Source organism: Clostridia bacterium (genome assembly GCA_034926675.1).
Lineage (GTDB): Bacteria > Bacillota > DTU025 > DTU025 > DTU025 > JAYFQW01.
In genome coordinates this window covers 1-47,400 of sequence record JAYFQW010000037.1, presented here as the reverse complement: position 1 = coordinate 47,400, position 47,400 = coordinate 1, and the positions used below count along the sequence as shown (strand labels likewise).

The 47,400-nt window shown below is 59.2% G+C and carries 35 protein-coding genes; 10 read left to right on the top strand and 25 right to left on the bottom strand.

From position 1 onward, the window contains the following. Positions 1–515 precede the first annotated feature (515 nt). Positions 516–1,382, bottom strand: coding sequence for a hypothetical protein (locus VB144_09995; GenBank protein MEA4883964.1), 867 nt, complete (start codon positions 1,380–1,382; stop codon positions 516–518). Between the two features lie 126 nt (positions 1,383–1,508). On the opposite strand from VB144_09995, the gene VB144_09990 reads away from it, so the two are divergent. Then, positions 1,509–2,228, top strand: a complete 720-nt coding sequence (locus VB144_09990; GenBank protein ID MEA4883963.1) for a LysM domain-containing protein — start codon at positions 1,509–1,511, stop codon at positions 2,226–2,228. 80 nt (positions 2,229–2,308) lie between these two features. Here the strand turns inward: VB144_09990 and VB144_09985 are convergent, their stop codons facing one another. The 9 genes from VB144_09985 to VB144_09945 form a co-directional block, all read right to left on the bottom strand. Beyond that, on the bottom strand, positions 2,309–3,133 hold the full coding sequence (locus VB144_09985) for a histidinol-phosphatase HisJ family protein (GenBank protein MEA4883962.1): 825 nt from the start codon (positions 3,131–3,133) through the stop codon (positions 2,309–2,311). A 15-nt stretch (positions 3,134–3,148) separates the two neighbouring features. Continuing rightward, on the bottom strand, positions 3,149–3,718 hold the full coding sequence (locus VB144_09980) for a hypothetical protein (GenBank protein ID MEA4883961.1): 570 nt from the start codon (positions 3,716–3,718) through the stop codon (positions 3,149–3,151). Beyond that, positions 3,715–5,235: a potassium transporter TrkG gene (locus VB144_09975; protein MEA4883960.1), complete on the bottom strand. Its 1,521-nt coding sequence runs from the start codon at positions 5,233–5,235 to the stop codon at positions 3,715–3,717. The genes VB144_09980 and VB144_09975 overlap by 4 nt, the downstream gene beginning before the upstream one ends. A gap of 118 nt (positions 5,236–5,353) precedes the next feature. Then, complete coding sequence (locus tag VB144_09970; GenBank protein MEA4883959.1) at positions 5,354–5,761, bottom strand: TrkA family potassium uptake protein; 408 nt, start codon at positions 5,759–5,761, stop codon at positions 5,354–5,356. A gap of 2 nt (positions 5,762–5,763) precedes the next feature. Next, a complete protein-coding gene (locus VB144_09965) occupies positions 5,764–6,411 on the bottom strand; it encodes a TrkA family potassium uptake protein (protein MEA4883958.1) in 648 nt (215 codons plus the stop codon). Positions 6,412–6,424: 13 nt separating this feature from the next. Next, positions 6,425–7,129, bottom strand: a complete 705-nt coding sequence (locus tag VB144_09960) for a response regulator (protein MEA4883957.1) — start codon at positions 7,127–7,129, stop codon at positions 6,425–6,427. A 16-nt stretch (positions 7,130–7,145) separates the two neighbouring features. Continuing rightward, positions 7,146–9,095, bottom strand: a complete 1,950-nt coding sequence (locus tag VB144_09955; protein MEA4883956.1) for an ATP-binding protein — start codon at positions 9,093–9,095, stop codon at positions 7,146–7,148. A gap of 197 nt (positions 9,096–9,292) precedes the next feature. Next, positions 9,293–11,650 (bottom strand): trans-4-hydroxy-L-proline dehydratase, encoded by a 2,358-nt coding sequence (gene hypD, locus VB144_09950; protein ID MEA4883955.1) that lies wholly within the window; start codon positions 11,648–11,650, stop codon positions 9,293–9,295. Between the two features lie 4 nt (positions 11,651–11,654). Next, positions 11,655–12,608: a glycyl-radical enzyme activating protein gene (locus tag VB144_09945; protein MEA4883954.1), complete on the bottom strand. Its 954-nt coding sequence runs from the start codon at positions 12,606–12,608 to the stop codon at positions 11,655–11,657. A gap of 300 nt (positions 12,609–12,908) precedes the next feature. Here VB144_09945 and VB144_09940 point away from each other — a divergent pair, with 300 nt between their 5' ends. The 4 genes from VB144_09940 to VB144_09925 all read left to right on the top strand — a co-directional run bounded on the left by VB144_09940 (position 12,909) and on the right by VB144_09925 (position 25,385). Further along, complete coding sequence (locus tag VB144_09940) at positions 12,909–13,469, top strand: hypothetical protein (protein ID MEA4883953.1); 561 nt, start codon at positions 12,909–12,911, stop codon at positions 13,467–13,469. A 92-nt stretch (positions 13,470–13,561) separates the two neighbouring features. Beyond that, on the top strand, positions 13,562–14,983 hold the full coding sequence (gene pyk / locus VB144_09935; GenBank protein MEA4883952.1) for a pyruvate kinase: 1,422 nt from the start codon (positions 13,562–13,564) through the stop codon (positions 14,981–14,983). Between the two features lie 230 nt (positions 14,984–15,213). Beyond that, positions 15,214–24,399: a PKD domain-containing protein gene (locus VB144_09930; protein MEA4883951.1), complete on the top strand. Its 9,186-nt coding sequence runs from the start codon at positions 15,214–15,216 to the stop codon at positions 24,397–24,399. A 110-nt stretch (positions 24,400–24,509) separates the two neighbouring features. Further along, entirely contained in the window at positions 24,510–25,385 is an 876-nt protein-coding gene (locus VB144_09925; GenBank protein MEA4883950.1) for a PorV/PorQ family protein, read from the top strand. Positions 25,386–25,567: 182 nt separating this feature from the next. Here the strand turns inward: VB144_09925 and VB144_09920 are convergent, their stop codons facing one another. The 8 genes from VB144_09920 to VB144_09885 form a co-directional block, all read right to left on the bottom strand. Further along, the gene (locus tag VB144_09920) at positions 25,568–27,235 is read right to left on the bottom strand and encodes a C69 family dipeptidase (protein ID MEA4883949.1); all 1,668 of its coding nucleotides are present in this window, start codon (positions 27,233–27,235) and stop codon (positions 25,568–25,570) included. A gap of 114 nt (positions 27,236–27,349) precedes the next feature. Continuing rightward, entirely contained in the window at positions 27,350–29,014 is a 1,665-nt protein-coding gene (locus tag VB144_09915; protein ID MEA4883948.1) for a C69 family dipeptidase, read from the bottom strand. Positions 29,015–29,151: 137 nt separating this feature from the next. Next, the gene (locus VB144_09910; protein MEA4883947.1) at positions 29,152–30,804 is read right to left on the bottom strand and encodes a C69 family dipeptidase; all 1,653 of its coding nucleotides are present in this window, start codon (positions 30,802–30,804) and stop codon (positions 29,152–29,154) included. Positions 30,805–30,944: 140 nt separating this feature from the next. Then, positions 30,945–32,102 (bottom strand): succinylglutamate desuccinylase, encoded by a 1,158-nt coding sequence (locus VB144_09905; GenBank protein MEA4883946.1) that lies wholly within the window; start codon positions 32,100–32,102, stop codon positions 30,945–30,947. Between the two features lie 26 nt (positions 32,103–32,128). Further along, on the bottom strand, positions 32,129–32,281 hold the full coding sequence (locus VB144_09900; GenBank protein ID MEA4883945.1) for a hypothetical protein: 153 nt from the start codon (positions 32,279–32,281) through the stop codon (positions 32,129–32,131). Between the two features lie 30 nt (positions 32,282–32,311). Beyond that, positions 32,312–33,595 carry a C4-dicarboxylate ABC transporter gene (locus tag VB144_09895; GenBank protein MEA4883944.1) on the bottom strand — a complete coding sequence of 428 codons (1,284 nt, stop codon included), beginning with the start codon at positions 33,593–33,595 and terminating at the stop codon, positions 32,312–32,314. 38 nt (positions 33,596–33,633) lie between these two features. Next, entirely contained in the window at positions 33,634–34,320 is a 687-nt protein-coding gene (locus tag VB144_09890) for a DUF6305 family protein (GenBank protein ID MEA4883943.1), read from the bottom strand. Between the two features lie 110 nt (positions 34,321–34,430). Beyond that, the gene (locus VB144_09885) at positions 34,431–35,279 is read right to left on the bottom strand and encodes a hypothetical protein (GenBank protein MEA4883942.1); all 849 of its coding nucleotides are present in this window, start codon (positions 35,277–35,279) and stop codon (positions 34,431–34,433) included. Between the two features lie 268 nt (positions 35,280–35,547). On the opposite strand from VB144_09885, the gene VB144_09880 reads away from it, so the two are divergent. From VB144_09880 to phoU, 5 genes are all read left to right on the top strand, one after another. Further along, a complete protein-coding gene (locus VB144_09880) occupies positions 35,548–36,303 on the top strand; it encodes a hypothetical protein (GenBank protein MEA4883941.1) in 756 nt (251 codons plus the stop codon). 188 nt (positions 36,304–36,491) lie between these two features. Next, positions 36,492–37,196: a response regulator transcription factor gene (locus VB144_09875; protein ID MEA4883940.1), complete on the top strand. Its 705-nt coding sequence runs from the start codon at positions 36,492–36,494 to the stop codon at positions 37,194–37,196. A gap of 31 nt (positions 37,197–37,227) precedes the next feature. Next, the gene (locus VB144_09870; GenBank protein MEA4883939.1) at positions 37,228–39,021 is read left to right on the top strand and encodes an ATP-binding protein; all 1,794 of its coding nucleotides are present in this window, start codon (positions 37,228–37,230) and stop codon (positions 39,019–39,021) included. Positions 39,022–39,192: 171 nt separating this feature from the next. After that, positions 39,193–39,948, top strand: coding sequence for a phosphate ABC transporter ATP-binding protein PstB (pstB, locus tag VB144_09865; protein ID MEA4883938.1), 756 nt, complete (start codon positions 39,193–39,195; stop codon positions 39,946–39,948). A 57-nt stretch (positions 39,949–40,005) separates the two neighbouring features. Continuing rightward, the gene (phoU, locus tag VB144_09860) at positions 40,006–40,662 is read left to right on the top strand and encodes a phosphate signaling complex protein PhoU (GenBank protein ID MEA4883937.1); all 657 of its coding nucleotides are present in this window, start codon (positions 40,006–40,008) and stop codon (positions 40,660–40,662) included. A gap of 56 nt (positions 40,663–40,718) precedes the next feature. Here the strand turns inward: phoU and pstA are convergent, their stop codons facing one another. The 7 genes from pstA to VB144_09825 all read right to left on the bottom strand — a co-directional run bounded on the left by pstA (position 40,719) and on the right by VB144_09825 (position 46,890). Next, entirely contained in the window at positions 40,719–41,642 is a 924-nt protein-coding gene (gene pstA, locus VB144_09855; protein MEA4883936.1) for a phosphate ABC transporter permease PstA, read from the bottom strand. Positions 41,643–41,645: 3 nt separating this feature from the next. Next, positions 41,646–42,524 carry a phosphate ABC transporter permease subunit PstC gene (gene pstC / locus VB144_09850; GenBank protein MEA4883935.1) on the bottom strand — a complete coding sequence of 293 codons (879 nt, stop codon included), beginning with the start codon at positions 42,522–42,524 and terminating at the stop codon, positions 41,646–41,648. Between the two features lie 14 nt (positions 42,525–42,538). Further along, positions 42,539–43,381 (bottom strand): phosphate ABC transporter substrate-binding protein, encoded by an 843-nt coding sequence (locus VB144_09845; GenBank protein ID MEA4883934.1) that lies wholly within the window; start codon positions 43,379–43,381, stop codon positions 42,539–42,541. Between the two features lie 102 nt (positions 43,382–43,483). Continuing rightward, positions 43,484–44,116 (bottom strand): SatD family protein, encoded by a 633-nt coding sequence (locus VB144_09840; GenBank protein ID MEA4883933.1) that lies wholly within the window; start codon positions 44,114–44,116, stop codon positions 43,484–43,486. Further along, positions 44,116–44,805 (bottom strand): hypothetical protein, encoded by a 690-nt coding sequence (locus tag VB144_09835; GenBank protein MEA4883932.1) that lies wholly within the window; start codon positions 44,803–44,805, stop codon positions 44,116–44,118. The genes VB144_09840 and VB144_09835 overlap by 1 nt, the downstream gene beginning before the upstream one ends. A 499-nt stretch (positions 44,806–45,304) precedes the next feature. Continuing rightward, complete coding sequence (locus VB144_09830) at positions 45,305–46,225, bottom strand: alpha/beta fold hydrolase (GenBank protein MEA4883931.1); 921 nt, start codon at positions 46,223–46,225, stop codon at positions 45,305–45,307. Between the two features lie 284 nt (positions 46,226–46,509). Continuing rightward, positions 46,510–46,890 carry a helix-turn-helix transcriptional regulator gene (locus VB144_09825; protein ID MEA4883930.1) on the bottom strand — a complete coding sequence of 127 codons (381 nt, stop codon included), beginning with the start codon at positions 46,888–46,890 and terminating at the stop codon, positions 46,510–46,512. Positions 46,891–47,400 lie beyond the last annotated feature (510 nt).

The following is a 47,400-nucleotide window of genomic DNA, read 5'->3' as shown; positions in this document are numbered from 1 at the left end:
AGATGTTGCCTACCTCTTCGCACTCGTCCACAATCTGTTTTCTGAAGACCGCGTCGTGTCTGTCCTGCACTATCAAGCACCCCCAACTCAATCGTATCAAATGATCAGGATTTCTCCAATTGAGTTACGGGGCTAAAGGGGTTTCGACCACTTCGACGGATAGCCCGGGTCAGATCCGCCCACCTTCACCGGGAACCTTACGGAAACGCGCTCGGGCCGCCTCGGACTTCCGGGGAGCGCTCAGGTTTGCGACCGTCGTGGGGCTCGCTTCGTCGTTATCCCCGCGGGCGTTGCTGCCAGGCCGCCAGGCCAGATGCGTGTGCAGTGCTGCACGCCAACTGCAGTAAGGTACTCGGAGCTGCGGTGCTCAAGATGGGCAACAGGTCGCCGCAGCCCTTTGCGTGACCCGCTGAATCGCCGAATTGCTGACCCGCTGAATCGCTGAATCGCTGAATCGCTGAATAGCCGAATAGCCGTCGTCCTCTCCCCCAAACTAGGGGCCATCGCTAGTCGCCTCAGCCGTAGCCATCAACTGTTCTGTACACCGTTTCATACGGTTCCCAGGTTAGCCCCGAGCTGCCATCTGGCTTCGCCCGAAACACCTTCCGCACACTCCAGCCTCCACTGTAATCAGGCTCGTACGATGCCATGAATGTGCCTGCCGGACCAACGGTCACCTCCATCAGCAGCGTGCCTCTGAGTAGATCATACTGCCAAACCGTCTCAGAGCACAGGACCCCATCCGCATCATACTCACTGACCGACTCGCGCTTCCCGCGTCCGTCGTAGGCAGTCAAGTATGTACGAAGGAGAGCGCCGTCTCCCGCGTAAAGCTCGCGCGAGACCTCGCGTCCATCACCGTCGTGGCTTATGATGGTCCATTCCATGGCCTTGCCCGCAGGGTCCTTCAGAGTGCGCTTGAGCACAATTGCCCCGCCGTCCGTGCAAGAGTACTCGGCTGTCTCCGTGCCGGTCAGGCTGCCATCGTCGGCCAGATGCCGCACCTCTAGAATCTCGCCGTCTGCCCCGCGGCGGTAGACGCACTGCGATGCCGGCACGCCGCGAATGCCATGGATGGTCTCGTCAATGAGATACCCGAGCCTGTCGTACGTGTAGGTTGCCATGACGAACCTGGAGAAGGGCTCAACTCCGAAATCCGCGGCTCGCTCTGAATCGTGGACGCACGATTCGTAGGCAACAACCCAAACATTGAATGGAAGCATCTCCGCCCGCGCCTCTGCAACCGGAAGCGCACGCGGGCTGGAACGCGCCGCCGCATCAGGATGGCAACCGGTCACCGCCGGCTCGCCAGCTCCAAAGGCCGCTGCCGCCATCACCAGCACCAGAAAGGCGCAGACTGCGACCGATACTGTCATTCTCATCTATCCTCACCTCCACGACCGCGTTTCCGCAACACCGGGACTTCCGTCCATCAGGACTTTGAGCACAATGACGACGGTCGCACTGCCGCATACCCTGTACCAGACCAACACGGGAGTGATGGAAGCATGTCAATGGTCTATGACGAGTTCTACGCAGCGCAGTTCCCCACCTGCCCCGGGGGGACTCTATACGTGGTTAGGGCGGGCGATACCCTATACACCATCGCCCAGCGCTTCGGAACCACGGTCAATGCGCTCATGGCTGCGAATCCAGGGATAGACCCGCTCAACTTGATGATCGGGCAGACGATCTGCATCCCTATCCCTGGCCCAGCGCCATGCCCTGGGTTCATTTACGTGGTGCAGCCCGGCGACACCTACTACCTGATCGCCAGGAGATACGGCACTACAGTCGACGCCCTCATCAGGGCGAACCCAGGGGTCGACCCCAACAGGCTCTACGTGGGGCAGCGGATATGCGTGCCTACTGTAGTGATTCCGCCTCCGCCGATCACCCGGGTCTGCGTGTTGGCGCTGAGCCCGCGTGTGCCAACGTATGCGCCGAATGCCGGTGGAGCACTGTGGCTCAGAACCGACCAGTTTGGCAACACCCAGGTGCTCGTATCGAGCGTGAACCTGCCGCAGCTTTCAACATCAGAGCCATACCGCGCCGTGTTCAGTTGGCCCGGCGGCGCCGTGAGCGTGCCTCTCGCGCCAGTAGCCGGACTGCCCGGAGTATGGGTAGGCGCCGCAACACAGGCATTCCCTGCAACCCTCTTCACAGCCGGAGCGGTGGATGTCTTCCCAGGCCCAGTCCTTGGAGCATTCATGAGGGACTGCCGCTAGCGACCGCAATCGATCCCACAAAGACCTGCAGAAACTCGGCAGGCGGCTGAGAAGGGGCGGACACACGTCCGCCCCACTCTCTACGAAAGCGCCACCGCCCTGCGGCGCCGCCCTTGGAAACCTGTGACTTCCGAATATCCGGAATCGCGCGCTATCGCCACGATCTCGGCAAAACGCGACCCCACATCATCCGGCTCGTGAGCATCGGAGGCCAGGGTGATGCCGACCCCGCCTGCCTTCGCCCGAGCCAGAAGCCTCGCATCTGGGTATGCCTCGCCGACCGGCCTTCGCAGCCCCGCGCTGGACAGCTCAAGGCACGTGCCTGTCCGAGCAGCGGCGGAGATCAGGTCATCGTACAGGTGAAGCAGCTCAGGCTCGAAATCCGGCCCAGGCCTTGCTCCAAACACCTTGATAACGTCTGGGTGGCCCAATACATCGAAGATCCCGCTTCCCACCGCGCGCGTCGCTATCGTGAAGTAGCGCCTGTAGGCATCTTCCACCTGTCTTCCGTTCCAGCTCTCCGGGGATATGTCGAAACCCCAATCACCGAGCCAGTGCACTGACCCGAGAACCACGTCCCAGGGATGCCTCTTGAGGAACTCCGCTATTGCATCTGAGCTCTCCTCGATGTAATCGAACTCAATGCCCAGCCTAACCGGAAGCCCTTCGCGCTTCAGGCCCAATGCCAGATCGACATAGTCGTCGGCTGAGAATCTGTGGCCATGCCGAGAGACGAAGCCTGGCTGCCTGAGAAGCCCCGCAGTCTCAACGAAGTTGTGGGAGTGCTCCGTGAAGGCCACCTCGGAAATACCAACCTCCATGGCTCTCTCAATGAAACGCATCGCGTTGCCGCGGGTGATCCCGGCACGTTCTAGGTGCATGTGGTAATCAATCGGGTACTCCATTCGTTGCTCGACCGCCTATTCTCCGTTCTGAACGGGTTTTCTTCGAGTGGATACGAAGACTAGGCCCAGGGCTATCGCAGCCCCAGCCCACATGGCTGCGCCCCGTATCCGTACTGCATCGACAGGTTTGGCCGCCGGCGCCGCCGGGGATGCCACCTGGATATCCTGAGCCTTTACCGCCAGCTCCCCGCCCTGCTCAGGGTCTGCGCGCCGGAACACTCCCATAACGCGCACCACGTCGCCTGTACGCTTGTAGCAGCCGCCGGAGCGGTTCACCTCGCCGAAAAGCAGAGCGGGCCCCCATACCCCGCATACGACTCCATCGTCGCTCACGTTGATCCAAGCTGTCTCTCCCCTGAGCATCATGTCTCCGACCAGTTCGCCCTGGATTTCCACAATGGCGCCGTCCAGTTCCTTCGCGTGCTCGATGAGGTCTAGCACCCTGACCCGCTTCGCAGATCCGGCCTCGGCCCCGCACTCTCCCCCGCCCGCCAACGCCATCAACGCGAGGGATGCAATAATCAAGATGCATATGAATGCCGCTCGACTCAGGGGATCATACGACCCCGTGTGCATCCGGCTCATGCCCTCGCTCCCCCCACTATCCTAGCGATCCTTCCGACAAACACGAACACTGCCATGAACTCGAGTCTTCCAACCCACATGCCGAGAATGTAGAGCACCTTCAGAAACGCGGGCATGGCCGGAGTGCTGATCCCGCATGACAACCCCACATTTCCGATCACGGAAGCGGACTCGAAAACAGCCCCTGGGAGGCCATACCCAGCAAGCACAGTCGCTGCTACAAGGATAAACCACGACAGGACATAGAGGAAGATGATCTCCAGCGCCGGTCTCACATGTTTGTCTTCAAGGACTATGTCCTGCCCCATGTGTATCTTCGACACCACAACAGCCGACTCCGGGAGTATCAGCTTGGTCACGTCCTGCGCTACGGCCTTGAAGGCTATGCCTATCCGCATAGCCTTGAAACCGCCGGCGGTAGACGATGCCGACCCTCCGAACAGCATAGCCAAACTGGCCGCGAACAGCGCAAGCGGCCCCCATTCCAGCACGATCTGGCGCGCGTACACACTCGCGAAGCCCGTAGTGGTGTGGGCAGATAGGATTATGTAGTATCCTCGCCTGAATAGCGATACGGCGTCTGGATACACGCCTTGCTTCCCCAGTTCGAAGGCTGCGAGCGCCCCGAGCACAGTCGAGGTCACAGCGAAGGTTGCTGTCTCGAGGTTTCTGTACAATTCCTTGCGGTTCCCAGTCATCACCGCCCAGTGCAGGTTGAAGTTGAGCGAGCCAATGAGAAAGAACACTATCGTGACAATCTCATATAGCAGGCTGTGGTAGTAGATGATGTTCTGGCTCATCGGGGTGAAACCCCCGGTGGACCAGGCCGCCATGAACACCCACATACCGTGGAGAAAGGCAGTGACTGGAGGCTGCCCTATCACGATGCCGACGATGCCCTGGGCCGCAGTGCCGATCACAAGGTAGATGATGCTGATCATCCAAATCGCTCTGGCAGTGCTGATTACGTTCGGCTGCAGCCGTACATCCTTGCCTTCTCCCACGTACAGCTTGAACGCCCCAGGCATGCTGCGGAAAAGGAAGCTCAGGGCGAGGACTACGATGCCCTGCCCGCCTATCCACGTGAGGAGATGCCTCCACATGTTGAGGCCGATTGACACATGGTCGAGGTCCTGAATGAGCACGATGCCTGTTGTAGTGAGCCCGCTCATCACATCGAACATGGCGTCAAGATAAGAGCTCCAGTGTCCGCTCAGGTAGTAGGGAAACGCAGCCAAGACGGCGCCGGCGAGCCAGCTTAGCGCAACGACCACCATCCCCTGCGACCAGGAAAGATCCCCGTCGTGGCCGCGGAACACAATCATGAGGAAGAACCCCAGCGAGGCCGACGCCCCTATGCCGGATACGAAATCAAGCACCGTCGGAAGTTCCACAGCGATGACAGATGTCACTAGTGGAACCGCCATCACTCCTGCCAGAAGCAGCATCATCTTGCCTGTGTACCAGCCGATTGGCCCGAATGACTTCACACGCCTGGATGCAGAAGTCGTACTCACACTGAAGCCCCCTACCTGACAATCCGGGGGATCAGCCAAGTGATGACTGCACCCACCAGGATAAGGAACAAAGCACCTGCGATCTCAACAAGAACGCCAGCAGCAGCAGCTGGAGGATTCAGCCTTCGCACGTGATTCCCTCCTCTATCGCATCGGCGATGAGAGCTGTGCCGGATATCGCCGTGTCCACGCCCAGCAATGCGAGGGTTTCCCGGTTCTTCGGGTTGTTCACCCTTGCGACCACGTGCCGCACTCCGAACCGTTTCTTGGCCACCTGGCAGATCACCAGGTTGACTTCATCCTCTCCGGTGGCGGCTGCAACCACGTCCGCGGCGTCCGCCCCGGCATCGCCCAGGGCCCCTGGATCAGTCCCATCGCCGCACACCGTGAGGATGCCTGTCTGCTCCGCCGTCCTCTGACATCTCGCCGGGTCCCTGTCCACCAGAGAAACGTGGTGCCCACGATCAATTAGCGTCTTGACAAGGTAGTAGCCAACCTTTCCGGCGCCAACAACAACAATGCGCATACCTAATCCTCCAAGAGATCCCGCAATGTTGCGAAAGCATCAACGCGCACCGCGACCACTAGCCCGTCGCCTGCAGCCAGCTTAAACCCTGGATCTGCCACCCGTGCGATGCCGTCGGCAATAACGGCGCACACCCGCGCCTTGCCCGGGATCTCAATGTCGCCTACTGTCTTTCCATCCTGCGCCGGGCCCACGATTGCATCGGCGATCACGACTTCACCTGCCCCAACCGAATACTGGGTCTGTATTCCCACAGTAAGGAGCATACTCCTGATGCTCGAAGCGCCGAGATCGGTAGGGCAGACACCTGGAACGCCCAGATCGCGAAACATGGCCTCATTGCGAGGCTCGTTTATCCTGGCCACAACCCGCTTGACGCCGAACATCCTCTGAGCCACCTGTGCCGCCATGAGGTTCGAGCTATCGCTCGCGGTCACAGCCGCGAAGGCATCAGTCCCATCTATGCCGGCTTCCTTCAGCACATCCTGATCGATGCCTGCCCCGGTTACGGTCATCCCATTGAAGGTGGCCCCGAGATTCGCAAAGGCCTCTGGGTCTCGGTCCACCACCACCACGTCATGCCCATCATCTGCAAGAGATGTGGCAAGGGTTGCGCCAACACGGCCGCAACCCACTATCAGGACTCGCATGCAACGTGTCCCCCTACTCCAGATCGCCTAGGTCGATGCCTGATGGCGAGTAGTGCCACTGGCACACCCTGTCCAGGTTTCTTTCAGCAGGAGCATATGATGGATCAAGCGCCACCGCTACCCTGTACATGCGCTGTGCTGCTGGAATTGAACCACGTTTCTCATCCGCGACTCCCATGAGGTTGAACACATCCGCCCTGGCTGGGTCCTGGTTCAGTGCGAGAAGAAGCCTTGGGACTGCATTGACAGCGTCGCCCTCACGTAAGAGCGCCCGCGCCTCTGCTACGCGCTGATCAGGCGTGAACGAGCGCGCATCGGCGTTCCCAGATCCCTGGGTCTGGGCCACATCAGTTTTTTTCGCCAGGTTGTGCTGGACGATGGCACGGATCTCATCAGGAGTGAACGGCTTCTGCAGGTAGTCCGCTGCGCCAGCCTTCATAGCCTCCACCGCGGTTTCAATGGTTCCATGAGCTGTTATGATGACCACGAGCTGATCTGGAACCAACGTCCTGATCCTCTTTAGTACGCTCACCCCGTCCATTCCTGGCAGTTTCATGTCGAGCATCACCAGATCGTGGCTGCCCTCCTCGGCTTTCTCAAGAGCGTGCTCACCGTCCACTGCGGACGTCACCTTGTAGCCAGCCTCCTCAAGGCATTGGGTGAGAAGCAACCTGATGCTCCTGTCGTCATCCACCACGAGGATTCTCTCGCCGCTCATCTGAACTCACTCACTTTCAATCTGCGCTCGCCTGTTTCTCTGCCAACACAGTCGGGGCGACAGCCGCAACCGTCGCCGCCGTCGTCGAAGGCGAAGTAGGCGGGCCGGCAATGGGAAGCGTAAACACGAAGGTAGCGCCATGCCCAGGCTCACCCTCGACCCATATCTCCCCGCCATGGGCCTTAACAATGGCCTTGCTAATGGGAAGCCCCAGGCCTGCCGCCCCTCCTGGGCGTTCTTTCATCTGGTAGAACCTGTCGAATATCTTCTCGCGCTGATGCACCGGGATACCGGGGCCGGTGTCGGATACCGAGACAGCTATCTCGTCTCCACGCCGAGATGCTCGAAGCGCGATCCGGCCGCCGGGGGCAGTGTAGCGCAGCGCGTTCGATAGCAGATTAGCGATAACCGATATCACCTTGTCAGGGTCCACTCTCGCCACGGGCAGAGCCTCGACCGCTTCCACCTCAAGCGCGACTCCTCTATCAGCAGTCTGTGGGCCAAAAGGAGACAGCGCGCGATCGAGGATCATCTGGAACTCCACATCCTGCAGCTTCAGGTTAACCCTGCCCGATTCCAGCTTGGAAAGCTCAAGGAGATCATCCACTAGGCCGGTGAGCCTGGCTGTCTCCTCCTCCGCCATGTCTATTAGGGCCCGCTCTCTGGTAAGGCCAGACATGGCCGTACTCTCACGCAGCATTCCGACGCCCATTGCAATGGACGTGAGCGGAGTCCTAATCTCGTGGGAGACGTCGGACAGGAAATCCGACTTCATCTTCTCGAGCCTTGCGAAGTATGTGACGTCCTTGAAGACGACCACCGCCCCTGACGGCCTTTCCCCTGCTCTCTCTGATCCCACGCTCGTGTGCAGCGCGACCGATGCGAGGGGAACAACCTCCGCCTCGTAGAATCTCTGCTCATCGCCTTGCATGGCAGATACGGTTCTGGGGTGGGGAGCGACGCCATCAGCCAGCGCCCTGCCTATCATGCCTGCGACGTCCGTCCTGGCGATCGCCTCGAAGGCGTCTCTGCCCACCGCTTCATCGCGCCGCAGGCCCAGGAAGGCTTCTGCGGACGGGTTCATCATCAGTATCCGCCTGTCCCCGTCGATCAAGACCACCGCCTCATCCATGGCAGTGATGACCGTGAGCGCTTTCCGCTGCTCAGCCGCTACCCTGCCGCTCATGGCCTCCTCGTACTCGCGGAGCCTGGCCACCATGTTGTTGAACTCCTGCGCCAGCTCGCCGATTTCGTCGGTGGACTGCACCTCCACCGCCTCATCAAGGTTGCCCTCTTTGATTCTCCGCACGGCCCTTGTGAGATCCAGGGTCGGACGGACGACCGAGGCAGATACGCCCGCGCCCAGAAACACACCGATGAGAACAGCGGATACCCCAACGGCCACAGTGGACACAGTCGCCCATCTCGCGGCTGCACGAGATCGGGAGTTGCCCTCCATCAGCGCCTGGTGATTCATCTCAAGGAGCTCCTGCAAACTCCCGCGGATCGCCTTGAACATGGGCTCGGCCTGGGCAAGATACACGCGCCTGGCGCCAGCGGAATCGCCCCCCACAACGAGGCCGTGCATGGCCTCGAACAGGCTGCCGTACTCCTTGTACCTGGCCTTCACCTCATTGAAGACCCTCCCTTCTCCGGGAAGGGTGATGTTGGTCTCCTCCGTGGCGCTCCACTTGAGGAAGTCGGAATGGCCAATCTGGTAGATATCGCCCGCTCCCCTCACCTCGCCAAGGAGCATTAGAAGTTCGGCGCTGTCCTGCCTTTCGATCGCGGCCACCATATTCTCCGCAGCCAGCACACTTATGTAGTTCTCTCTTGTGATCTCCGTGATTACACGTGCAAGGTGGACGAAATTATATATGGCCCACGTGCCAACCACTCCGGTGATCACCACGAGGACCATATACCCAGAAAGAATCTGGCGCCTGAGGCCAGCGGAACGCCGCATCATACTATCTCCCGCAGCGAAGTGCACAGAAGGTCGCTGGACGCACCCTACAGAACATGCCCCAAGGTGTGACCGGCCCTAGGTACGGACAGATTATACCTCTGCTCCTGCCATAAAGCAACATGCCCAACGGCTAAGGCCCAGCGGTTAAGCGACAACCCTCGGGGCATGCGCAAATCCTGGCGTCGTAGGTTCGGCTACATCGCCTCATGCTCGGTTCTGGCTATGATCTCATCCTGCAGCGCCCGGGATAGATCGCAGAAGTAGTCGGAGTAGCCTGCCACTCGGACGATCAGATCCCGATGCTTCTCAGGGTGGGTCTGTGCATCTAGGAGTGTTTCCGCATTGACCACGTTGAACTGGACATGGTGCCCGCCGAGCTTGAAGTAGCCCCTCACCAGGTGGGCAAGGTTATCGATTCCATCCTCGCCCTCAAGCACTCGCGGGGTGAACTTCACATTCAGAAGAGTTCCCCCGGTGAGCGCATGATCCATCTTGGAGGCGGACTTGAACACGGCTGTCGGCCCCCTGCGGTCTGCGCCCTGCACAGGCGAGATTCCCTCCGACAATGGCTGCCACGCTCGACGTCCATCTGGGGTAGCGCCAGTAACCGAGCCGAAGTATACGTGGCAGGTAGTGGGAAGCATGTCGACGCAGTATCGTCCGCCTTTGGTGTTGGGCCTTCCATCCACCGCGTCGAGAAATGCGTGGAACACACGGGACATGATGCCATCGGCATAGTCGTCGTCATTGCCGTACCTGGGCGTTTCCTCCCAGAGCGCCTTGCGCAGGCCGTCGCGCCCGTGGAAATCCCGGGATAGCGTGTCGAGGAGCTCCGCCATGGTCAGCCGCTTCTCATCGAACACATGGTGCATGATCGCGGATAGGCTGTCGGTGACAGTGCCGATTCCCACCCCTTGGATGTAGGTGGTATTGTATCTGGCCCCGCCATCGTTGTAATCGCGCCCTCTTGCCACGCAATCGTCAATGATCAGCGACATGAACGGCGCAGGCATGTAGGCTGCGTACAGCCGCTCTATCACGTTGTTTCCTCTGATCTTCACGTCTATGAAGTAGTTCAGCTGTTCTGTGAAGGCATGCCACAGCTCTTCGAAGCTCGAGAAACCTCGGGCATCTCCCGTGCGCGGGCCGAGCTGCACCCCTGTACGGGTATCCACCCCATTGAACAAGGCGAGTTCTATCACCTTGGGCAAGTTGAAGTATCCACTCAGTATGTAGCTTTCCTTCCCGAACGCGCCCGTCTCCACGCATCCGGAAGTCCCGCCGCACCTCGCGTCCTCCGGGGTCTTGCCCACCCTGAGCATCTCCTGCACTATGGTGTCGGCGTTGAAGATAGATGGCTGCCCCCAGCCCTTCCGGACTATTCTCAGAGCCCTCTTCAGAAACCGATCTGGGTTCTTGGCCGAAAGCTGTATGTTGGAGCTGGGTTGAAGCAGCCGCATCTCATCGATGACATCAAGCACCAGGTAGGTGACGTCGTTCACGCCATCCCTGCCATCGGACGTGAGCCCGCCGGAGTTGATGTTGGCGAAATCGGTGTATGTTCCGCTCTCAGCCGCAGTCACACCCACTTTGGGTGGGGCCGGCTGGTTATTGAACTTGATCCAGAAACACTGCAGAAGCTCCCGGGCTGACTCCTCGGTGAGAGAGCCCTCGGCAAGCCCCTTTCTGTAGAAAGGGTACAGATGCTGATCGAGCCTTCCCGGGTTGAAGGAATCCCACGTGTTGAGCTCAGTAATCACTCCGAGGTGGACGAACCAGTACGCCTGCAGAGCCTCCCAGAAGTCGCGCGGAGGGTTCTCAGGAACCCATGAGCACACTTCCGCGATTCTCCGGAGCTCGCCTGCGCGCTCCGGGCGCGCCTCCGACTGCGCCATGGAAGCCGCCAGCTCGGCATGGCGCCGAGCGTAGGCGATTATCGCCTCAGCCGCGATATCCATTGCCCGAAGCTCCTCTGACTTCGCGAGCGCTTCTGGATCCGCGAGATAGTCGAGGGATTCGAGGCGCCGGGCGATATCAGAGCGGATCTGTGCAAACCCCTTGTGATAGATCTTGTCGCCTGCCACGGTGTGTCCAGGCGCCCTCTGCTCCATGAACTCAGTGAAGATGCCCGCATCGTAGGCTGCCTTCCACTCGTCGGTCATGTTGGCGAAGATCATCTCCCGCATGGTTCTGCCTCTCCAGAACGGGATTATCCTCTCCTCCTGAATCCTGCGGACTTCTGGGGTCGATGTGAACGGTATCTTCTCGCGAGTGTTGAGGATCTCGAGATCTCCGATGGAATGGCAGCACAGCTCCGGATACGTGGGCGTCGCCTTCGGCTCTGGCCCGCGCTCTCCCACGATAAGCTCGCCATCTCCAATGTGGATCGCCTTGTGCTCCAACAGATACGCAAACGCCCTCGCACGGCGAATCGGCATCGACGCCGTCCGGTCGTTCGCATAGAACTCGGTGATCAGCTCGGCCCGTTCAATGGAGATGCAAGGCGCTGCCTCAAGGCTTCTGTGCCTTAGTTCGCGAACACGGTCATTCACGGCATCAACCTCCAATCTTCACATGAAGCCCAGCGGATTGAAGCTTCTCTGCAACACTCGTGATCAGTCCCTCGTCCGGTTCCGCCATTCCGTCAAGCAGGTACGGTCTGCCCAATCTGACATACTTCTCAGCGCCAATCCGATGATAGGGCAACAGGTCAATTCGAGATGGACGCCTGCCTTTGAGGGAATCCAGGAGATCCCCAAGTGCGCGCAGGTTGGCATCTCCATCGTTCACCCCGGGGATCAGTGGCATGCGCAGGATGATCCTGCTGCCCCCAGCGGCGAGCCTCCTAAGGTTTGCGATGATGACCTCATTCGAGCAACCGGTGTAAGCCAGGTGAACCCCTGGATCCAGCGCCTTAACATCGAACAGCCACAGATCTGCCAGATGTGCCGCTGAGTCCACAACTGAGGCAGGCGCCACTCCGCTGGTGTCGACGGCAGTGTGGATTTCGCGCTCTACACACGCCCGGAGGAGCGCCATGAGGAACTCGGGCTGCGCAAGGGGTTCACCGCCTGTGAAGGTGGCGCCGCCACCGGATTCGTCATAGAACACCCGGTCGCGCTCGATCTCTTCCATCACCTGATGTACGGAGGCTGCCTTACCCGCGATTGTCCTCGCCGCAGCCGCGCATGCCTTCACGCACGCTCCACACGAAATACACAGCTCCTGCCTTGTGATCGGCCTTCCGCTGCCATCCTCCGCGATTCGTATCGCTCCAGACGCACATGCACTCACGCAGGCGCCGCACCGAGTGCACCTGTCTGGCCAGTACATCACGCTATCCTCGAATTCCTGGCTCTCCGGGTTGTGGCACCACACGCACCGCACAGGGCAGCCTTTGAAGAATACTGCAGTCCTGATGCCTGGGCCATCGTGAATCGAGTACCGCCGAATGTCGAATACGCGCCCTATTGGCGCTCCCTCTGCCAATCCCGCAGCTGCCGTCGCCATCGCCGCTCCCGCCTATTCAACAGCATTCGAACACTTCACTACTATGTTGACTTATGCATAATTCTCCTTTGCATCCCCGTTTCCCTCCAAAGCGGCGCCGCGCCCACGCCTATGCTAGATCATACTGAGCGCTTCGCATGCGTATGCTCTAACATGCTCTTCAGTGCAGCAGCTTCCCGGCTGACGCTCAGAGAGGCACATGCCGACGTCCGATCGAATGAAGTCATGTCATGAATGGAGGACATGATACAGATGCGTCGAAATGATCACTCAAACGTAGGAATCTGGAGGTGGAGCGTTGTGACGGACTTTCTGGATAAGTTTGCCAAGACGATTGCCTCGGGCATAGACGCGATGGGATCCAAGTCCAAGGAGTTCCTCGATGTCCAGCGGGTGAAATCGAGAATCGCGGATCTCAATGCGAAGAGAAGGCTGCTATGCGAGGAACTGGGCAAGCTGACCCATGCGATGATGAATGGAGCGAAGTTCGATCAGGACAAGCTGCGAGCAAAGTCAGGCGAGATCTCGGCTGTGGAGGCTCTGATCGCCGACGCCGAGGCTGAGCTCGAGCATGTTCGAGAGATGGCGCGGGAGCCGCGGTCCCACGATAGCAGCACACCCGAGGTTCAGCCATCAAGGCCGGCGCCAGAGGAGGCTAGCCCGCCCTGCGCGCCAGCGGCGCCGGAGTCGCTAGTGACCGCGACAGACTCAGCGTCTACAGCAGAGCCCGCTTCGGCCGCTGAAGGCCCCACCCCGGGAAGCCCGGAGGCGCCTCTCACCTGCGAGTGCGGCGCGAGTCTGGTGGAAGGCGCCCGCTACTGTGTGTCATGCGGAAGGCCGGTGTACGTGCCCGAATCATAGACCGCACGGCGAGAGCCAGGCGCCGCCCAATGCTGTTAGGAGGCCGGGGCCGATGCCCCGGCCATTCCATTAACTCGAAAGGTGTATTCTGCATGAGAAAAACGAAGATCGTCTGCACCATAGGACCAGCAAGTGAGGATATCGAACGGCTCCGACAGCTCACCGCGGCAGGCATGGACGTGGCGAGGCTCAACTTCTCTCACGGATCCCATGAGGAGCATGCGGCACGGGTAGCGCGCATTCGCACTGTGGAGGCTGAGTTCGGCCGGCCCATCGCCATCCTGCTGGACACCAAGGGGCCCGAGATTCGCATAGGCACATTCGCCGATAAGATGATCACCCTCAACGCAGGAGATGCTTTCACGCTTACGACTGAGCCAGTAGTTGGGAGTTCCAGCATCGTGAGCGTGAACTACGCGGGGCTTCCGGCGACGGTTGTACCCCGCGACCGTCTGCTTCTCGATGATGGGCTCCTCGAGCTAGAGGTCAAGTCAGTGGCAGGATCATCGGTGGAGTGCCGGGTCATGGTCGGCGGACAGCTAGGCGACCACAAGCGGCTCTCGCTTCCCGGGAAGAAGCTGAACCTCCCCGCCCTTTCCGATGCCGATAGGAGCGATCTCATCTTCGGAATAGAGTACGGGGTGGATATCATCGCCGCCTCTTTCATCAGGAACGCGTCGGATGTGGCAGAGATCAAGCAGTTCCTCGCTGCCAACGGGTCCGGAATCCCAGTGATCGCTAAGATCGAGAGCAGGGATGGAATCGAGAACCTTGATTCCATCCTCAGGGCAGCCGACGGCCTCATGGTGGCAAGGGGCGACATGGGAGTGGAGCTTCCCGCTGAAGATGTGCCGATCATCCAAAAGCAGATGATACACAAGTCCAGAAAGGCGGGCAAGCCGGTCATCACCGCCACGCAGATGCTGGATTCCATGACGAGAAACCCCCACCCCACCCGCGCAGAAGTCAGCGATGTGGCCAATGCCGTTTTCGATGGAACTGATGCAGTAATGCTCAGTGGCGAGACCGCGCAAGGCAAGTACCCTGTGCAGTCAGTACGCACCATGGCCAGGATCGCCGAGAGGACCGAAACCGCCCTGCAGTTCTCTGAGGCCGTAACCTATCGGGCGATCGGGGCCGCGTCATCTGTGACCGATGCCATCGGCCACGCGACAGTGCAGATAGCCGCAGAGGTGAACGCTGCCGCCATTATCACATCCACAGTGTCGGGCTGGACTGCCAGAATGGTGTCGAAGCACCGCCCTCGAACCAAGATAGTAGCAGTGACGCCCGATGAGCGCACGGCGAGGTTCCTGAACCTGTTGTGGGGTGTGTTTCCAGTGGTAGGTGAAGACATCAAAACAACCGACCAGATGATCAACATAGCCACAGCAAGATCCCTCCAAGCAGGGCTGGTCTACCCAGGTGACACCGTCGTAATAACGGCGGGCGTTCCCGTTGGAGTCGCGGGAACCACAAACCTCATAAAGGTGCACGAGATCGAAAAAGCCTGAACGTCTGCCTCACGTGACAGTATTCGTAACATTCCGTGAACGGCAGGATTCCGGTGTCCATATGCCGTATTGCACATCAAATCTGGCACTTGGCCGTGACGCCCGGCTTGGCAGTAGGCCGCGGCGCCATGGTCAATATGCGCGGGGGTGGTCTTGCGCTTCAACGTATACTGTCCACTGTCAGTTTACAGCGAATTATCACGACGAACACAGGAAGGAGAGAGCCATACATGGCAGAGAACCAGCGTACCTCGGTTCTTCTGACGGCCATGGCCATACTGCTGATCCTTGCCTTCTTCACAGGAGGATCAGCGTTGGCCAAGGGCGCTCCCGCAGGCCTCCACGGCGGCTGGCAGCCCGGCCCCGGGGAATACCATCCGAACCGGGTGATCGTCCGCTTCTCAAGCGAGGTTCGGACAGACTCTATCAGCGCCACAGCGGCAGGCGCAACCATCGAGCGACTCGGATACACTATACGCAGGGTAACCAGCTTCAGCCCCAGCTTCGAGTCGCCTGAGGGTGTGACCATAGGCGTGGTGGAGCTGCCTTCAGGGGTCACTCCCGATGCGGCAGTGGCTGAGCTGTCCCGCATGCCCGGCGTGCTGTATGCTGAGCGAGACTACAAGGTTTACGTCGACCAGGTCCCCGTCATACCCAACGACACTAGGTTTGCAGAGATGTGGGGCCTTCACAACGAGAATCTGCCTCCTGCCTACAAGGATCCTGAGATGAGCGGAAGCCCAGTCAATGATGCTGACATCGATGCTCCGGAGGCGTGGGAGCAGCACACAGGCTCCGGAGATGTTGTAGTAGCCATCATAGATACCGGCGCCTACATTCACCACCCTGACCTCGCGCCGAACATCTGGGTGAACCCAGGCGAGATACCAGGCAACGGAGTTGATGATGACCACAACGGCTATGTCGATGACGTCAATGGATGGGACTACTTCAACGGCGACAACTCAGTGTTCGATCCCAATGAGCGAGATAGTAACGGATACCTCAATGACGAGCACGGAACACATACATCAGGCACAATCGGAGCAGTGTCGAACAACGCGATGGGTGTTGCAGGCATCAACTGGAACGTCAAGGTGATTGTGCTAAAGTTCATCGGCCCCGATGGAGGCTACACTTCCGACGCAATCCTTGCGCTTCAGTATGCCGCCGGAAAGGGCGCCGTCCTCGCCTCCTGCAGTTGGGGCGGAGGCGGGTACGAGCAGGCGCTCAAGGATGCAATCGAGGCCTCGGGGATGCTGGTGGTATGCGCCGCAGGCAATAGCGGCGCGAACACCGATGTCAGCCCCCACTATCCATCGAGCTATGACTCGTCCAACATCATATCAGTGGCAGCCAGCATGCAGAACGACGAACCCTGCAGCTACCCGGATTGGTGGAGCACATGCTGGGGCCCTGTGAGCGTGGACCTGTTCGCTCCCGGAGGATACATACTATCCACGGTGCCCCCTGACCCCGTTCCTCCTACCCCCACAGAGAACTACGCATTCTTCTACGGCACATCCATGGCCACCCCTCACGTGTCGGGAGCAGCAGCGCTGGTGCATGCGAGGTACCCCGAGATGCCTCTGTACCCCGGCGCCGCGGGCTGGTCCCCTGGCATGCCCAACGTGAAGGACACCATCCTGGGCACAGTAGACGTGAAGCCAGCCTTCCAGGGGAAGGTCCTCACGGGTGGGCGTCTTAACGCTGCCGCCGCACTCACCGCAGGCGGCGCACCAGTGATAACTTCCGCGACAGCTGACCCCACGTACGGGCCTCCCCCACTTCAGGTCGCATTCACCGCATCGGCGATGGCGCCTACAGGCCAGATCGTTGATGTGTGGTGGGAGTTCGGAGACGGGTCGTCTCCAGTGCACGAGTACAATGTGGATCACACCTACACAGATCAAGGCTCGTATGATGCCTCGTTCCATGTTCTCAACGACTCCGGCATTGAGAGCATTGCGGTCATCAGGATCCAGGTGTTCTTCCCGCCTGTGATAGGGGTGGATCCGACCTCGCTCCAGTGCAGCCTCCGCTGGGGTGAGCAAGACGCGAGGTTCGTCACGATAACCAACTCCGGTCTGGGAGACCTGAACTACACAGCCGCAGTCAGGCTCCTCGGCAGAGTGGAGCAAACCGCTGCCGGCGCAAAGATCGGGAAGCTCGGTTCGGGAGGCCCCGACCAATACGGCTACTTCTGGATGGACTCCGACGAGCCGGGGGTTGGCGAACCAGAGTGGAACGACATCTCCGCTGTTGGCACTGAGATCACGCTATCCGATGATGGAAGCCAGCTGGTGGACCTGCCGTTCACATTCCCGTTCTACGGCCAGCCCAAGACCCAGGTCCGCATATGTTCCAACGGGTATCTCACGTTTGGAGCATCCGGGTCATCCTGGTCGAACGCAGCGATTCCGTCGTCAGCCGCTCCCAACGACCTGCTGGCCGTCTTCTGGGACGATCTGAACCCGAGCGCAGGCGGTCACGTGTACTACTTGGCCGACGACGAAGGGTTCATCGTCCAGTGGGACAGCATACCCAGGCTTGGAAGTGGAGGGCCATACACCTTCCAGGCCATACTGGCTCCCCAGGGCGGGATCATCTATCAGTACAAGACTATGGCCGGCTCGCGTCTTAACGAGGCCACCATAGGAATCGAGAACTCCACTGGCTCGGATGGACTTCAGGCGGCATACAACCAGCCGTATGTCCACGACGACCTGGCAGTCGTGTTCATTCCCGGCTGGGCCATGCTGTTCCCCACCGAAGGAACAGTGGCGCCGGGTGATACTGCGGATCTGGAAGTGCTCTTCTTCGCTGACCATCTGCCTGAAGGAGACTACGCGGCAGACGTGGTGATCGAGAGCAATGACCCCGAGCGACCCGAGGTCACCGTTGACACTCTTCTTCACGTGGAATCGGTGATTCCTCCAGTCATCTCCAGTCTTGCCGCTCAGCCGTGGGCTGGAAAGGCCCCGCTCACCGTGGAATTCGCCGCGCAGGCGAGCGATAGCGACGGCCACATCGCCGAGATCGAATGGGATTACGGCGATGGAAGCGCCCACGCGATGGGAACACTCACGGCGACTCACGTCTATGAGAATGATGGAGAGTACGATGCCGTCCTCACCATCACCGACGACGACGGCCTGACTGATGCTGAGAGTGTTCACATCGTCGTCCGCGACCTTCCCAAGGCATCGGTTGAGCCTCCGGCGATCGCTTCCGCGGTCCGCGCGCATAGGTCGCGGCAAGAGAAGCTCACCGTGACCAACACGGGCGACGCCGCGCTTGTGTTCACTGCGACAGCTGTCACCTCGTCCGTTCCTGAGATATTCAGGAAACCCGTGGAACCGACTGAGATGTGGGAAGCGGGAGGCAAGGATGACGTGGATCCTCGCCCATCCGGCGCCTTCCCCACTGGGGCAGGCGGACCAGATGCCTTCGGCTACATGTGGAAGGATTCCGACGCCGCAGGCGGGCCCGTTTTCGACTGGGTTGAGATCAGCGGAGTTGGAACCCAACTCTCAGGGCTCACCGACGACGAATACGTCGATGTGGCCTTGCCATGGGCATTCCCCTTCTATGGACAGACGCGCACCTCCGTGAAGGTGAACGCCAACGGGCATCTCACATTCGGCGCCACCGGATCAATGCCATACTCGAATGACCCGATCCCCAACCCGCGCCTGCCGAACGATCTCATGGCGGTCTACTGGGACGATCTGCGGCCCGCGGGAGCTCCTGCAGGCGGCGGTGTGTTCCAGTATTACGACGCGGCAAATGACCGGTTCATCGTCGAGTACAATCAGGCGCCGCGATACTACACGAATGGGTCATACACATTCCAGGTTATCCTCTACCCCAACGGCACTATCATCTACCAGTATCTCGACATGACATTCTCCTCTGCTTCGTATGCGAAAGACGGAACTGTGGGCATCGAAAACGGCGCTGGCGACGACGGCCTGCAGATTCTGTACAACACTGCAGGATACATGAAGAACGGCCTCGCCATCAAGATATGGCCGTTTGCGTGGCTCTCTCTCGATCCAGCAGGCGGAACCATAGCTCCAGGCGCAAGTATGGAGCTTGATGTCGTGGTCGACCTCACTCCAGTCCAGTCCGGTTCGCTCGAAGGCGCAGTGGTCCTCGAGACCAACGACGTGCGGAAGCCAGTGACGGTCGTGCCTGTGCAGGTCAATGTGATCCCCAACCAGTCGCCGGTGATCACGGCCTGCGGGGTCAACCCGCCTCAAGGCCCAGTCACTATGAACTTCCAGTTCGTAGCTGCAGCGGGCGATCCCGACGGGGCCATCGCTCACAAGTACTGGACCTTCGGTGATGGCGCGCCCGCTGTCCATGAATTCGTCGCAGAGCACACCTACGCATCCGATGGGCTGTACACTGCGACTTTCACAGCAGTTGACAACGACGGCTATGTGGTCACTGCTGATGTGAAGGTCCGGGTTGAGCAGCCCCCAGCGGCCTCCTGGACACCGAGCCAGTTCCGACTCACCATGGCTCAGGGCCAGATTGCCGAAAGAACACTGACCCTGTCCAATGCTGGGCCAGGCCGGTTGGCATTCGGAAGCGAAGCGCCTGCCAACTCGGTGCATATGCCTGAAAGGCTGGCATATTCTGGGGCAGCCGACCACTGCAGGATAACGGCATCCGGCCTATACAAGCCAAACGAGAACTGCGAGCGCTCGCCGTGGCTGCCCAGTGCAGTAGGCACGGTGATTGCGAGCTGGACCTCTCCCGCGCCTGTTACGCTCACCTGGGGCGTGGGGGCGAACTGGGACACAAGCGATGTGATCATCGGCGACCCCGACGCACTGAAAGACGTCGTGGTCACCGCCGACGGAGCGTACGCCGGGAAGATCTGGGATACATCCTTCGGAGGCAGCTGGGCTGCTGACATGGCGTTCACTGGTGAGAGCGTCTGGCAAGTGAACGTTGGAGGGGATAACGGGATCTACAAGCTCAACCCGGACACTGGCGCAGTGCTCGGGTCCATAACCACCGGGGCGTGGGCAGGAACCTCCCAGCGGGGCCTGGCCTACAACTCCAACGACGACACGTTCTACATCGGCGGATGGAACGAGGACATCATATACCACATCAAGGGTGAGACATGGGCCGACCCGGGCGGGGTCATTGATCAGTGGTCCATGCCGGTTGCCATCGCAGGGCTAGCCTACCATCCGATGGCGAACATCCTGGCGGTCACGAACAACGGAGAACCGGATATGGTGTACTTCGTCGACCCAGTGAGCCATTCTGTCGTAGCGCAGTTCCCGCACCCTGCAGGGCTAACATACAGCGGCGCCGGGTGCGAATTCGATTCCGAAGGCAACCTGTGGATCGCATCCCAGGGAAACAACACCATGTACCTAGTGGAAACAGACCTCGGCCCAACGCTTGCCAGATGGCTCACCTGGAGCCCTAGGAACGGAACGGTGGCGGCAGGCGGGTCTGAACAGATCACTGTAGCAGTGAACAGTGAGCGCCTGAGCCCCGGCTCGCACAGCGGCGCGATTGTTCTCTACACCAACGACACTGAGTACCCCATGATCATGGTCCCAGTGGACGTGAATGTAGCGAGGCCGCCCGTGATCACCGAGGCAAGCGCAATGCCTCTCATTGGCGAACCCCCGCTTCAGGTGGCATTCCACGCGGCCTACTCCGCTCCCGAAACGCAGGTTGCGTCCTACGGCTGGGATTTCGGCGACGGTTCCTCATCGACGGCCCTCGACGCAGTGCACACCTACACTGCAGCTGGGGCATACACGGCCGTGTTCACTGTCACCGATGCCCTTGGCGCACAGGCGAAGGCGAGCTTCGCGATCGATGTGAGGCCCCTTCCCCACGCTGAAGTGGAGCCCACGTCCATAGAACTCACCCTGGCGGCGAACGCGACAGCTTCGAGGACCGTGGCTGTGAAGAACAGTGCAGGCAATGCGCCTCTCACCTTCTCCGCTAAGGTGAAAGGCGGACCAGCTCCTCTGATAGCCATGCCCAAGAGGGTCGGATTCGCCTCCATGACCAGCGCGACGAGTGCCGAAGGGCTGTACGATCCACTCAGCACTGAAGTGGTAGAGCGGATTGCAGCCTCAGTAAGGCCAAACGCCATCGGCGATGTGATAGCATCGTGGCCCGCTCCGGCGAGCATCGATAATCCCTGGGGAGTGGGCTTCGACGGCGCGAACGTTTGGATAGCCGATCCGTCGCCGAAGAAGGATCACGTGGTCACACCCGCCGGGGCCCACACCGGAACCATCTTCGCCACTCCGTGGGCAGGATCCTGGCCTGGCGATATGGCCTACGATGCGGCCCGAAATCTGGTGTGGCAAGTGAATGTGGGAGGCGACAATGGAATCTACGGCCTCAACGCGGCCACCGGCGCAGTAATGATGAGCATCACATCCGGAGGCTCATGGACCTCGGTATCCCAGCGGGGGCTGGCCTACAACGCTGGTGACGACACCTTCTACATCGGTGGATGGAATCAGGACATCATATACCACGTCAAGGGACCAAGCTGGGATATTCCCGGCGCGGTCATTGAGCAGTGGGCCTTCCCAGTGGGCATAGCAGGACTGGCGTGGCATCCCAATGGCGTCCTGTTTGTATCGAACAACGGATCGCCCGACATGATCTACGCGATCGATGTGGCCTCACGAGCCGTGATTGCACAGTTCCCACACCCCGCCGGGCTCAATTACAGCGGGGCCGGGATGGAGCTGGATACAGACGGCAATCTGTGGGTCACGTCGCAGGACAACAAGTACGTCTACCTGGTCAATACCGAGATGCCGATAGCCCGCGGAATCACAGTCGACCCCACTAGTGGAACTGTGGGCGCCGGAGCAGTCTGCGAGCTTGCGGTCACGTTCGTCGGCAGCGAGATCGGCATGCCCGGCGACGACGTCCATAAGCACATCGAGATCACGACGAATGACCCGTTCAATGCAGCGCTCAATGTGGACCTGCTCATTCACATACAGGCAGGCCCGTCCATCACTGGCGTGACCGCTGCTCCCCAAATTGGGCAACCGCCGCTCTCCGTGAGCTTCGATGCCACGGTGACTCCGGGAGCTGTGCCAGTAGTAGATGTGTGGTGGGAGTTCGGCGATGGGTCTGATCCTGTGCATAACGCCCACGCGGAGCACGTCTACTCCAGCATTGGGGAGTATGAAGCAAGGGTGCACGCAGTGGATGAGAACGGAGTCGAGGCATCCATCAAGACGGCGATCTCCGTGAAATGGCTCCCCACACTAGGGGTTGAACCCCTGAGCTTCAACGAGGTCATCGCGGCAGGCTCGGAAATCCAGACAAATCTGAACGTGAGCAATACAGGGGCTGCCCCGATGAACTTCACGGTGGGCGTGGCGCCGAGCTTCGCCCAGAGCCCTGAGTGGAAGCAGTACGCCTCGGCAGCGCACTCCAAGGGCGAGTATGCGCTTGAACCCAGGGGGTACGCAGGTGCAGGCGCCGGCGGACCCGATCAGTTCGGCTATGTGTGGATGGACAGCAACCAGGAGCACGGACCCGTATACGAGTGGATCGAGATCGAGAGCCTTGGAACGCGCGTTCCACTGACGGATGAATCAGGAGTGAGCGTGCCGCTGCCGTTCAGGTTCCCGTTCTACGGCCAGGCGAAAACCACAGTGAATATCGCCTCCAACGGCTACCTGACGTTCGATTCGGCCTCGATTCGCGGGTTCTACATCAACGGCCCGATTCCCGATGGGGCGAAACCCAACGATATGATCGCAGCGTTCTGGGATGATCTCGATCCGGGAACAGCAGGCGCCAACGTGTTCTACTACTACGACGAGCCGGGCCGCCGGTTCATCGTGGAGTTCCAGAGTGTTCCCCAGTGGGGCAGTTCCTCGGGCATGACGTTCCAGGTGATCCTGAGGCCCGACGGAACAATCGTCTGCCAGTATCTAGACATGCCAGGGGATGTGTCATCGGCCACCTTAGGCATCGAAAATGCCATCGGCGATGACGGACTGCAGGTCGCCTACAACGCGTCCTACATCGAGGATGGCCTGGCAGTCGCATTCGCCCCTGTTGGCTCAGTGATATCGGTGAACCCCACCTCTGGCCGTCTGCTCGCAGGAGGCAGGCAGGATGTTGTAGTGACACTGGGCTCCCCCGCAGCGGCGCCTGGAACCTACTCACTCTACATCTACGTCTCTGCTGACGATCCGTACCGCCCATTCGCGGCAATACCTGTGGCCCTGAAACTGAATCTCCCCCCTGCCGTTACGATTTCCGCCCCTGCAGCGGGTGAAGAGTGGCGTGGGACGAAGGAGATCATGTGGACAGCCGCTGACCCGGATGATGCAGCAGATGACCTAGCCATCGACATCTACTGGGCTCGCGACGCCGAGAACTGGCGCGAGCTCGCTGCCGACATCGCCAATACTGGTTCCCACCCTTGGGATACCTGGACCGTCGGCGCGGGCGGCGACTCCTTCCGTGTACGAGTCGTGGCCACCGACCCAGCAGGCGAATCCAATGAAGGCATCGCTGGGCCGTTCACTATCGTGAACGATCCGCCTGTCGCCGCCTTCTCATTCGCACCCTCCCCTGCTAAAGTCACGGATGAGGTGGAGTTCGCCGACGAGTCCACCGACGATGGCGAGATTGCCACGTGGCTGTGGAAGTTCGGCGACGGCGTAAGCAGTTCTGAGAAGAGCCCCAAGCACAAGTACACAGCGAAGGGCAAGTTCACGGTGGAGCTGACCGTCGCCGACAATGGTGGACTAACAGGCACGATCCAGCACGAGATCACAGTGATCAACACCGCGCCGACGGTGAAGATCGGAAAGCCCGAGGCCGGCGCGGTTTGGACTGGGGTCCGGTTCATCGAGTACGAGGCATCAGACCCAGACGGCGATGAGCTCACCATGACCTTCGAATACGACTATCTCGCAGATAACTTCGGCTGGGCCATGATTGCGGCCGGGCAGGAGAACACCGGGAAGTACGAATGGGATACTTCGAAGGTCGACAAGGGCGGGTTGTATCGAGTAAGGGTGACTGCGTTCGATACGGAGAACGAGAGTGCGCAGACCACGAGCGAGCAGTTCACCATAGTGGTGCTTTCCCGCCCTGTGATTGCCGCGCCCAACCCTGCAGAGAGCTATGTGACGTTCTATTACAGCATAGCTTCTGCGGGTCAGCTGTACGTATACGACATTGCAGGACGCCTCGTCCACAAGGCCGCACTTCCAAGCACGGCCAACTCGTATACCTGGGGCCTTGCATCATCAGACGGCAGGCCGCTCGCATACGGGCTCTACCTCTACGTCGTAGTGACTGAGAGCGGCGAGAAATCGGAGGTCGGAAGGCTAGTGGTAAGCCACGGACAGTCAGGTCCGGGCCCAATGTAGCGGGCAATAGGGGATCCTACCGGGCGCCCGACGGCCGTACCGCTGGCGGGCGCCTAGGATCGATGGATGAACTGACATGGCGCCGCAGAAGTATGAAGGAGGCTGAGCAAATGCGATTCAAAATGACCGCGGCCGTCCTGGCTGTGGCAGCTGTGCTAGCTTGTAGCACGATGACCATGGCCTCGACGAACCCGGTGGGCACGGCCGCGATGATGGATATCGGAATGGGCGCCCGCGCCCTTGGAATGGGAGGCGCCAACATCGCAGTCGCCGATGATGGTGCGGCCATATACTACAACCCTGCTGGCCTTGGGCTGATGCAGAGGCGCTGCCTGACGTCTCTATACACCAGCCAGTTCAGGGCGGCAAACTACATGGCCGTAGGGTACTCCCAGCGCAACATCGGAGTTGGACTGCTTAGGCTCGACGCATCGGGAATTGAAGAGACCGACGAATTCGCCAACGTGACAGGGGTTTTCGGAGTGGCGGACCTTACCGCCGTGGCCGGCGGTGGGTTCGAGGTGATTCCGAACCTGAGCCTAGGCGGGGCGCTGAAATACTATTACCAGAGCCTGCCTGCTTCCTCTGGCTGGGGAATCACTGGAGATGTGGGCGCACTATGGACCCCAATGCCATGGATGAGCGTAGGCGTGGTGGGCCGGAATCTGCTAGGCAGCGTGAAATACAAAGATGGCGAATCCGACCCGTTCGAGAGGTCCTTCGGGCTCGGAGTGGCGTTCCGCCCGATGAAAGGCCTTCTCCTGGCCGCCGATGCGGTGTACCAGAACCAAGCGACGCTGAAGGCAGGCGCTGAGTATCAGTTCGGGCCGGTGGCACTCCGAGCAGGCGGTTCATGGGGAGCAGGGCAAACCTCGCTCACCGCCGGCGCAGGCTTCTCTGTACAGGTGCTGAGTATCGACTACTCGTACCAGACCCACAGCATCCTGCCTGATAGCCACAGGATATCCATTTCCGCAAGGTTCTAGAGGCCTGGCTCCCGGGTGCATCCGCACACGGCCAAGCCCGGGCATGGTGGAAGCTCCGATACTAGCGCGCTCACCCACGGAGAGGCCCCTGCGTTTCGCAGGGGCCTCTCCCATTGCGGCAGTCGCCGCTACGCTCGGCCCCTCGTCGGAATCCTGCGGGACCGAGTCGCGGTCGATGTCAACTACCTCGCGTAGTGATCTGCTTCGTCGAGGCCGACGACCTTCTTCAGCCAGGCCTCCGGATATCCAGGTGACGAGATCTTCGTGCCATCGTTGATGAATCCCGCATTGTACTTCCATAGCAGCTTATCCAGGAAGGCCCACCAGGCGTCCCGCACTGCATATGCGTTATCGCCACAGTAGTCTGTGAGGAACGCGCACGCGAGCGCAGGATCTTTACTGTAGAGTTCCAACGCCTGGGCATCGACGGCTGCCTGCTCCCGCATGGCCTTGCCTTCCCATGCATCCTGCATGACGTTGATGTCCGTAATCATCAGGGACCACCTGAGATCGGCCAGGGTGTTCACGGTGGATACCGCCCACCAAAGCGACTCGCGGGTGAACTCCATGTGAGATCCTGACTTCTCTCCGATGCAGTCAGCAATCTTGGACACGCTGTTGTAGAAGGGTACGAAGCACGTGGTGGCGGAGACCGCTGGACCGTACCAGAGCACTCCGCCGATTTCGTTGGGCAGCCACCCTCGGGACTGCGTCATGATGACATACTCGCAACCTATCGCCGAAATGGTCCTGTTGAACGAATAGGCCTTGCCATCCACCTTGAAGTTCCATCCGGGATAGCGGCGTGGGTTAGCCCATGGACCAGCCGTAATGCTCGTTGTCTGGTCGAACTGGCTTCCCTCGTAGTGATCTCGGTGAAGCTTGGCGATGTCCGCCATCGCGAGTTTGCGCTCGGCCTTGATCGAGAACGGCGGGTTTGCCTCAGTTATCGACGCGCTGGCCTGTGGCGCCACGAGGCTGAATATCCGCACGATCCTCCTGTAGCTGTAGTCGGGCCTGACTCTGTCGCAGAAGTCGAAACGCCAGTTGAGCTTCTTGCCCGACTCCGGGGTCCACCAGCCCTTTTCCTCTGCGAATTCGCGGATGCCAGGGCCTACCATGAAGCTCTCCTGGTCGTCGAAGTCGATCTCCGGTATCACTGAGGAGTTGGATGACACCGCTACATGGCCATCAGGAACCCGAGCAGCCGCCCAGAACGCTCCGGGCTCCTCATCGCCAGGGGACCACAGAGCCCCCGGGCCGACGATCTCGAATACCCAGCACTCCTTGGTATCGGATACCGACAGCTCCTCACCGGAATCCTTGTAGCCATACTTCACGGCCAGGTCTCCCATGACCTGAATCGCCTCTCGAGCGGTAGCGCCCCTCTCCATCGCAAGCATTGAGAGGTTGGTTATGTCGAACATGCCGTTCTTGTTGCCGAAGTCAGCGCGGCCCCCTATTGTGGTCTCGCCTATTCCAACCTGTTTCTCGTTGATCATGCCGAAGAGGCCCTTGATGTACCCATAGGTGTGGCCCACCTGCGGTATCATCGCGCCTGTCGGTTTGGAAGCATCGGATATCCTCTGCCCACCGGTCCATTGGGGCAGATAGGGCACTTCCACCATGGAACCGGGCGCCCAGTCCTTTGCAGGCGCCTTCTCGATCTCAAACGCGCAGGATCCACAGTCTGCCGTATGAGTCACCGTTGCCGAACCGTCAACCGACGCGCCTGGCGTGACCAGTACGGAGGTGCAAGCGAATGCCGCCGAGGAAAGCGATAGGACGAGAACGCAGACAGCCATCACGACATGGCAGGATCTGTAATGCGAAAATGGCCTTGCTCTCACTTTCTGATCCTCCTAGTGCCCGTGGTAACCGGGCATAGTTGCCCTGACGGGGATGTGATAACGTAACAGCGCACCGCGAGGGGAGAACCATCCCCTCGCGGCCAACGAATGGAACTACCGCTTGTACCAGTCACCAGTGTCGAACTGGATCATCATCCTGACCCAATCCTCGGAAAGGGCCGGAGTGGTTATCTTGCCGTCTTCCGTGATTGTCCAGGCGTTGTACTTGCACATGAGCCTGTCGAGCAGATCCCAGTACCCATCTCGGGCAGACTCAACATTACGGTTGCAGTAGTCGGTCAGGAACTCCGTCGCAAGCTTTGGATCGTTCTCGTACAGATGGAGCGCCGCAGTGTCGATGGCTGCCTGCATTTTGATGGCGAGCCCTTCGTACTGCTCCCTAGTCGCCTGAATGTCCTTGATGATGTAGGAGTACTTCAGGTCTGCGTAGGTGTTCACGGCCGACACCGCCCACCAGTAGGAGGTCCGCGTGAAGGTGTGGTGGTCGCCAGCCTTTGTGTTCAGGCACTCCGAGATGTTGGTCACGGAGTTGTAAATCGGCACGTAGTTGCTGCCATCCGGGTTCGAAGGAGCATACCACAGAATGCCCCCTATGGCATCAGGAAGCCAAGCGCGCGACTGGGCAATGATGCTGTATTCGCATCCTGGAATGGCGATCCTTCGCTGGAACGCGTACCTGTTCCCGTCGATCGCCGGCGGAGTGCCTTTCGACCGCGGATTACCCCATGGGCCCGACATTACGCCCTTGGTGCTATCGTAGGGCGTGCCCTCGTAGTGGTCACGGTGGATCGCAGCGATGTCGGCTATGGATAGCTTCTTGTCGACCGGCACCGAGAACGGAAGGTTAGTCTCATCCAGAGTGCCCGCGAGCGATGGGGCAGCCAGGCCGAATATGCGCCACACGCGGCGACCGCATGTGACGAAGGACGTCGCGTTACAGAAGTGCTTTCTCCAGCTGAACTCGGCTCCACTCGCCGGATCGTACCAACCCTTCTCTATCGCGTACTCCTTGATGCCAGGACCATACATGAAATTGCTGTGATCGTCGAAATCGATTACATCGATCACCGCGTTGTTGCAGCAAGCCGCGATATGCCCATCGGGCACACGCTGCGCAATCCAGAAAGCCCCGGGTTCCACATCGCCCTGCTCCCACAGGGGGCCGGGGCCTGAGATCTCGAACAGCCACGCTTCATGTGAATCGGATACTGCCAGCGCTTCCCCGGCATCCTTGTACCCGTACGTCACCGCAACGTCGCCCATGGTCTGGATTGCCTCTCGGGCGCTGTTGCCCCGTTCCATTGCGAGCATCGAAAGGTTGGTAATATCGACAATGCCGTTGGGGTTCTTCGATTGAGGCCTGTTGCTCGTGGTTGTCTCGCCGATTCCCACTTGCTTGTCGTTGATCATCCCGAAGATCCCTTTGATGTAGCCATTGGTATGGGCAACCTGTGGGATGAACTTCCCTGTGGGCTTCATCACGTCATGTATCTGGTAGCCGCCTGTGAACTGGGGAAGGTAGGGCGCCTCAACTGTGGCGCCCTCGGGCCAGTCCTTCGCTGGGATCTTCTCGATCTCAAAGGCGCACATGCCGCAGTCGGCTGTTTGGGTAACAGAGGCGGAGCCATCTACTGACGCACCCGGGGAAACCAGTACGGAGGTGCACGCGAATGCCGCCGACGAAACCGCCAGAACCAGAATGCACACGGCCACGGTTATGAGTCTGCCCTTGAAACATGAGCCAGGGTTGCGCCTCATCTTTCACACTCCTCCTCATTGTTGCTTTGGGTATGGTCAAGGCCCACGCAGGATGCTCATTGCTGGGTTCAGTATCCAGGTATGGAAAGCGCCCCGGCTTGCCAGCAGGCGCGGTCGGGGCGCATTTGACTCGGCGTCTACTTCGCCCAGTGGCCGGGCTCGCCGCTGCCGACGACCTTCCTCAGCCACGCTTCGGGGTAACTAACCGACCTGACCCTGCCGTCCTCAGTAACGAAGCCCATGTTGTACTTCCAGATCAAAGTGTCGAGCAGTTGCCACCATGCATCACGCACGGTCTCCACGTTCCTGTTCGCGTAGTTTGTAAGGAATTCCACTGCAAGCTTTGGATCCTGCTTGTGGAGCTCAAGGGCTGCCGCCTCGATGGCGCCCTGGGTACGAAGAGCATGACCCTCGTACTTGTCGATATTCGCCTTGATGTCCTTGCTCATGTAGGACCACTTCAGATCCGCATAGGTGCTCACCGCGGATATCGCCCACCAGTAGGAATCGCGCGTGAACTCCTGATGCGACCCTGCCTTAGTGTTCATAGCAGGCGATACGCTGGTCATCGACGCATACAGCGGAACGTAGCAGGTAAGGTCCGGATTCGTCGCGCCATACCACACGAGGCCGCCAATCTCGTCAGGCAGCCACCCGCGGGATTGGGTGCAGATGCTGTACTCGCATTGGACCTGAGCGATCATTCTCTCCCAGGAGTAGTTCTTGCCATCCACCTTGAAGCCCAGTCCGCGATAGCGCCTGGGGTTGTTGAAGGGGCCAGCCGCGAGGGAGTTGCCGCCATAGAACTTGGTCCCCTCGTAGTGGTCACGTTGAATCGCGTTTATGTCGCTGATCGAGAGCTTCTTGTCGACAGGCGCCGAGAACGGCAGATCCCTCTCGTCGAGCTTTTCGGCGAGGGACGGCGCCGCCAGGCAGAACACACGCCAGACGCGGCGACCACTGGTCTCGAAGCTAGTGGCGTTGCAGAAGTGCTTCCTCCAATTGAAGGGTTCGCCGGATTCCGGCTTGTACCAGCCTTTGGACACGGCGTATTCAACGATTCCAGGTGCAAACATGAAGTTCTCGTGATCGTTGAAGTCGATCTCGCGGATCACCGCGTTGTTCGCAGAGGCAGACACGTGACCCTCGGGGACCCGCTGCGCAACCCAGTATGCACCAGGGCCCTCGTCGCCTTGTTGCCACAGGGGGCCGGGTCCGACCATCTCGAATACCCAGCACTCCTTGGTGTCGGCAACTGAGAGCTCCTCGCCGCCGTCCTTATATCCGTACTTCTCACCCAGCTCTCCCATCACCTTCACGGCCTCGCGAGCGGTAGCGGCCCGCTCCATGGCGTACATTGAAAGGTTGGTGATGTCGAAGAAACCGGCGGGATTCTGAGACTCTCTGCGTCCACTGATCGTGGTTTCGCCGATGGACACCTGTTTCTCATTGATCACGCCAAACAGCGCCCTTATGTACCCGTAAGTGTGTGCAACCTGCGGAATCTTGTTGCCTGTGGGCTCACCGGCCGCAACGTGCATCTGATTGCCGCTGGTGAACTGGGGCAGGTCCAGCACATCAGTCATGGTCCCCGGCGCCCAATCGGCAGCCGGAACCTTAATTACTTCGAACGGGGACGAGCCGGAATCACACGTGTGGGTTACCGAGGCTGAGCCATCAACTGAGGAGCTGGGCGGAACCAGTATGGACGTGCATGCGAAAGCCGCGACCGAAGACACTGCGAGAATAACGGCCACAAGTAGAGCAACTAATGGACTCTTCCTAAACACCGAAGCACTCCTCCTTATACATGGTTCGGGTTTCTCGGCGCGCCTCTCTTCGCGTTGATAAGAGATTCCACCCCCCTCCGCCACTGTCGGCGGCGCCGCCCGCCGGATGGCCCGGCAGGCGCATCCATACTGGCGAACGGCTAGTCGTATGCCACCTTCGACTGGTCAACCGATGCAGGATCGTGCAGGTAGGCGCCTACATCGTTCTGCATCAGGTCGTCGTAGTCAGGCGACTCAATTGCGATCTCGAGATCTGGCTTGAAGTTGTTCCATTCCTCGAACAGGGCCTGCATAGTCGTAAGGTGCCGACCAACTCTGAGCTTCATGGGCTTGCCCGTCTCGTCATAATCGACGAACAGAAGATCACGCTTCCCGAGGGATAGGAGGAACTCGTCAACCCCATTCACCAGGAGGTCTACGGTCTTGGGCCCGGTCGGCTGGTCGAGGAAGGGCTCAGGCGCCTCGATAAGGAACGGGTACGCATCTGAGTGGTCCCCCACCTCGCGATGGGTGAGACCATGATAGCCGCCTGGAGACGGCTCGGTGTGGATGTCGAAAGTCGATCCACACAGGTTGATAGCTGCCAGGGTAGCAATCGAAGTACTCTTAGAAGGAGCTACGATGCAGTTTGTGACCGGATAGAGCAGTTCTGCCTCATGGAGGTCTATCACGACGTTAACGTTCTCCTTGCGTATGAGCTCCATGGCCGCATAGGCCGTCTTCTCAGTCACAGTGCCATCTGGCCTCCCCGGCCAGCACCTGTTGATATTCCGGATCTCAACATACGACAGAGACTGACCGCTCGGATAGTGAACATATACATCCGGGTCGGGCCACTGGTCGAGAGGGTTGGTAACCCTATCTCCAAGCCTGAACTTCCTAGCTCCGAAATCGGTCTTGATATCGTAGTAGAGCGGATAGCCTCCAGACGGCTGAGTGCCCGTCGATCCACTCCGGTTCATGTGAGGGATGACGAACACCTTTCCCGCCTGCACGCGGGCGTTCTCCACCATGACAATCGCTGCGAGCGTTCCTGCCACCTCTGCCGGATGGCTTCCGCCCAGAATCAGCACATTGCCGCCCTCACGCTCACCGTCGAGCACGTACACGGTGGAATCGTTGGCAGTGCCCTTCAGAGGAGCGAAGTAATCGGAGAGCTTTCGCACATCTGAGACTCCAGGTCCTAGAACGACCGGCTCTTTGTAGCGCCGGTGAATGTAGAGCTCGCGGCCGCCAACCACGAGAACCATGAGGGCGACCACCGCTATGATCAGCTTGCCCAGGGCATTTCGTGACATTCCTTAACCCTCCATCCTCGCGCCTGTCACTTAATGCGGAATACCCTCAAGAGCAGCGGGACCAGGACCACCGCGTACATGGCCGCCTCCTGAAGTCTCTTCTCGCGCACGAAGTTCCAGACGCACAGCGCCGCGAGGTAGGCCGATATTGCGTAGTACAGAATCGTTATGATCGACATCCGCCTCACCTCCAGTAGATGCGCCCCCCGCTATATGACGAGGAACGCCAGTTGCTTGCTGAAAACCACCATTAATGTGCCCACGACCGTTATGACGGCCCATGGCGCCCAGCATGTCTTCAGGAAGGTCCAATAGGAACCTTTGTAGTCCACAGTCTGTACAGTGAGTCTGCCAATGATGGCTGTCGGCGGCAGAGCATCACCTAGGAACCACAACAGCGAAAGCCCTGCCAAGGCTATCGTCGGATGTACTCCAACTGAGTTGAACGTCCAGATAAGTGGGATCCCGATAACAGCTGCGCCACCGAACCCGAGCACTCCCTCCGACAGCGGGATGGTAATGGGCAGGAGCGCAAATATGAGCACCAGCGGCATTGCGATCACCCAATAAGAGAGCAGGCCTCGGACTCCAGTCACGGTCATCAACTGAATCAGGATTCCAATGACTGTGACCGTGGTAAGCAGAGGAAGCAGCTGCCGCACAGTCTCGTTTGACACCCTCAGAAGGTCCACCTTCTTAGGGCTAATCAGCAGGGCAACCACGGCGCCGATCATGAATATCAGAGGCAGGCCGAGAATTGGCATCTTGTAAGGCCAAAGCCGAGATGCAATGATAAGCGCAAACACGACTGCGAAAGGAACGAACACGCGCACTCCGCTCTGCCCGGTTGGAACATCGGGAAGCTCCTTCACTGAGTCGCCAAGCCTCTCAGTGCGGCGGAGGCCATAGTAGAACGACGTGAACACCCCAAGCAGCAGTACTGGAACGCCCAGCGGAAGCTCGAAGCCCACGTAGGGAATCGCAGTTCCTGCACATGTCATCATGGCCCAAACGCTCACAGGAGGCGCCACAGCGGCAAGCCCGGCAAGGATGAATATCATGGCTGCAATTCTCTGCCTGGAGATCCCCAGATGCGAGAGGGCCATGGCGACGGCGCCTCCCGAGACCAAAACCGAAACGCTCCCAGAGCCTGTGAGAGCCCCAGGTATGAGCATGAGGAACATCAGAAGAATCAGAGCAACCGGTCTATTGTTCCCGAACTCCGTGAGAATCCCTCTGACAGCGTAGTTGAGGCCGCCAGACTCCTTGATTATGTTCATGAAGAGAGTGGCTGTGAAGAAAATGAGGGCCAAGTCGAGATATGTGACCGACCCTTCTGCGATATGCCGCAGTGGCAGGTAGTTTCCGCTGGCCACTGCGCCCGCCAGCCCGGCAATGAGCATAGATAGCTCCACCGACAGCTTCAACGGGCCCTTTGCGATGATGTAAGCTCCAACCATCACCGCGAGCACTACTGAGACTTTAAGGAACATGCCCATTCTCCTTTCGTAGGGCCAAGCAACCTGATCCACTACTTGGCAAGGCCGAACATCGTCTGGAATATGGTCTGGATCTCGCTGGTCTTCTCGGCCACGCTCACTGGGATGTTCTTCTCCTTGCCGATCTGTGTGAACTTGCCGTCCTGGTTGCTCGTGTTCATCACGATAAGGTAGTCGCAGAATGGAGCGACGGCATCGATGATTGCCTCATTGTCCGACCCAGGCTTGCCGCGCATGGCCTTGCCCTCAACGTGCATGCCGACAAGGAGAATCTTCTTGTCCCGGCAGTACTTGATGACATCCTTAAGCCGTGCTACCTCCTGGTTCAGGGAGAGCCCCGACGCTCCCATTCCCTTGAGGCTTGCGCCCATGACAAGGAACACGGTCTGGTAGGGAGTTCCCTTCGGCTTTCCCGACTTCAGCTCTCTGTGCGCACCATCGCCCTCAACGAACCCTTCCAGGCCGGCGCCTGCCGCAACGTGCTTCGCGGTGGGGACATCAGAGTAGTCGTAGGGGAGCTTTATCCTATCGGCGAGAGCAGTCGCGACGAGGACTCCATTGCCCTGCCCCGCACTCACCATAAGCACAGGCTGTGAAGCCTTGGGGATAGCGGCGGCGCCTGCGGCCGACATCGCCGGTGCAAGGGCAATAGCGGCCAGCATCAGAACCAACGCAACTAGCGACAGAGACAGAGACAGACACTTTGAACCTGATTTCATACTCGACTACCTCCTATGAGAATTTGTCGCCGAAACTGGAGTTGATGATGAGAGATGCGAGCATCGACAGAGGGATTCCCCGCCCCGCCCGGGGGCTTGCGTCAGCACTCTCAGCCATGTGTAGTGATGGATCTGTAGATGATCTCGTTCGGCTCCAACACGACGCTGCCATCTTGAAGCCTGATCATCCTGGAGGTGCGTTTCACAATCCAGTTCCCATCCAGGTCGAGTTCGAACGTCGATGTGAACTCGCCCTCAGGCCCCTTACGCATCTCTGAAACCAGCAGGCCATTGGACTGATCGTAGTCCCACTCGGTGTCCGTTGTTAGCGCCCCAGCAGGACCATACTCCTTCCGCGAGCGCAACCGGCCGTTAGGATCGTACTCGTTGAGCATCGTAACTGCTACGACGCCATCTGCCGTGCGAACCTCCCTTGAGATCTCGCGCCCGGAGCGGTCACAGCGAACCACAGTCGTGCTCGTCAGGGTTCCATCGACCGCCCAGACTGTTCGCACGAAGCTGAGACCGCCATCGTCCGCTGCAGATCGCTGGATGGACTCCCTCGCCATGAGAGCGTTCTTGCCGGAATAGTGGAGCACGCTGACTGGAATCCCCTGACCATCCACGGAAGTGATGGACTTGACCGACGCGGATCCATCCACCGAGTATGCAATGTCCTGGATCAGCCAACCTGCCGAGTCGAACAGCCTAAGGTTTGCACGCACCGGCGTCCCCTCAACAAAAGCGCCCGGGTGGGCCGAGTCAGGATGGACAGACGCTGCCTCGTAGATGACGGTCCAGATCGGTCCGGACAGCATCTCAGAGAATAGCTCAGGCGCTGCCTGCGAGGCTGCTGCGATACCCGAGAACGCCACGAATACCGCGATGGCACAGAGAACCAACGCTACGGGTTTCCCACATTGGCTCATGTGCTGGCCGAATACTGCATGGTTTTTCATACCGCTATGTCCTCCTCTGCACTGTCCATGGTATACGGCCCGTGCTAGAGCGATGGCTCACTACTACGACGCAGTGCGTAAGGAATCCTCCAGGTTGCGTCACTTTTGCCAATCGAACACGTCTGGATATGCCTAACGTTGTACCAAAGGACACGGATGCCCTGAGGCCTAGCGCCTCATTGTCCCAAACACCCCCTCATCACCCTCGCGTATAGTGCATTGAGCGTCGTGACCTCAAGAATCAACTCATCTAGGAGGGCGAAGGAAAGTGGACGTAGATCATACCTCTCCCGGCCCAGAGGTAAGTGATGAGAATGTCTTCTGCCAGCATCCACTGGCAAAAGCGCTCAGTGGGTGCGGAGACCTTGACGACCTATGTGTGGCCGTCGAGTTCGAGTGCGACGGCTGCTGCAAGAAGGCCAGCAATGCGCATCTGCATTCGATAGGCTGCGGGTTCCTGAGCCTTGCACCGTGCGACTCCACAGGAATCCTGATCAGGGCTGTAAGCGGAGGCTGCATGGTAGAGAGTGAGACCGCTCAGTTCATGGTGATCGACCTCGACAGGGTGTGCAGTGTTGAGGTTCAGGAGCACAATCCGACTCCGCCGGACGGTGGACCGCCGTCGACAGGGCCGCTCACCACAGGGCCGTTCTTCGTGCGCACCGGGCAGAACAATGCCATCAACGTGAAGGTGCAAAACACCGGGAACACACCCATCGACGCCGACGTGAAGCTCTTCAGCCTCGATTGCCCCGCATGCAACCCAGTTGACTCTAGGCGTCTTGCCAACATCGCAGGCGGATGCTGTGTCAAAGATGCGGCGCTCAGCGCCAATGCAGGCAATTTCGAGGCAGTCGTGTGCCCGATCCCAGCCAACGCGCCAATCAGGGCGTTTGTGAGCGTTCACAGTGGGAATGCAGTGACCAGCAGCATTGAGTACACGATCAAGGCAGCAGAGATGCTCTCTCCCGTGTGCTCATTCTGCCAAGAAGACGACGGAATCTGTCCCGCAGCGAAACGCTGAGCGTACGCAGGCGCCGCGCCGCCCCGCCCTCGCTTCATGCGAGGCCTGGGCGGCCTTCCAATGATCTTCACTCATTCTCCGCATGAGCAACGCGCAGGTGCAATGACCCACTCAAGTGCACGTTCCATCACCAGGCTCAGCAGGTGGTATAATGAGTCTGGGCACATCAGGCCCGAGGAGGTGCACACATGTCCAAGAGGGTCCTGGTAGTCGACGATGAGCCTTCGATCGTAGAGCTGATTCAGTTCAACTTGGAGCGGGAGAGTTTCTGCGTTGACGCAGCATATGACGGTGAGGAAGCCCTACAGAAAGCGAGGACCCATGGGCCTGACCTCATCATCCTCGATCTGATGCTTCCTGGCATCGATGGGATTGAGGTCTGCCAGACGCTTCGCAGGGAGATGACAGTGCCAATCATCATGCTCACCGCGAAGGCCGAGGAGTTCGACAAGGTGCTCGGGCTATCAGTGGGAGCAGACGACTACGTAACGAAACCGTTCAGCCCTCGCGAGCTTGTGGCCAGAGTGAAAGCAATGCTTCGTCGGCAGAGCATGAACTCCGCGCCAGGCGGACGGGGTGATGAGCCTAGCCGGATTCGCGTAGGCGATGTGCTGATTGACGCTGACAGGTTCGAGTTGGAGGTCCGCGGACGCCGGGTCGAGGTTACACCGAAGGAGCTGGAGTTGCTCCGTTTTCTCGTTGCCAACAGCGGTCGAGTGCTTTCCCGCGAGCTTCTCCTGGAACGAGTCTGGGGGTACGAGTATGCAGGCAATACGCGCACAGTGGACGTGCATGTCCGCCGTCTCCGACAGAAGATCGAGAAGGACGACTCGCGTCCTGTGTACATTCAAACAGTGCATGGTGTGGGCTACCGATTCTCGGAACATGCGTAAGTAAGGCGCCTATCAGGGAGGCCGGGAGTCTATGGTTCGCTTGGGATATCGCCAGCGTCTGTCCGCCACGTACGTTCTTGTGGTGATGATCTCGTTACTGCTCATCACTGGTTGCCTCACCAGCGCCATTCACGGGCATCTCGTCTCCAGGACCGATCATGAACTAACCACGGACGCCATGCTCGTCGCAGAGGTAGTGCGGAATATGCTTGTACAGACCCAGAGCCCCGCAGCCATCGATCTCATGGCTGATGGCTTAGGAGCCAAGACAGGGCTTCGCGTCACGGTTATCGCAGCAGACGGAACGGTCCTAGGAGATTCTCAGGGCAATCCTGTCTCAATGGAAAACCATGGTAACCGGCCAGAGGTTCTTCAGGCGTACCGGTCAGGCGTCGGGCTGATTACAAGATACAGCGTGAGCCTGGGCAGCGGCCTTAGGTACTGCGCAGTGCCGGTAACCACGTCCGCAGGCGACGTGATTGGCTATGTGAGAGTGGCGGCCTCCCTGGCTCAAGTGGAGCAGTCATCAGCAGCAGTGAGGGGCTTCATGCTGAACGCCGTCGGAATTGCCGCCATCGCCGGAGTCGCCCTCAGCCTGGTGCTTTCTAAGGGCATAAGCGATCCTCTCAAGAACATGGCCACTGCAGCCCGCGCAATCGCCCGCGGCGACTTCAGCCGCAAGGTCAGAGCCAGGAGCAACGATGAACTAGGCCAGCTTGCTGAGGCGTTCAACCACATGGCTCGGGAGTTGGAGCAAAGCGTCGGAGAGATCTCAAGGCAGAAGAACCAGATGGAAACCATTCTATCTGCCATGGCAGATGGGGTTGTCGCCGTCGACGCATCCCAGAGAATCCTATTGGTCAATCAGGCGGCCTGCGACATGTTCGGCGTGAGAGCAGACCAGGCCCTCAACAGGCATATCCTGGAGATAGTGCGCAACCGAGATCTGGCAGACTCGCTGGCGATTGCTTCAGCTGGAAGTGATGACATCCGAGAAACCACGGCTCAGTCGCCGCGCGCTCTCGCCCTGAGAATCCACGCGGCGCCCATTTCCGGCGCCTCCGGCTCTGGGGTTGCGGGCGCAGTCGCCGTTCTCCAAGACGTGACAGACCTTCGACGGCTCGAACTTGTGCGACAGGACTTCGTGTCCAATGTATCGCACGAGCTTCGAACCCCAGTCACATCAATCAAGGGATTTGCAGATACACTGTTGGACGGTGCAATGGAAGACGGGGAAACCCTGAGACGATTCCTCGAACTCATCGACCGCGAGGCAGACAGGCTAGCGCATATCATCTCTGACCTTCTCGATCTCTCTAGGCTCGAGTGTACTAATGCCTCAATGCCTCTATCGCCCGTCATGATCTCAGACGCCGCACAACGCGCATTGGAGGCCGTGCAGAGCAAGGCCGAGGGCAAGAGCATCCAGGTCCTCCTTCAGATCCCGGCTGAGTTGCCCGCAGTGCAGGGCGATGAACCCCTCATTGTGCAGGTTCTGGTGAACCTGCTCGAAAACGCAGTAAAGTACACCCCTGATGGCGGAAGCATCGTAGTCTCTGCGTCGTGCGTGGGCGCTACAGTCCGCGTGGACGTCGCAGACACGGGCGTGGGCATTCCCGTGGAACACCTTCCCAGGATATTTGAGAGATTCTACCGCGTGGACCGAGCGCGATCACGCCAGCTAGGAGGCACCGGGCTCGGCCTCTCAATAGTGAAACACATAGTGGAGCGACATGGCGGAGAGGCATGGGCCAGCAGCGTGCCTGGCAGAGGATCCACCTTCTCTTTCACCGTACCGGTTTGGGCCTCCTCCGGCCACATGTAGTCAATTCGGAACGCGGAATTCCCCCGACCCTGAATAGCGGATGCGCGAATGCGGCTAACCCTTATGTCACTGCTTAACACGTGGTTAACACCCCCACAACAACTGTTTACAGGCCGGGAATGCGCGTGCAAAAGGCCTGTGACAGAATATCTGTGGGGGGTGTCTGACGACATGCCAGATAAGATCCACACCACTTCGTTAGATGTCTTCTACGGTGCCTATCAAGCCCTGAAGAACATGTCCATTTCAATTGACGCGAACACGATCACAGCGCTCATTGGCCCGTCCGGCTGTGGGAAGTCCACGTTTCTCAGGACGCTGAACCGCATGAATGACCTGGCGCCTGGTGCATCAGTCCGCGGAAGTGTAGTGATCGACGGCCAGGACATCTACGGGCCAGGAACCGACCTGGTGAGGCTCCGCAAGCGCATAGGAATGGTATTCCAGAGGCCCAACCCGTTCCCCATGTCAGTGTTTGACAATGTGGCCTACGGTCCGCGGATCCATGGAATGGCCGTAGGGCAGCGGCTGGCAGACATGGTGGAACGGAGCCTCAGGGCCGCGGCACTGTGGGATGAGGTGAAGGACAGGCTCAGAGAGTCAGCCTTGCGGCTATCCGGAGGCCAGCAGCAGAGACTGTGCATCGCCAGGGTGCTCGCGGTTGAACCCGAAGTGCTGCTGATGGATGAGCCGTGCTCTGCCCTCGATCCCATATCGACCGCAAGCATAGAGGATCTCATGGCGGAGCTAAAGCGCAAGTACACGATTGTGATCGTCACCCATAACATGCAGCAGGCCGCGCGAGTGTCGGACAAGACCGGCTTCTTCCTCATGGGCGAACTTGTAGAATACGGCGATGCCAAAAGCATCTTCGAGACACCACATGACAAGCGAACCGAGGACTACATTACCGGCCGTTTCGGATAGCGCCAGATACGGCTGAAAGGGCAGCGCACAATCAGAACCCGCAAGGAGGAGTCGGATGTGAGAAGGCAGGCATATGAGAGCGAGCTTGCAGCCTTGAACCAGGACATTCTACGCATGGGCAGCGTCGTAGAGGATGCGGTGCGCCGGTCGGTGGAAGCCCTTGCGAAGCAAGATGCGGCTATGGCCCGCGATGCAGCAGCGGGCGACGCAGGGATCGACGAACTCGAACTTGGAATCGAACAGCGGTGCGTGAACCTCCTCGCACTGCAACAACCGCTCGCGAAGGACCTCAGACTGGTCACCACGGCGATTCTCATCGCAACGGATCTGGAACGAATCGGGGATCATGCGGTCAACATAAGCGAGACAGTGATCAGGATCGGGAATCGGCCCCTAATCAAGCCGTTGATCGATATCCCGAAGATGGCGCGGCTATCCCAGGCCATGATCAAGGGAAGCCTAGACGCATTCGTATCGCACGACGCAGATCTCGCGCGCGCTACCTGCAAGAACGATGACATTGTAGATGGAACCTACCAAATCCTGTTTGATGAACTCATGACCTTCATCGTAACGAGCCACGACTCGAACGTCAGCCTGCAGGCGGCGCATCTGCTCTTCGTTGCGAGATTCCTGGAGCGGATCGCGGATCACGCCACGAACATTGGAGAGCGTGTGATATACATGGTTACCGGGCAGCGAGAGGCGTACTGAGCTTTGAGGGCTCACCTGGCGCCAGGCCGCCGGGAGGTCTCCCCGGGCCTGACGCATCAGCGCGCGCGCTTCTTCTCGTAACGAGCTCTCAACGAAGTGGCTATGAGGTTCATTCCAATCACCATCGCCATGAGGACAACGGCGGTTCCGAAAGCCATCGGCGTCTGTGCTTCCGGGCGAGTCCCTTCAGTAACGAGCGCGAATATGTGGTACGCAAGGGCCTGCACCTCATCGAAGGGAGAGTGCGGCAGGCTTGCCGTGAAGAATGTGGCCGCAGTGAGCATTATGGGGGCAGTTTCCCCCATCGCGCGTGCAATCGATAGTATGAACCCAGTGAGTATTCCCGGGAATGCCGACGGCAGCACCGCGTAGCGAACTGTCTGCCACTTGGTCGCTCCAAGCGCGAGGGATGCCTCACGATACGACCCTGGCACAGCCATTATCGCCTCTTCTGACGACCGGATGATCGTGGGCAGCACTACTATCGCCAGGGTAAGTGCACCGGAGAGTATCGAAACCCCGAGCCTCATGGCCTTTACAAACACAGCCAGCCCGAACAGGCCGAACACTACCGAAGGAACCCCCGCCAGGTTGGCCACGCCCGTTCTGATCAGCCTCAGGGCGAATCCCTGCCGCGCATATTCCGCAAGGTACACGGCTGATGCAACCCCGAGAAGCCCGGCGACGGCCATTGAGCCGACCGTCAGCCAGAACGTGCCCAGAATCGCAGGAAGGATTCCGCCTTCAGTCATACCCCTGCGAGGCATCTGGGTGAGGAATGCCCAGTTGACTACGGGCAAACCCCGCCACCCAATGAACCCCAGCATAAGCAGGAGGAATCCGAGTGTCACCACAAGTCCAGCGCCCATAGTAATGAGCATAACGATCTGCGTACGTTCGCGACGCCTGCGCTGCCTGCGTTCCCTGGCAGTACAACTGCTGATCGAAGGGTCCGGCGCGCTCGAGATCACGGCCTTCATTGCTCATCCCACCTTCGCCCTGAACTTCGCCGTCAGCCTCTGCGCAACGAGGTTGAACAGCAGAGTAATAACGAACAGCCCAGCTGCGAGAACAAACAGCGCCTGGTAGTGGAGGCTTCCTACCGGAGTCTCCCCCATCTCCGCCGCGATCGTCGCGGTCATAGGCCTCACCGGCTGCAGAAATGAAGTGGGGACTCGCGCAGATCCGCCGGCGACCATGAGCACTGTCATGGTCTCCCCTATGGCCCGACTGATTCCCAGCAGAACTGCAGTAACAACCCCCGGAAGGGCCACGGGAACGACAACCCTGCTCACCGTCTCCCACGTGGTGGCGCCGAGTGCAACTGAAGCCTCCTTGTAGGCTGACGGCACTGAAGAGAAAGCGTCCTCCGCTATGCTCGCCACTGTGGGAAGCGCCATGATCCCAAGCACAATGGATGCAGTTAGGGCTGTGAGCCCGGTCGGCAGATGGAAGATGCGCATCACCGCTGGAGCAGCGAACTGCATACCGAAAAGCCCGTACACTACTGATGGCAACCCTGCGAGAAGCTCGACTGCGGGCTTCACAATCTGCCGTATGGACGCGGGGAGAACCTGCGACATGAACATGGCTGATAGCAGTCCTAGCGGGACTGCGATGGCCATGGATCCCACAGTAACCTGAAGCGACGCAGCAATCAGAGGCAGGGCCCCAAACGAAGGCGGGTTAGAGGTGGGATACCATTCTGTGCCAAAGGCGAACTCAGCCAGTCCCACACCGCGAAGCGCCGGCAACGCCTCGCGGAACAACACCAGAATGATCCCGATCAGAAACGCCAACGATGATAGGGCCGCCGCGGCCAAAAGCACGCGAGCGGCGCCTTCGCGAACCTGATTCTTCATGACATGCTCCTCCATCACCAGAGAGGCACGAAGCCCTCTTCGCGAACAACCTTCTGACCTGCAGGGCTCAGCATGAAGTCGATGAACCTGGCTGAGTCGCCGGTGGGCCAATCCTTGGTGAAAACGTACAGGTTCCTGGCTATCGGATATTGCCCCGACTGAACGGAGGCAAGAGACGGCTGCACGTACGCCTTGTCGGACACTCCGACCTTCACCGCCTTGAGGTTCGATGCGAGGTATCCGAGGCCCACGTATCCTATGGCGCCTGGGGTCCTCGACACCACATCGACAACTGCGCCGTTGGACGCCTGAAGCAGAGCGTCGGGGGCAACCCTCGCGCCCTTCATCACCAGTTCCTCATACACCTCGTAAGTGCCTGAGCTGGTATCGCGGGATACGGCCACTATCTTCAGGTCCGGGCCTCCGAGCTGCTTCCAGTTAGTGATCTCCCCAGTGTACACCGACTTCAGTTGGGCCAGGGTGAGCTTGTCCACTGGGTTCTTCGAGTTCACCACGACTGCAATGCCATCAAGGGCAATCCTGAACGGAACCGGGTACACGTCGTTTGCTATGGCCCTCTTGACCTCCTCGGGCTTGATGAACCGTGATGCCATAGCGATCTGCACCGTGGAATCGATCAGCGCGGCCAGGCCGTTGCCTGACCCTCCACCCCGCACCGACATGGAGACAGATGGATTCTCCTTCATGAACTCTTCCGCCATCCTCTGTACAATAGGAAGAACTGTGGTGGATCCCTGAACGGTGACCTGGCTTCGGGCGCTGGCAAGCCCCGTGCTCAGAACCAGCGTGAAGGCCAACATGCAGATGACTGCTGTGGATCTGGGTGTGCACCTCATAGAAATCATCCTCCCTTCACACCCATTATCACGTGGGGTGGTTAAGGGAGGATGACATAACTGTTAACAGTGGCGTCCCTGCGGTTACACAGATGTGAACTCTCATACAGTAAGCAAGCTCGCCATGATGTCCCGCCCGTCTCTATAGAAATGCCAGCCGGCCGCTCGGAGCCGTTGCGAGACTGCAGCCTCGGTTACCCCGAGTAGAGCTGCAGCGGCTGACTGCGTGTTGCCAGCATCCACAAGCTCCACCACGCGACGCTGCTGATCACTCCACCCGTTCCTCAGATAGAGCAGGAGATTGGCCATCGCGCACAGTTGCTTATCTACCTGATCACCGAAACCATCGAACACCACATATTTCTTCCTTGTCTTGGCGGTGTCCAAGGCTGAGCCCGCCCTGTACCAAGCCTCTCCATCCATTCCGATGGCTTCAGGCCGCAACGATGTGGCGAGAGCGCCAAGCCCTATTCCGAAACGCAGCTCAGCGAGGGACATTGCGCTAGTCGCCCGCTCGACTATTGGGAATGCGTCTCGCGCCGCATCCGCCTTCAACATCCCCTGCGCCTCGTCACCATGCGTCACCACGAACCGAGCCTGAATGGAGTCAGCGAATTCCCTATTCAAGACCGCCACCGTTTCGAAGAACTGCTCCTGCCCCTGTTCGCGGTTTCGTATCCGCCTTGACCTCCGGATATCGATTTTGACTGCAACGAATTCGCCCGCGGGAACCATCAGACCACCACCTTGAGCAGAAGCCCCACCAGCAGAGCTATCACCATGCTGAACAGTGTTCCGAGCAAGTAGTACTCGGCGAACGCGGGATCCTTCTCGATCTTTGAGAATCGGGCGATGGACTTGGCCGTCAAAGTCAGACCAATGGCGCCGTACTGTCCTAGCACTATGAAGGTCGCCATTATCCACCTCTCCAGCATGCCAATGACCCGGCCTGCCTTGATAGTCTCATTATCAGCGTATGGCTCCTCGCCTGGGTAGATCGGAGCATCGCTCAGTCCATGAGGGGTGATCTTGCCCAGCATGCATCGGACGACGTGATTGGCGGCAAGCGCAACCAGAAGGAGCATTGGAACTAGCCCGAGCCGACGAAAGCTGAAGCCCGTCCTGAGATACAGCCTGGCCTGCAGGCTGTCACAGGCCAGTTCGGCGCCGGCAAGGGCGGCCTGTGCAGATGCGACCACGATGATCCACCAGCCCGGGCGAAATGCCATCGCCAGCGCAACGGCCAGCACTCCGGCTAGGAGGGCGCGAGCGCGCCAGTAGACCCGCCTATTGAGAACGCAGGCCGCAGCAACAGCCGGACTAGCAGAGACCAGCTCCTTGGCCCAGTATTCGAGCCCTAGAACGAGTGCACCCAGAACCAGCCCGCCCGCGGCCTGCGAGGAATCCAGCAGCGCAGTGTTCACCGGCAGTCCTCCCATTCCGACATGACCTGGCTCCCTGAACGCTGTTAAGCCCCACGAATTAATATGGAGTTATTAAGCCCTTAGCATTAAGTTCTCCATCGTTGCCCCGAATCCTTCCGAGGTGAACACGCGCGTCATGCTGAACCACAATCTCGAGATCTGTCCCAGATCCCTCGGCCTCTCCGAAACTCGGCATGCAGGAGTGCCGCCGCCATGAGTAGAACAGAGCATCGGATTACTCAGGAGGAACGGCTATAACACACGGCGCCCAACGACTCAGAATCACATTGCGGAGTATGTCGAGTCTCTGTCGGGCGCGACTTGTCTGATCGCCGCCATGGCGGCGGAACGTGAGCTTAAGCTACGGCTACTGCTGCCTTCGCCGTCAGAGACTCTCACCCACTAGACGACGAACATGCCGAGCGCACCTGAAGCGAGCCGAGGCATTTAGCCTCGGCTCCAGATATCTCCATGAGTCTCGATGAGTCGGGCTTCAGACTCAGAGCGTTTTGTCCAACCAGCCAATGGTGGCGCAAATCGCCTCGTCAACCTTCTCAGGCCTGGCCAGACAATCAAACATGTGGTCAGCGTCGAGCTGCACCAGTGCCTCGTCGCCCTGGTGATAGGCAAGGTAGATCTCTCCGGATTGGGGTTGCGGCGACACGATAGTGTCGTTCAGGCCCACGATGACAAGAAGTGGACCCTTGTAAGCAGTGATCTCGGCTACTGGGTCAACTATGTACAGGTCGCGGAAGAACGAACCCTTCAGGGTTGTCGTAGCGCCCCACGGCAATGCAGCGGTAACCAGATCGTCAACGCCGCAGTTCAGCCCCCTTAGTACTGCATCCGCCCCCAATAGGTCGGCGTATGTTGCAGATGGACTGGCCACGGCTGACCAGAGAACCGCCGAGGCGACACGCCGGTCTCTCCCGGCCGTCGCGGCAGCTACCAGGCCTCCCTGGCTTAGGCCGAGAACGGCCACGCGATTAGGGTCGAGCTCGTCCAACCCGCAAACGTAGTCCACGGCAGCCAAGGCATCGGAGATCTGCCCGCTGAACGTAGTGTCAGCCCATTGACCATCGCTCTCACCTGAGCCACGAAAATCAATGCGGAGACTGGCGTAACCCTGTTCGGCCAGGACGCGAGCAGTCCGCTGGAAAAGGGCTTCGTCTGTGCCGACAACCGGCATCTCATGCCTTTGGCCGCTGAACCCGTGGAAAATGATCACAACCGGGAAGGGGCCTTCAGCCTTCGGCATCGTCAGGGTTCCCCTGATCGTCTGGCCCTGGTTCTGGAGTTCAACACTACTCTCGGCAGCAATGTGTTTGGCAGATGGAAGAGCCGCTTGAACGTGCAGAGTTAGCGAAAACGACAACATGACTAGAACGGCAATGATCAAGGCTGCGCTTCGTTTTCTCATTGTTCAACCCTCCAGATGTGTTTTGGCGTTGTTGCATACAACTGGCGCTTTCGATGCGCTGCCATCATTCTCCTTCTCACGAGCAGGTCGATCCTTCGTGCGATGCTTCACAGAAGTCGTCGTCGTTGCGCCGCATGATCTGGTTCGCGACAAGCCAGTCGACAACCCAGAGCGCAACCCGGGAGGATCTTGCTGCAAGAAGGCCCAGTCTTTATGTGTAATTCCATGCGATGATGCGCAATTCCTGTAGTGGGCAGAAAGCTGGCGACCGTGCGTGGATAGCCTTACTCGCCTTCCTCTGGTTCCAGATGCTCCAATTCGGCTTCGATCTGCGAGACAACGCGCACGATAATCCGCCTGGTCTCGGGTCTGAGTTGATCCCACCTCCGGCCGCGAAACGCGGCCTGCAGTTCGGGAGGCAGGCTGTACGCGTCTCCATGCCCATGAACGCACGGTGCATGCTGGAAATCTGAGCGTCCCATCAGATAGTCAATCGACACGTTGAATATGTCAGCCAGGTGCTCCATTACGTCCTGAGGAGCGGTGTTGGCGCGGGTCTCGTAGTTTGAGATGGCTTGCTTCGATATGCCCAGATATCCGGCCAGAGAAGATTGGGTCAAGCCTCTCTCCCGCCTCAACTGGCGCAGGCGGCTGGCGAAGTCCACAGAGACCACCTCCCATCATAGTTTAGTCCATTATGTCTGGACTCTTACATGTAAACTAAGTCTTTACACACCTGCTTGACAGTACAGAATATCTGTACTATACTCGGGTTAGGTCGAACGATACACAAAATCTGGACTGAGTGGGCAGGCAGGAGAGCCGCATGCCGACAATTCACGGATTACGCCAAATCAGGCAGCAACGCGGAATGACATTGGAGCAACTTGGCACGAAGATAGGTCGTTCTAAGCAATACATGTCCGAACTTGAAAGAGGCAACATCCGACTAACTTACGAGATGGCAGTGGACATTGCAATGGCCTTTGGAACAACGCCAGATAAGCTCTTCCTGGGTCACGTCTTGTCAAGTTGTGTAAATTGCCGCTGTGATTCTCCTCAGATCCAGACTCCCGAATCTCCTCTAGTCTCATCGCTTGTCCCAGCTCTTCCGGTATGTGCGTCACATCTGCGAAACTGCTGAGCGTTGACGGCACGGTTTCATCCGGTGGGCG

Coding starts and splice junctions, on each gene's coding strand:
- VB144_09915 (MEA4883948.1), bottom strand. CDS start 29,014: ATGAGGCGCAACCCTGGCTCATGTTTCAAGGGCAGACTCATAACCGTG.
- VB144_09945 (MEA4883954.1), bottom strand. CDS start 12,608: ATGGCGACGGCAGCTGCGGGATTGGCAGAGGGAGCGCCAATAGGGCGC.
- VB144_09960 (MEA4883957.1), bottom strand. CDS start 7,129: ATGAGCGGCGAGAGAATCCTCGTGGTGGATGACGACAGGAGCATCAGG.
- VB144_09925 (MEA4883950.1), top strand. CDS start 24,510: ATGCGATTCAAAATGACCGCGGCCGTCCTGGCTGTGGCAGCTGTGCTA.
- VB144_09970 (MEA4883959.1), bottom strand. CDS start 5,761: ATGCGCATTGTTGTTGTTGGCGCCGGAAAGGTTGGCTACTACCTTGTC.
- VB144_09990 (MEA4883963.1), top strand. CDS start 1,509: ATGTCAATGGTCTATGACGAGTTCTACGCAGCGCAGTTCCCCACCTGC.
- VB144_09995 (MEA4883964.1), bottom strand. CDS start 1,382: ATGAGAATGACAGTATCGGTCGCAGTCTGCGCCTTTCTGGTGCTGGTG.
- VB144_09890 (MEA4883943.1), bottom strand. CDS start 34,320: ATGAAATCAGGTTCAAAGTGTCTGTCTCTGTCTCTGTCGCTAGTTGCG.
- VB144_09895 (MEA4883944.1), bottom strand. CDS start 33,595: ATGTTCCTTAAAGTCTCAGTAGTGCTCGCGGTGATGGTTGGAGCTTAC.
- VB144_09905 (MEA4883946.1), bottom strand. CDS start 32,102: ATGTCACGAAATGCCCTGGGCAAGCTGATCATAGCGGTGGTCGCCCTC.
- VB144_09830 (MEA4883931.1), bottom strand. CDS start 46,225: ATGAGAAAACGAAGCGCAGCCTTGATCATTGCCGTTCTAGTCATGTTG.
- VB144_09930 (MEA4883951.1), top strand. CDS start 15,214: ATGGCAGAGAACCAGCGTACCTCGGTTCTTCTGACGGCCATGGCCATA.
- pstB (MEA4883938.1), top strand. CDS start 39,193: ATGCCAGATAAGATCCACACCACTTCGTTAGATGTCTTCTACGGTGCC.
- VB144_09900 (MEA4883945.1), bottom strand. CDS start 32,281: ATGTCGATCATAACGATTCTGTACTACGCAATATCGGCCTACCTCGCG.
- VB144_09885 (MEA4883942.1), bottom strand. CDS start 35,279: ATGAAAAACCATGCAGTATTCGGCCAGCACATGAGCCAATGTGGGAAA.
- pstA (MEA4883936.1), bottom strand. CDS start 41,642: ATGAAGGCCGTGATCTCGAGCGCGCCGGACCCTTCGATCAGCAGTTGT.
- VB144_09965 (MEA4883958.1), bottom strand. CDS start 6,411: ATGCGAGTCCTGATAGTGGGTTGCGGCCGTGTTGGCGCAACCCTTGCC.
- pstC (MEA4883935.1), bottom strand. CDS start 42,524: ATGAAGAATCAGGTTCGCGAAGGCGCCGCTCGCGTGCTTTTGGCCGCG.
- VB144_09980 (MEA4883961.1), bottom strand. CDS start 3,718: ATGAGCCGGATGCACACGGGGTCGTATGATCCCCTGAGTCGAGCGGCA.
- VB144_09845 (MEA4883934.1), bottom strand. CDS start 43,381: ATGAGGTGCACACCCAGATCCACAGCAGTCATCTGCATGTTGGCCTTC.
- pyk (MEA4883952.1), top strand. CDS start 13,562: ATGAGAAAAACGAAGATCGTCTGCACCATAGGACCAGCAAGTGAGGAT.
- VB144_09985 (MEA4883962.1), bottom strand. CDS start 3,133: ATGGAGTACCCGATTGATTACCACATGCACCTAGAACGTGCCGGGATC.
- VB144_09870 (MEA4883939.1), top strand. CDS start 37,228: ATGGTTCGCTTGGGATATCGCCAGCGTCTGTCCGCCACGTACGTTCTT.
- VB144_09955 (MEA4883956.1), bottom strand. CDS start 9,095: ATGCGGCGTTCCGCTGGCCTCAGGCGCCAGATTCTTTCTGGGTATATG.
- VB144_09875 (MEA4883940.1), top strand. CDS start 36,492: ATGTCCAAGAGGGTCCTGGTAGTCGACGATGAGCCTTCGATCGTAGAG.
- VB144_09840 (MEA4883933.1), bottom strand. CDS start 44,116: ATGGTTCCCGCGGGCGAATTCGTTGCAGTCAAAATCGATATCCGGAGG.